Source organism: Nonomuraea montanisoli (assembly GCF_013363975.1).
GTDB lineage: Bacteria > Actinomycetota > Actinomycetes > Streptosporangiales > Streptosporangiaceae > Nonomuraea > Nonomuraea montanisoli.
In genome coordinates, this window is sequence record NZ_JABWGN010000004.1 from 1 (window position 1) to 55,382 (window position 55,382).

The 55,382-nt window shown below is 72.8% G+C and carries 53 protein-coding genes and 1 pseudogene; 31 read left to right on the top strand and 23 right to left on the bottom strand.

Features of this window, described 5'->3' with window-relative positions; genetic code table 11:
- The coding region (locus HTZ77_RS09755) for a TCP-1/cpn60 chaperonin family protein (RefSeq protein WP_328808506.1) at window positions 1-192 on the bottom strand (192 nt) is incomplete at its 3' end.
- Between the two features lie 203 nt (window positions 193-395).
- On the opposite strand from HTZ77_RS09755, the gene HTZ77_RS09760 reads away from it, so the two are divergent.
- The gene (locus HTZ77_RS09760; RefSeq protein ID WP_175589194.1) at window positions 396-995 is read left to right on the top strand and encodes a TetR/AcrR family transcriptional regulator; all 600 of its coding nucleotides are present in this window, start codon (window positions 396-398) and stop codon (window positions 993-995) included.
- A gap of 73 nt (window positions 996-1,068) precedes the next feature.
- Here HTZ77_RS09760 and HTZ77_RS09765 read toward each other — a convergent pair whose 3' ends face one another.
- The 5 genes from HTZ77_RS09765 to HTZ77_RS09785 all read right to left on the bottom strand — a co-directional run bounded on the left by HTZ77_RS09765 (window position 1,069) and on the right by HTZ77_RS09785 (window position 3,920).
- The gene (locus HTZ77_RS09765; protein ID WP_175589195.1) at window positions 1,069-1,566 is read right to left on the bottom strand and encodes a GNAT family N-acetyltransferase; all 498 of its coding nucleotides are present in this window, start codon (window positions 1,564-1,566) and stop codon (window positions 1,069-1,071) included.
- 325 nt (window positions 1,567-1,891) lie between these two features.
- Window positions 1,892-2,362, bottom strand: a complete 471-nt coding sequence (locus HTZ77_RS09770; protein WP_175589196.1) for an SAM-dependent methyltransferase — start codon at window positions 2,360-2,362, stop codon at window positions 1,892-1,894.
- Window positions 2,359-2,565: a DoxX family protein gene (locus tag HTZ77_RS09775; protein WP_175589197.1), complete on the bottom strand. Its 207-nt coding sequence runs from the start codon at window positions 2,563-2,565 to the stop codon at window positions 2,359-2,361. Before HTZ77_RS09775 ends, HTZ77_RS09770 begins: the two co-directional genes overlap by 4 nt.
- A gap of 33 nt (window positions 2,566-2,598) precedes the next feature.
- Window positions 2,599-3,396 carry an ABC transporter permease gene (locus tag HTZ77_RS09780; RefSeq protein ID WP_175589198.1) on the bottom strand — a complete coding sequence of 266 codons (798 nt, stop codon included), beginning with the start codon at window positions 3,394-3,396 and terminating at the stop codon, window positions 2,599-2,601.
- On the bottom strand, window positions 3,393-3,920 hold the full coding sequence (locus HTZ77_RS09785; protein ID WP_235994530.1) for an ABC transporter permease: 528 nt from the start codon (window positions 3,918-3,920) through the stop codon (window positions 3,393-3,395). Before HTZ77_RS09785 ends, HTZ77_RS09780 begins: the two co-directional genes overlap by 4 nt.
- Here HTZ77_RS09785 and HTZ77_RS09790 point away from each other — a divergent pair.
- From HTZ77_RS09790 to HTZ77_RS09800, 3 genes are read left to right on the top strand one after another with little or no spacing between them, the layout of a single operon-like run.
- Window positions 3,904-4,473, top strand: coding sequence for a phosphotransferase (locus HTZ77_RS09790; RefSeq protein WP_175589199.1), 570 nt, complete (start codon window positions 3,904-3,906; stop codon window positions 4,471-4,473). The genes HTZ77_RS09785 and HTZ77_RS09790 overlap by 17 nt on opposite strands.
- A 19-nt stretch (window positions 4,474-4,492) precedes the next feature.
- A complete protein-coding gene (locus tag HTZ77_RS09795) occupies window positions 4,493-5,119 on the top strand; it encodes a TetR/AcrR family transcriptional regulator (protein ID WP_235994531.1) in 627 nt (208 codons plus the stop codon).
- Window positions 5,116-6,156, top strand: a complete 1,041-nt coding sequence (locus HTZ77_RS09800) for an SDR family oxidoreductase (RefSeq protein WP_205302465.1) — start codon at window positions 5,116-5,118, stop codon at window positions 6,154-6,156. Before HTZ77_RS09795 ends, HTZ77_RS09800 begins: the two co-directional genes overlap by 4 nt.
- On the opposite strand, the gene HTZ77_RS09805 is transcribed toward HTZ77_RS09800, so the two are convergent.
- Window positions 6,146-6,592 carry a MarR family transcriptional regulator gene (locus tag HTZ77_RS09805; protein WP_175589200.1) on the bottom strand — a complete coding sequence of 149 codons (447 nt, stop codon included), beginning with the start codon at window positions 6,590-6,592 and terminating at the stop codon, window positions 6,146-6,148. The genes HTZ77_RS09800 and HTZ77_RS09805 overlap by 11 nt on opposite strands.
- Window positions 6,593-6,606: 14 nt before the next feature.
- Complete coding sequence (locus tag HTZ77_RS09810; protein WP_175589201.1) at window positions 6,607-7,494, bottom strand: NmrA/HSCARG family protein; 888 nt, start codon at window positions 7,492-7,494, stop codon at window positions 6,607-6,609.
- 107 nt (window positions 7,495-7,601) lie between these two features.
- Here HTZ77_RS09810 and HTZ77_RS09815 point away from each other — a divergent pair, with 107 nt between their 5' ends.
- From HTZ77_RS09815 to HTZ77_RS09870, 12 genes are all read left to right on the top strand, one after another.
- Window positions 7,602-8,099 carry a MarR family winged helix-turn-helix transcriptional regulator gene (locus tag HTZ77_RS09815; RefSeq protein WP_175589202.1) on the top strand — a complete coding sequence of 166 codons (498 nt, stop codon included), beginning with the start codon at window positions 7,602-7,604 and terminating at the stop codon, window positions 8,097-8,099.
- A 65-nt stretch (window positions 8,100-8,164) separates the two neighbouring features.
- Complete coding sequence (locus HTZ77_RS09820; protein ID WP_175589203.1) at window positions 8,165-9,211, top strand: class I SAM-dependent methyltransferase; 1,047 nt, start codon at window positions 8,165-8,167, stop codon at window positions 9,209-9,211.
- Window positions 9,212-9,313: 102 nt separating this feature from the next.
- Entirely contained in the window at window positions 9,314-10,081 is a 768-nt protein-coding gene (locus HTZ77_RS09825) for a GntR family transcriptional regulator (protein WP_175589204.1), read from the top strand.
- Between the two features lie 69 nt (window positions 10,082-10,150).
- A complete protein-coding gene (locus HTZ77_RS09830; RefSeq protein ID WP_175589205.1) occupies window positions 10,151-11,440 on the top strand; it encodes an extracellular solute-binding protein in 1,290 nt (429 codons plus the stop codon).
- Window positions 11,437-12,354, top strand: a complete 918-nt coding sequence (locus HTZ77_RS45930; protein ID WP_175589206.1) for a carbohydrate ABC transporter permease — start codon at window positions 11,437-11,439, stop codon at window positions 12,352-12,354. Before HTZ77_RS09830 ends, HTZ77_RS45930 begins: the two co-directional genes overlap by 4 nt.
- A complete protein-coding gene (locus HTZ77_RS09840; RefSeq protein WP_175589207.1) occupies window positions 12,351-13,169 on the top strand; it encodes a carbohydrate ABC transporter permease in 819 nt (272 codons plus the stop codon). The genes HTZ77_RS45930 and HTZ77_RS09840 overlap by 4 nt, the downstream gene beginning before the upstream one ends.
- Window positions 13,166-15,187, top strand: coding sequence for a GH36-type glycosyl hydrolase domain-containing protein (locus HTZ77_RS09845; RefSeq protein WP_175589208.1), 2,022 nt, complete (start codon window positions 13,166-13,168; stop codon window positions 15,185-15,187). The genes HTZ77_RS09840 and HTZ77_RS09845 overlap by 4 nt, the downstream gene beginning before the upstream one ends.
- Entirely contained in the window at window positions 15,184-16,062 is an 879-nt protein-coding gene (locus HTZ77_RS09850) for an ROK family protein (protein WP_175589209.1), read from the top strand. Before HTZ77_RS09845 ends, HTZ77_RS09850 begins: the two co-directional genes overlap by 4 nt.
- Window positions 16,063-16,084: 22 nt before the next feature.
- Window positions 16,085-16,849 carry a sugar isomerase domain-containing protein gene (locus HTZ77_RS09855; protein WP_205302466.1) on the top strand — a complete coding sequence of 255 codons (765 nt, stop codon included), beginning with the start codon at window positions 16,085-16,087 and terminating at the stop codon, window positions 16,847-16,849.
- Window positions 16,846-17,538: an SDR family oxidoreductase gene (locus HTZ77_RS09860; RefSeq protein WP_175589211.1), complete on the top strand. Its 693-nt coding sequence runs from the start codon at window positions 16,846-16,848 to the stop codon at window positions 17,536-17,538. Before HTZ77_RS09855 ends, HTZ77_RS09860 begins: the two co-directional genes overlap by 4 nt.
- Entirely contained in the window at window positions 17,535-18,758 is a 1,224-nt protein-coding gene (locus tag HTZ77_RS09865) for an FAD-dependent oxidoreductase (RefSeq protein ID WP_175589212.1), read from the top strand. Before HTZ77_RS09860 ends, HTZ77_RS09865 begins: the two co-directional genes overlap by 4 nt.
- A 28-nt stretch (window positions 18,759-18,786) precedes the next feature.
- Window positions 18,787-19,797 (top strand): phosphotriesterase family protein, encoded by a 1,011-nt coding sequence (locus tag HTZ77_RS09870; protein ID WP_175589213.1) that lies wholly within the window; start codon window positions 18,787-18,789, stop codon window positions 19,795-19,797.
- Here the strand turns inward: HTZ77_RS09870 and HTZ77_RS09875 are convergent.
- Window positions 19,794-20,651, bottom strand: a complete 858-nt coding sequence (locus HTZ77_RS09875) for a poly(ethylene terephthalate) hydrolase family protein (RefSeq protein WP_175589214.1) — start codon at window positions 20,649-20,651, stop codon at window positions 19,794-19,796. The genes HTZ77_RS09870 and HTZ77_RS09875 overlap by 4 nt on opposite strands.
- A gap of 78 nt (window positions 20,652-20,729) precedes the next feature.
- Between HTZ77_RS09875 and HTZ77_RS09880 the strand changes: the two genes are divergently transcribed.
- From HTZ77_RS09880 to HTZ77_RS09890, 3 genes are all read left to right on the top strand, one after another.
- Entirely contained in the window at window positions 20,730-22,061 is a 1,332-nt protein-coding gene (locus tag HTZ77_RS09880; RefSeq protein ID WP_175589215.1) for a M28 family peptidase, read from the top strand.
- A gap of 147 nt (window positions 22,062-22,208) precedes the next feature.
- Window positions 22,209-22,676: a hypothetical protein gene (locus HTZ77_RS09885; RefSeq protein ID WP_175589216.1), complete on the top strand. Its 468-nt coding sequence runs from the start codon at window positions 22,209-22,211 to the stop codon at window positions 22,674-22,676.
- A gap of 154 nt (window positions 22,677-22,830) precedes the next feature.
- On the top strand, window positions 22,831-28,290 hold the full coding sequence (locus HTZ77_RS09890) for an ATP-binding protein (protein ID WP_175589217.1): 5,460 nt from the start codon (window positions 22,831-22,833) through the stop codon (window positions 28,288-28,290).
- A gap of 83 nt (window positions 28,291-28,373) precedes the next feature.
- Here the strand turns inward: HTZ77_RS09890 and HTZ77_RS09895 are convergent, their stop codons facing one another.
- The 3 genes from HTZ77_RS09895 to HTZ77_RS09905 all read right to left on the bottom strand — a co-directional run bounded on the left by HTZ77_RS09895 (window position 28,374) and on the right by HTZ77_RS09905 (window position 32,253).
- Window positions 28,374-29,093, bottom strand: coding sequence for a carbonic anhydrase (locus HTZ77_RS09895; protein ID WP_205302468.1), 720 nt, complete (start codon window positions 29,091-29,093; stop codon window positions 28,374-28,376).
- A 133-nt stretch (window positions 29,094-29,226) separates the two neighbouring features.
- On the bottom strand, window positions 29,227-30,777 hold the full coding sequence (locus HTZ77_RS09900; protein WP_175589218.1) for a non-reducing end alpha-L-arabinofuranosidase family hydrolase: 1,551 nt from the start codon (window positions 30,775-30,777) through the stop codon (window positions 29,227-29,229).
- A 48-nt stretch (window positions 30,778-30,825) separates the two neighbouring features.
- A complete protein-coding gene (locus tag HTZ77_RS09905; RefSeq protein ID WP_175589219.1) occupies window positions 30,826-32,253 on the bottom strand; it encodes an endo-1,4-beta-xylanase in 1,428 nt (475 codons plus the stop codon).
- 547 nt (window positions 32,254-32,800) lie between these two features.
- Here HTZ77_RS09905 and HTZ77_RS09910 point away from each other — a divergent pair.
- Window positions 32,801-34,126, top strand: coding sequence for an extracellular catalytic domain type 1 short-chain-length polyhydroxyalkanoate depolymerase (locus HTZ77_RS09910; RefSeq protein WP_175589220.1), 1,326 nt, complete (start codon window positions 32,801-32,803; stop codon window positions 34,124-34,126).
- 442 nt (window positions 34,127-34,568) lie between these two features.
- Here HTZ77_RS09910 and HTZ77_RS09915 read toward each other — a convergent pair whose 3' ends face one another.
- Complete coding sequence (locus HTZ77_RS09915) at window positions 34,569-35,264, bottom strand: TetR/AcrR family transcriptional regulator (RefSeq protein ID WP_175589221.1); 696 nt, start codon at window positions 35,262-35,264, stop codon at window positions 34,569-34,571.
- A gap of 496 nt (window positions 35,265-35,760) precedes the next feature.
- On the bottom strand, window positions 35,761-36,366 hold the full coding sequence (locus tag HTZ77_RS09920) for a TetR/AcrR family transcriptional regulator (protein ID WP_175589222.1): 606 nt from the start codon (window positions 36,364-36,366) through the stop codon (window positions 35,761-35,763).
- Window positions 36,367-36,436: 70 nt separating this feature from the next.
- Between HTZ77_RS09920 and HTZ77_RS09925 the strand changes: the two genes are divergently transcribed.
- Window positions 36,437-37,330 carry an NADP-dependent oxidoreductase gene (locus tag HTZ77_RS09925; RefSeq protein ID WP_175589223.1) on the top strand — a complete coding sequence of 298 codons (894 nt, stop codon included), beginning with the start codon at window positions 36,437-36,439 and terminating at the stop codon, window positions 37,328-37,330.
- Here the strand turns inward: HTZ77_RS09925 and HTZ77_RS09930 are convergent.
- On the bottom strand, window positions 37,317-38,009 hold the full coding sequence (locus HTZ77_RS09930; RefSeq protein WP_175589192.1) for a hypothetical protein: 693 nt from the start codon (window positions 38,007-38,009) through the stop codon (window positions 37,317-37,319). The two genes, HTZ77_RS09925 and HTZ77_RS09930, sit on opposite strands and share 14 nt — an antisense overlap.
- Window positions 38,010-38,077: 68 nt before the next feature.
- Window positions 38,078-38,374, bottom strand: a pseudogene (locus HTZ77_RS48120) (DegT/DnrJ/EryC1/StrS family aminotransferase); the annotation flags it as partial.
- Here HTZ77_RS48120 and HTZ77_RS09940 point away from each other — a divergent pair.
- Complete coding sequence (locus HTZ77_RS09940) at window positions 38,361-39,566, top strand: response regulator (protein WP_175589224.1); 1,206 nt, start codon at window positions 38,361-38,363, stop codon at window positions 39,564-39,566. The pseudogene HTZ77_RS48120 and the gene HTZ77_RS09940 overlap by 14 nt on opposite strands.
- 48 nt (window positions 39,567-39,614) lie before the next feature.
- Here the strand turns inward: HTZ77_RS09940 and HTZ77_RS09945 are convergent, their stop codons facing one another.
- Both HTZ77_RS09945 and HTZ77_RS09950 read right to left on the bottom strand, forming a co-directional pair.
- Window positions 39,615-39,758: a hypothetical protein gene (locus HTZ77_RS09945; protein ID WP_175589225.1), complete on the bottom strand. Its 144-nt coding sequence runs from the start codon at window positions 39,756-39,758 to the stop codon at window positions 39,615-39,617.
- A 14-nt stretch (window positions 39,759-39,772) separates the two neighbouring features.
- Complete coding sequence (locus HTZ77_RS09950) at window positions 39,773-40,267, bottom strand: DUF1269 domain-containing protein (protein ID WP_175589226.1); 495 nt, start codon at window positions 40,265-40,267, stop codon at window positions 39,773-39,775.
- A gap of 311 nt (window positions 40,268-40,578) precedes the next feature.
- Between HTZ77_RS09950 and HTZ77_RS09955 the strand changes: the two genes are divergently transcribed.
- Together HTZ77_RS09955 and HTZ77_RS09960 are read left to right on the top strand one after the other, a co-directional pair.
- The gene (locus HTZ77_RS09955) at window positions 40,579-40,851 is read left to right on the top strand and encodes a hypothetical protein (protein WP_205302469.1); all 273 of its coding nucleotides are present in this window, start codon (window positions 40,579-40,581) and stop codon (window positions 40,849-40,851) included.
- A gap of 24 nt (window positions 40,852-40,875) precedes the next feature.
- The gene (locus HTZ77_RS09960; protein ID WP_205302470.1) at window positions 40,876-41,718 is read left to right on the top strand and encodes a class II glutamine amidotransferase; all 843 of its coding nucleotides are present in this window, start codon (window positions 40,876-40,878) and stop codon (window positions 41,716-41,718) included.
- Here HTZ77_RS09960 and HTZ77_RS09965 read toward each other — a convergent pair.
- Window positions 41,706-43,574: a glycoside hydrolase family 15 protein gene (locus HTZ77_RS09965; protein ID WP_175589229.1), complete on the bottom strand. Its 1,869-nt coding sequence runs from the start codon at window positions 43,572-43,574 to the stop codon at window positions 41,706-41,708. The two genes, HTZ77_RS09960 and HTZ77_RS09965, sit on opposite strands and share 13 nt — an antisense overlap.
- 222 nt (window positions 43,575-43,796) lie before the next feature.
- Between HTZ77_RS09965 and HTZ77_RS48125 the strand changes: the two genes are divergently transcribed.
- The 3 genes from HTZ77_RS48125 to HTZ77_RS45945 are packed head-to-tail and all read left to right on the top strand — an operon-like array spanning window position 43,797 to window position 48,471.
- The gene (locus HTZ77_RS48125) at window positions 43,797-46,559 is read left to right on the top strand and encodes a cation-translocating P-type ATPase (RefSeq protein WP_175589230.1); all 2,763 of its coding nucleotides are present in this window, start codon (window positions 43,797-43,799) and stop codon (window positions 46,557-46,559) included.
- Window positions 46,556-47,965: an MFS transporter gene (locus HTZ77_RS09975; RefSeq protein WP_175589231.1), complete on the top strand. Its 1,410-nt coding sequence runs from the start codon at window positions 46,556-46,558 to the stop codon at window positions 47,963-47,965. Before HTZ77_RS48125 ends, HTZ77_RS09975 begins: the two co-directional genes overlap by 4 nt.
- Window positions 47,962-48,471 carry a DUF1269 domain-containing protein gene (locus HTZ77_RS45945; protein ID WP_175589232.1) on the top strand — a complete coding sequence of 170 codons (510 nt, stop codon included), beginning with the start codon at window positions 47,962-47,964 and terminating at the stop codon, window positions 48,469-48,471. The genes HTZ77_RS09975 and HTZ77_RS45945 overlap by 4 nt, the downstream gene beginning before the upstream one ends.
- A 24-nt stretch (window positions 48,472-48,495) precedes the next feature.
- Here the strand turns inward: HTZ77_RS45945 and HTZ77_RS09985 are convergent, their stop codons facing one another.
- The gene (locus HTZ77_RS09985; RefSeq protein ID WP_175589233.1) at window positions 48,496-49,494 is read right to left on the bottom strand and encodes a zinc-dependent alcohol dehydrogenase family protein; all 999 of its coding nucleotides are present in this window, start codon (window positions 49,492-49,494) and stop codon (window positions 48,496-48,498) included.
- Between the two features lie 92 nt (window positions 49,495-49,586).
- Here HTZ77_RS09985 and HTZ77_RS09990 point away from each other — a divergent pair, with 92 nt between their 5' ends.
- Window positions 49,587-49,907 carry an ArsR/SmtB family transcription factor gene (locus HTZ77_RS09990; RefSeq protein WP_175589234.1) on the top strand — a complete coding sequence of 107 codons (321 nt, stop codon included), beginning with the start codon at window positions 49,587-49,589 and terminating at the stop codon, window positions 49,905-49,907.
- A 34-nt stretch (window positions 49,908-49,941) separates the two neighbouring features.
- Here HTZ77_RS09990 and HTZ77_RS09995 read toward each other — a convergent pair whose 3' ends face one another.
- Window positions 49,942-50,658 (bottom strand): response regulator, encoded by a 717-nt coding sequence (locus HTZ77_RS09995; protein ID WP_175589235.1) that lies wholly within the window; start codon window positions 50,656-50,658, stop codon window positions 49,942-49,944.
- Window positions 50,655-52,109 (bottom strand): sensor histidine kinase, encoded by a 1,455-nt coding sequence (locus HTZ77_RS48130; RefSeq protein WP_328808507.1) that lies wholly within the window; start codon window positions 52,107-52,109, stop codon window positions 50,655-50,657. Before HTZ77_RS48130 ends, HTZ77_RS09995 begins: the two co-directional genes overlap by 4 nt.
- A gap of 240 nt (window positions 52,110-52,349) precedes the next feature.
- On the opposite strand from HTZ77_RS48130, the gene HTZ77_RS10005 reads away from it, so the two are divergent.
- Genes HTZ77_RS10005 through HTZ77_RS10015 form a run of 3 tightly spaced genes read left to right on the top strand, consistent with a single transcriptional unit; the run spans window position 52,350 to window position 54,652 of the window.
- Window positions 52,350-53,546 carry an alpha/beta hydrolase family protein gene (locus HTZ77_RS10005; protein ID WP_175589236.1) on the top strand — a complete coding sequence of 399 codons (1,197 nt, stop codon included), beginning with the start codon at window positions 52,350-52,352 and terminating at the stop codon, window positions 53,544-53,546.
- Window positions 53,547-53,580: 34 nt separating this feature from the next.
- Complete coding sequence (locus tag HTZ77_RS10010; protein WP_175589237.1) at window positions 53,581-54,222, top strand: TetR/AcrR family transcriptional regulator; 642 nt, start codon at window positions 53,581-53,583, stop codon at window positions 54,220-54,222.
- 1 nt (window position 54,223) lies between these two features.
- Entirely contained in the window at window positions 54,224-54,652 is a 429-nt protein-coding gene (locus tag HTZ77_RS10015) for a tautomerase family protein (protein ID WP_175589238.1), read from the top strand.
- Here the strand turns inward: HTZ77_RS10015 and HTZ77_RS10020 are convergent.
- Window positions 54,624-55,259 (bottom strand): TetR/AcrR family transcriptional regulator, encoded by a 636-nt coding sequence (locus tag HTZ77_RS10020; RefSeq protein WP_328808508.1) that lies wholly within the window; start codon window positions 55,257-55,259, stop codon window positions 54,624-54,626. The genes HTZ77_RS10015 and HTZ77_RS10020 overlap by 29 nt on opposite strands.
- Between the last annotated feature and the right edge of the window lie 123 nt (window positions 55,260-55,382).

The window sequence follows — 55,382 nt, forward strand, 5'->3', positions numbered from 1 at the left end:
GTCCTCGAGCTCGATCTCCTTGGCGATGGAGACACCGTCGTTGGTGATCGTGGGGGCGCCCCACTTCTTCTCCAGCACGACGTTGCGGCCCTTGGGGCCGAGGGTCACCTTGACGGCGTCGGCGAGCCGGTTCATACCGCGCTCCAGGCCGCGCCGGGCCTCCTCGTCGAACGCGATCATCTTCGGGGTCATCGCTGCTCCTGCTCATGATGGGGGCATGCCGGGACGGCGCCCGCGACGGACGGCCCGCCGGGCATGGCGGTCCTCGCCCTCCCGGCACACGCGTGCGGTTGGCACTCTCGACGTGCGAGTGCCAGGCGTCCCCCGCACTCTATCCACAAACTTGCGTGCCACGCATCAAGTGCGCGCCACGCAACATCGGATAGAGTGTGCTCATGAACGACGACGCCATGGATCTGCGGACGCGCAACAAGCGGGCCACCCGGGACGCCATCAGCAACGCCGCGCTGCGCCTGGCCATCGAGCAGGGCCCCAGCGGGCTGGCCCTGGTCCGCGTCCACGACATCGCCTCGGCCGCGGGCGTCTCCCCCCGCACGTACAACAACTACTTCTCCAGCAGGGAGGAGGCGATCTGCGCCTTGCAGGCCGACCAGGCGGGGCGGGCGGGGCGGGCGCTGCGCGCGCGGCCGGCCGGCGAGCCGCTCGAACAGGCCGTCGTCGCCGCGATGGTCGAGCTCTACACCGACCCCGAGCCCGACCGGGCCGGCCTGCGCATGATCATGTCGACGCCCGAGCTGGAGGGCGAGGCGCTGAAGGCGTTCACCATGGCGGAAGGCCCGCTGGCGGAGGCGATCGCGGCGCGCACCGGCGCCGATCCCGAACGCGACCTGTTCCCGGCCGTCACGGCCGCCTCGGTCGCCGGCGCGATCCGCGTGGCCGGACGCCACTGGCTCGCCCCCGGCAACACCGACTCCTTCGCCGCCGTCCTGACCCGCGCCCTGTCCTGCGTCTTCCCCGCCACGCATCCCTCCTGACCCGCGCGCCGGCCCGGGCCTCCGGGCCTCGCCGCCGTCCCCGCCGGACGGTCCGCGACCGGCGCGGACGGGTTCAGCCGTCCTGGTGCGGGGTGAAGCCGAGGGATTCGTAGAGTCGGCGGGCCCGGACGTTGTCCTCCGTCACCGCGAGCGACAGCAGGGAGTGGCCCTGCTCGCCGAGGGCGCGCATGCTCGCCTCGACCAGCCGCCGCCCCAGCCCGCGGCCGACATGTGAGGGCGCGGTGAAGACGTACGCCAGCAGCGGCACCTCCTGCCACACCGTCACCAGGGCGGCGGCCACGGCGCGGCCCTCGTCCTCGGCGACGAAGGAGGCCGCGGGCTGGAAGGGGCCGTGTTCACCGGTGAAGGCGAGGCGTATCTCCTCCGTCGCCGCGGCGACGCTGTCCCCGGCGTCGGGCTCGTCGGGCGTTCCGCGGTACGCGTCCCACATCAGCCGGCCCAGGGCGGGCAGGTCGGCCGGCACCGGGTGCCGGAAGGCGTGAGCCGGAAGCTCCCGCGGCAGCGTCACGTCGAGACGGAACCGCTTCGGCTCCTCGGGGGGATGCGTCATGTCGTCGGCCACACTCCTTGTTCTCGAGGCACGTCTTGTTCTCAGGGCACGTCAGCGGTGGGGCCCGAGTGATCAACCGTACAGCCCGGCGAGAGGGCGGGGTGGCGCGGGAAGGCGATGATCGGCCACCATCGTCGGCATGACGAGCGGAAAGGGCGGTCCCCGCCCAGGCCGTTGAGACTCATGGTCGGCGAGGCATCCACGGGGTTGTAGATCAAGCCCGCCCGCTGAGGGAGCAAGTTCACCCTGCAGTGCCGCCAGGCGAATGCTGACAGGGATTCTCTCGGAATCGACCGTTATTGAGAGCGATGCCCATCCTTCCTCCTCAGTAGTAGCGGGCCATGAGTTCGGTCGCCCAGGCCGGTTGGGTGACCGGTTGACGGGGGGCGAACTCGATCAGGTATGGCTTGATGTCCAGGACCGGCGTGCCGGAAAGTGCGTCCAGGTCGGCGACATGCACGTCCAAGCCGTCCACGGTGAGTAGGCGGCAGCGGGAGACGCCCAGGCGGTTGGGGCGGTATGGCCCACGGTGGGCGAAGACTCCGACGGGTGCCGCCATCGGGTTTCCTCGTGGGGAGCGAGGCCGGCTGTTCACCGTCGCCGGATCGATGCGGTCGAAGAGGAAGACGATCTCCAGGTGGGAGAAGTGCTCAAGGCCGAGCACCGTCGAGGTGGTGAAGGATGCGCCGTCAAGCCGGATCACGGCTCGCGCGTCGTGCCAGTTGTCTTCGTACATCTCGCTGCGACCGCCTACGACGTGGCCGATGGGGCGCAGGGTCACGGTCTTCGCTGTCATGGTGATCTCCTGGTTCTGGGCTGCCCCCGGCGGCCATCCAGCGTCGATGCACCTCCGATCAGCCGGAGCTGGGTGAGGGTGAATTCCTCCCCCCAGGACGCCATGGGGCGCAGTTTCTCCTTGCGCTGGGCGGCATGCGTGATCCCGGCCAGGCCGAAGACAGCGGCCAGGACGGCCTGCAGCCCCCACAGGGACACGTTCACGTCAGTTGCTCTCCTTCCTTCAGCGTTCTTGGCCTAGTAACGGCCGAGGGTGCCGCGGTGCCGGGCGAGGTGTTCGAGCCGGTTGAACAGGACCACCCCGACCGCCGTGATGAGGAGCGGCTGGGCCAGCAGCCAGCCGAGACCCCAGCCGGTCGGGAGGGCGGCCAGGGAGTGCCCGCCGAGCAGGATGTCGCGCATCGCCTCGACGCCGGGCGCGATGGGGACGGCCAGGCGGCTGAGGAAGGCGATCGAGTCGGGCATGGCGGCCAGGGGGACCAGGGTGCCGCCAGCGATGGCGTAGACGGCCACGGACAACTGGGTGATGATCTCGATGCGTTTGAACACCAAGGTCAGGCCGCACAAGATGAGCGCGAGCCCGCAGGTGCCCAGCACGATGGCGGCCAGCGGCACGATCACCTGCGCGTCGACGGGCAGCCGCCCACCCTGGAAGCTGATGGCAACGGCGCCGGTGACCAGGACGGCCAGCGCTGTGGGGACGGCCGCGATCACGGCGGCGACCTGGCGGCCGAGGATGCTCGCGGCCGAGGGCAGCGGGGTCAGACAGGTCTGTTCCAGTACGCCCGACTGGATGTCGTCCAGGTAGCTCCAGAACACGCGGTTGACCTGCTCGTGGATGAAGGTCAACGCCACCATGCCGAGCAGCACCGGCGGCAGCAGATCCGCACGCAGCTGCCCACGTCCCATGAACAGCACGATGAGCAGGTAGAACAGCGGAAACGTGATCATCTCCATGAGGACTTCGCGCCATCCGGTGAGCAGCCCGAGCAGGCCCTTGCGGACTTCGGCGGCCAATCCCCGGATGAAGGTCATGACGACTCCAGGGCTCGTCGATGGTTGCGGACGAACAGCAGACCGGCGACGGCAGTGAGGACGAGGGTGTGGGCCAGCAGCCAGGGCAGCGTGCCGCCGGCCCAGACCTCGGCCAGGGTCCATCCTCCGAACAGCGTCTGGGTCAGCGCCTCGATGCCCAGCGTCGTGGGGAGGAGTCTGGCCGCCGCGGCCAGCCAGTCCGGATACAGGTGCAGCGGCAGGAACGAGCCGTTGAGCAGCAGCACCAGCGACGTGAACAGTGACTGGAGGGCGCCGATCATCGGCGAGACCAGGGCGAGGGACGCCAGCAGGAAGGTGAAGGCGAGCGCGTCGACCACCAGGAGCGCGGCGGGCAGGAGCGCCGCCCAGCGCACGGGGACGGCGATCTGGGCCACGAGCATCGGGACGAGCGCGGCGACGGCGGCCACGGCCAGCCCGAACGCCGAAGCGGTGATCAGCCGGCCGAGCATCAGCAGCGACGGGGGCGCCGGGCTGGCCGCCGATGGAATGCCGTTCGCCACCATCACCGCGATCTCACCCGGTGACCGCTGGTGGCTCGCCGAGGACTTCGGCGGAGTGGATGGCCGGGCGGTCCCCGCAGAGCGGCGTCGCGCCTGCCTGACCCAGCTCGTCAGGGTGCAGAAGGAGACCCTGGCCCGCGACGACATCTGGCGGGCGCCCAGACTTCCGAAGAACCTGGACCGGGCACTGGGCGGCGAGGAAGCCGACCGGCTGCAGGCACTGACCCCCTACCTGGTCGAGTGCGCCGAACGCCTGGACGAGGCGGGCATCCCGGCGACGATCGTCCACCGCGATCTCCGTCCGGGCAACGTGGTCGTGCGCGAGGAGGGGATCCTTTGCACGACTGGAGCTTCGCCCGACCAGGCCATCAACGGTTGGCGAAAGCAGGGCTCATCGGTCGCGCTCAGGATCCGCTCGACGCCCAGGACCGACCCGCAGCCAAGGCCAGGACCTGACTTCGCCCCAGCTCCCCGAGGGCGCCGCACCGCGCCAGCCCTTGAGTTCGACATCGGACGCGCGAACCCGGCTACGACCGCGCTCGCGCAAAATATATAGACTGGTCTATTATCCAACCATGACCGAAACGAAGGGCGCCAGGACCAGCGCGCGGCTGGTGGAGGCGATGCTGGAGCTGATCCAGGCCAGGGGGTACAGCGGCACGGGTCTCAACACCGTGGTGGAGCAGGCGGGCGCCCCCAAGGGCTCGCTGTACTTCCACTTCCCCGAGGGCAAGGAGGCCCTCGGGGAGAGGGCCGTGGAGCTGGCGGCCGGACGGTTCCGCGACCTCCTGGCCGAGTCGGCGGCGGCCCCGGAAGGCCCGGCGAGCGGGGCGGAGGGAGCCGGCGCCGTGGTCTGCCGGGTGATCGACGTGCTCGCCCGTATGGTCGAGGACAGCGACTACCAGCTCGGATGCCCGGTCTCGGTGGTCACGCTGGAGATGGGCGCGCAGAGCGAGCGGCTGCGCGACGCCTGCGCGAACGCCTTCGACTCCTGGATCACGCCCGTGGCCGACCATCTCGCCGCCCACGGCCGCCCCCTCCCGGAGGCCCGCACCCTGGCGACGGCCGTGGTCAGCACGGTGGAGGGCGCGATGATCGTCTCGCGCGCCCAGCGGTCGACGGAGCCGTTGCGCTGCGCCGCCCACGCCGTCACCGTGCTGCTGGACGGGCATGACGCCGCGACCGCGAAGGCGGCGTCGTGAGGCCGGCGGAGCGGCGCGCCCTGGTGTTCGGGGCGACCGGCTTCGTCGGCCGTCACCTGGTCCTCGCCCTCGGCCGGGCCGGGGTGCGGGTCGGCACGGCCACCCGGAGCGGCGAGTCGTACCGGCGGCTCGCCGCCTGGCTGGCCGGGCACGGTCACCACCCGGCCCCGGCCGATCTGCGCGTCGACTTCGGCGCACCGGCGCTCACCCGCGACGATGTCACGGCGTGGGACGACGTCACCGAGGTCTACAACTGCGCCGGCGCCTACCGGTTCGGGATGACGGCGGAGGAGGCCCGCCGGGCCAACGTCGAGAGCGTCCGCGCGGTCGTCGCCCTCGCGGCGCGGCTGCCGCGGCTGCGCCGCCTGGTCCACGTCTCCGGCTACCGGGTGGGCGGGCAGGATCCGGCGCTGATCCCCTGGAGCGACGAGCGGCGGCGACGCGTCTACCGGGCCCTCGGCGCGTACGAGGCGTCGAAGGTGGAGGCGGACGCCATGCTGCGGGCCGTCGCGGACCAGGCGGGCGTCCCGTGGTCGGTCGTGAACCCGTCCAGCGTGATCGGCGACAGCGTCACCGGCGAGTCCGACCAGCTTCTCGGGCTCGCGTCGAGCGTGGAGGAGATCTGGCGGGGCGCCATGCCGGCGCTGCCGGGCGGGGCGCGCACGTTCGTGCCGGTCGTCACGGTGGACCACCTCGCCCGGTTCATGATGCTGCTGCCGGTGGACGCGGCCGCCGAGCGCGGCTCGTACTGGGTGCTCGACGACGACACCCCGGCCCTGCCCGACCTGCTCACGCTCATCGCGCGGCACTACGGGGTCAAGGTTCCGCGGGCGCGCGTGCCCGTGCCGCTCCTCAGGCGCCTGCCGCGCCGGATCACGCGGACCGATCCGGAGACGCTGACGTTCCTGTCGAGCGACCGCTACCCGACCGGGCCCGCGAACGCCCTGGCCGCCCGGCACGGCCTGACCATGCCCGACGTCACCACCTCGCTCCTGCGCTGGGCCGACCACCTGGCTGCGCACCATTTCACGGCGTGACGTCGTCGGTGTCGCGGGCCGGTTCGAGGTTGGCCGTCATGCGTTCGAGGACGCTGACGGCCGTCCGGTACTCGTCGAGCGAGATGCCGCTCATGGACAGCTCGCGGAACGCGCCGACCCGCTCGGCGACCCGGGCCAAGCGCCCGGCGCCCTCGGCGGTGAGGGCGAGCCGGCCCGGCGCGGGGCGGGCCGCCCAGCCGCCGGCCAGCACGGCGTCGATGGCGGCGGCCAGCGCGGGGGCGTCGCCGTTGGCGGCGAGCACCGACACGACCTCGGCGTCGGTGACGTCCCGGGCCTCCGGCACGTGCGAGCCGTCCTGGACGACGTTCAGCACCTGCCAGGCGAGCCGGGTGAGGCCGAACTCCGCCAGCATGCCGTTCATGTGGAGGGTGAGGGCCTGGTCGGCGCGGTTGAGCCAGTAGCCGATCGGCTTCATGGAGGGTGCTCCGTTCAGTGGCGGGAGGCCGCGGGCGAGGACGACAGGAGGGCGGGCCAGTCCTGGGCGGCGGCCCAGTCGGCGAAGCCGTGCCAGCCCACCTCCGGGTGGTCGCGGCGCAGCCCGGCGACGTCCACGTCGAGGCCCACCTCGGTGAAGTAGGCGAACATGGCCGCCAGGTCGTCCGAGCGCTGCCTGACGTACGCGAGAGGCACCTCCCGGTGCGCGATCGGGGCGCCGATGGCGGAGGCGAGGATCTCGGCCATCTGGGCGGGAGTGCGCTCGTCGGAGGCGATGTCGATGCGGCGGCCGATGAACTCGGCGCGGCGCCGGAAGGCCAGCGCGGCGAACGCGCCGATGTCGGCGGCGGGGATGAGCGCGAGCGGTTGATCGGCGGGCATCGGCCAGGCGAACGTGCCCTCGCGCAGCCCGTCGAGCGTCCACCCGCTCGCGTAGTTGTCCATGAACGCGGCCGGCGCGATCACCGTCCACGGCACGCCGGAGGCGGCCAGGTGCTGCTCGACGAGCCGCTTGCTCGCATAGTGCGGGACGCCGGTGTCGCGGTCGGCGTGGGCGGCGGAGGTGAACACGACGTGCCCGAGACGGGCGGCCGCCGCGGCGTCGACGAGGGACTTGCCCTGGCGGACCTCGGTGGCGATGTCGGTGCCGAACGGCGTGGTGACCGCGAACAGCGCGTCGGCCCCCGCGAGCGCGGCGTCGAGGGAGGCGCGGTCGTCGAAGCCGGCGCGGCGGACGTCGGCGCCGAGGGCCTTGAGCGCCTCGGCGGCGGCTGAGCCGGGGTCGCGGGTGAGCGCGCGCACCTGATGGCCGGCGTCGAGGAGCGCGCGGGCGGTGGCCCCGCCCTGGGCGCCGGTGGCGCCGGTGACGGCGACGGTGAGCATGGAGGTCTCCAGGTTGCTAGAATTGCTGTGTGGCGCATTAAGTGCGCCGCGCAGCAGATTAGCACGAGAATTGCTGCGTCGCACAGCTATTTGGGACGGTGATCGCGATGACGGACCCGCGCCGGGAGCGGCTGTACGAGGACCTGGCCATGGCCTCACGCCGCTACATGGCGGCGTACGTGCTGTTCAACCAGGCCGTCGCCGACCACCTCGGGCTGCACCCGACCGACGTGCAGTGCCTGAGCCTGCTGACGGCGGCGCCCGAGCCGCTCACCGTGAGGCAGATCGCCGAGCTGACCGGCCTGACCACCGGCTCGGCGACCCGCCTGGTCGACCGGCTCGAACGCGGCGGCTACGTGGCCCGCACCCCCGACCGGCAGGACCGGCGCCGGGTCCTGGTCACGCCGGTCCCCGAGCATCTCTCCCACGTCAGCGCCCTCTGGGACGACCTCGGCGCCTCCTGGCAGACGCTCTACGACGAGCACACCGAGGAGGAGCTGGAGGTGATCACCCGGCACATGCGCCGGGCGCACGACCTCAGCCACGTCCAGATGGACCGCCTGCGTGCCCGGCCGAAGCCCGGTCGGACCTCGCGACACGGGTAGCAACCGTGTGACCAGGGCAAACTCCCCCGTGTCAGCACCCTCTGGCGGGGAGGAGGCCACCCGAGATGGACGACGACAAGGTGACGGAGTTCCTGGGCAGGTTCGTGAGCGACCTGGGGGCGACCGAAGCGGCGGGCTCCGTCGTGATCGGCCACCGGCTCGGCCTGTACCGCGCGCTCGCCGAGGGGCCCGCGACGCCCGAGGAGTTCGCCGGGCGCACCGGGTGCCACCCGCGCTACCTCACCGAGTGGCTGCGCGGCCAGGCCGCCGGCGGCTACGTCTCCTACGACCCCGGCACGGGGCGGTTCTCGCTGTCGGAGGAGCAGGCGTTCTGCCTGGCCGACCCGGCGGGGCCGAACGTGCCGGCGGCGTTCCTCATCGCGCTGGGCATGCTGCTCGCCGAGCCGCGCATCACCGAGGCGTTCCGCACGGGCGCCGGGTTCGGCTGGCACGAGCACGCGAAGGACGTCTTCGTCGGGTGCGACGCGTTCTACCGGCCCGCGTACATGGCCGCGCTGGTGTCGAGCTGGATCCCGGCGCTGGACGGGACCGAGGAGAAGCTGCGGGCGGGAGCCCTGGTCGCGGACGTCGGCTGCGGCCTCGGGTCGTCCTCGATCCTCCTCGCGCAGTCGTACCCGCGCACCAGCGTCGCCGGCTCCGACTACCACGCCGAGTCCATCGAGCTGGCCCGCGAGCGCGCCGCGGAGGCCGGGGTGGACGACCGGGTCGACTTCGAGGTGGCCACCGCGCACACCTTCACCGGCGCCGACTACGACCTCGTGACGATGTTCGACTGCCTGCACGACATGGGCGACCCTCTGGGAGCGGCCCGGCGGGTGCGGGAGGCGCTGGCCCCCGACGGCACGTGGCTGCTGGTCGAGCCGTACGCCGCCGACGCGGTGGAGGACAACTTCACCCCTGTCGGCCGGATCTACTACAGCGGATCCACGTTCCTCTGCGTGCCCAACGCGCTGTCCCAGCCGGGCGGGTACGCGCTGGGCGCGCAGGCGGGTGAGGCCAGGATCCGCGAGCTGACCCGCGAGGCGGGCTTCACCCGGCTCCGGCGGGCCGCGGAGACGCCCTTCAACCTCGTCTACGAGATCCGGCCGTAGCTCGCCGGGACGGTCTGCGGCGGAAACGGCCGCGCGGAGCTGTTGACACGACCCGCCCCGACGGAAAAGATACGGTCGTCCGTACAAATGAGGATGGACGACATGACCGACTGGGAACGCCGGCTGGCCCTCGACCCGTCAGCCGCTGTGCCGCTCTACTACCAGCTGCGCGAGCGGCTGCGGGCCGTCATCCGCGACTGCGAGCCCGACACCCTGATCCCGGCCGAGAAGGACCTCATGGTCTACGCGGGCGTGAGCAGGGCCACGGCCCGCCGGGCGATCGGTGACCTCGTCCAGGAGGGGCTGCTCGTGGCCCGGCAGGGCAGCGGCACCTACACGGCGCCGATGGCCGTGGCCCCCGAACTGGGCGCGCGCCCGGCCGGTTTCACCGAGACGATGGCGCGGCTCGGGCGCAGGCCCACGACGCGCGTGCTCAGGGCGCACCGCCAGCCGGCGGGCACCGACGTCGGCGTCGCGCTCGGCCTGAGCGAGTCGCAGGAGGTCGTCTTCATCGAGCGGCTGCGGCTGCTCGACGGCGCCCCCTGCATGGTGGAGAGCGCCCATCTGCCCGCCGACCTGGTGCCGGACATCCTCGACGAGGACCTGACCGGCTCGCTGTACGACCTGCTGCGCATGAAGTACGGCCTGACCCCGGCGAGCGGCCGGGAGACGATCGGCGCGGTCAACGCCGACTACCGGCTCGCCGAGCTGCTGCGCGTGCCGATCGCCGCGGCCCTGCTGGTCACCTCGCGCAGCACCAGCACCGAGAGCGCGGTCGCGCTCGAGTACACCATCCGCCACGCCCGCGGCGACGTCGCCGTGTTCTCCGTGGAGCTCAACGACGCCAACAACGCCCTGATGGGCCAGTAACCCCCTCGCCGGATCCCCGGTGCGGCGCCGCCGCACCGGTGGCGAAGCACTGCCTTCCGGAGGTTGAGCATGACCCTGTTGACCCGGCGCCGCCTGCTCGCCGCGGCCGCGCTGACCACGGCCTCCGGCCTCCTCGCCGCGTGCGGCGGCTCCGAACCCGAGGCGGCGGTGCCGGCCGACGGCGTCCCGCGGGGCAAGCTCTCCGTCTGGCTGCACCAGACCAAGGCGTACGACGCGGTGTTCACGAACCTGCTGCACAGCTACATCCAGGAGTTCGGCGGCGTCGACGTCACCCCGCTCTACGTGCCGGTCGACAAGTTCGACGCCAAGCTGCTGACCGCCTTCGCGGGCGACGCTCCCCCGGACCTGTTCAAGATCGGCGGCTGGACCGTCCCCGGTCACGCCCGCAAGGGCCGCCTCGCGCCGATCATCCCCAAGGCCATGGGCGTGGCCGACGACAAGGCGCTGATCGCCCAGTACGACCAGAGCGCCATCTCCTCGCTCTCCTACCAGGGCCGGCTCTACGGCGTCCCCATCGACTACACGATCTGCTTCCTCTACTACCGCAGGGACAGGTTCGCCGAGGCCGGGCTCGACCCGGACAAGCCGCCCACCACCTGGGAGGAGGTCGCCGAGTACAGCAAGCGGCTGACCTCGGCCGACGGCAAGAAGGTCGGCCTGCAGTGGATCCTGGGCAACCCGCAGTGGACGCTGATGCAGCTCCTCGCGCTGGTGAAGGGCAAGGGCGGCGGCATCCTCAGCGCCGACGCGGGCAAGGCCACGCTGGCCACGGACGCCGGCGTGGAGGCGCTGCGTTACTACGGGAGCGTGGGCGACGCGAAGCTGTCGAACCCGCTGTCGGGCTTCGGGCTGTTCGCCACCGGCCAGGCGGCGATGGTCGTCTCCGGGCTGTTCGCGATGGACCTGTTCCCGGCGCTGAACAAGCAGCTCGCCTTCGGCAAGTCCTTCGACATCGCGCCACTGCCGCACTGGGACGGCGCGCAGCCCGTCGCCCCGGCCTACACCTGGGCGTGGGCGGTGGCGGAGCAGTCGAAGCTGCCGTACACCGCCTGGCACTTCATCGACTACCTCCAGCGGGAGGACGTCGCGGCGCGCCAGCTCAAGGACGCGAGCCTGCTCACCCCCGTCAAGGGCTGGGAGAAGCTGCCCAACGCGGACCCGAAGGCGATGGAGATCATGGCGGCCGCCGCCCCGCACGCCGACTTCGGCCCGCAGACGCCGGTGTGGCAGGAGATGGCCAAGGCGCTGACCGACGCCGGCGACGCGGTGGCCTTCGGCAAGAAGACGCCCGAGCGGGCCGCCGCGGACTTCGACCAGGCGATGCGGATCGCGCTGTGACCCTCACCGTCCGGCTGCCCGGACCCGCCACGACGGTCTCGGGCCGGGGGCAGCGGTGGGCCGAGGCGCGCGCCGGGAGCCTGCTGGCGCTGCCCGCGGCGGTGTACTTCCTGGTCTTCTGGGTCGTGCCGTTCGCCGGCGCCGTATGGCTCAGCTTCACCGACTACGAGCTGGCCGGCGTGCCCGCGTGGACCGGCCTGGACAACTACCACAGGCTGCTCGGCGACCCCGGCTTCTGGAACTCGGCCCGGGTGACCGCGCTGTACACGGTCGCCTCCGTGGTCCCGTCGATCGTGCTCGCGCTGGCGATCGCGGTCCCGTTGAGCCGGCCGGGCCGGCTCAACGGCGTGCTGCGCGCGCTGGTCATGATCCCGGCGGCGATGCCGCTCGTGGCCACCTCGATGGTGTGGTCGGCGATCTTCGCGGACGAGGGCCTGGCCAACACGCTGATCGGCCTGGTGGGGATCGGGCCGCAGCCGTGGCTGACCGACGAGCGGCTCGCCCTCTGGGCTCTGGTGATCATGACGACCTGGAAGCATCTCGGGCTGTTCGTGATCATCCTGACCGCCGGGTTGCAGGGGCTGCCGTCCGGCGTGTTCGAGGCGGCCGCGATCGACGGTGCCGGACCGTTGCGGATCTTCGCCCGCATCACGCTCCCGCTGTTGCGCCGCACGCTGCTGTTCGTGCTGGTCATCGCGGTGATCGGGGCGATGCAGTCGTTCGTGCCGGCCTTCCTGCTGACCAAGGGCGGGCCGGCGGGCGCCACCGAGGTGCTGCCGCTCTACCTGTGGGCGACCGGCTTCGGCTTCGAGCGCATGGGGTACGCCTCGGCGATCGCCATGGTGCTGCTCGTGGCCATGCTCGCGCTGTCGCTCGTCCAGTTCGGCGTGCTCAGGGGAGGCGATGACGGATGAGGCCGTCACGCTGGGGAAACGCTCTGCGGGGCACCCTGCTGTCGCTGGTCGTGGCGGTCATGCTGCTGCCGGTGTACGCGATGGTCGCCGTCGCGTCCGCCTCCGACGCGACCGACCTCGGCGGGCTCGGCTTCGACGCCGCCCAGTTCGGCGAGCACCTGTCGCTGCTGTTCGGCCAGGGCGGCTTCCCGCTCTACCTGCGCAACAGCGTGATCCTCTCGCTCGGGGTCGCCGTCCTGGAGGTGGTCCTGTCCGGGGCGGCCGGGTACGCGCTGGCGCAGCTCGCCTTCCCCGGCCGGCGGGTGCTGTTCGCGGTCGTCGTGGGCACCCTGTCGCTGTCGCCGATCGTGGTGCTGGTGCCGATGTACCTGGTCGTCAGGCAGCTCGGCTGGATCGACTCGTTCCAGGGGATGATCGTGCCGTTCGCGATGAGCGCGTTCGGCGTGTTCCTCGTCCGCCAGTTCGCGCTCTCCCTGCCGCGCGAGCTGCTGCTGTCGGCGCGCGTGGACGGCGCGGGCGAGCTGCGCATCTTCCTGCGCGTCGCGGTGCCGCTGCTGCGGCCGGCGCTGCTGACGCTCTTCCTGCTGCAGTTCCTCGCGCAGTGGGACAACCTGCTCTGGCCGCTCGTCGTGGCCAACAAGCCCGGCCTGTGGCCGCTGCCCGTGGGCCTGTCGCAGCTCCAGACGGAGTACGACTTCAGCGCCGGCCTCGTCGGCACCGCCGCGCTGGTGACGGCCGTGCCGCCGCTGGTGCTCATGTTCGTCCTGCAGCGTTACTACGTCGCCGGGCTGACCCTGGGAGGAGTCAAGAAATGAGCGCGTTCGGCGCGTGGACCACCGCGTACGGGCTGCCCGCCTTCTCGTACACGACGGACCAGGAACGGGACCCCCGCGCGGAGTGGGACCCGGTCCTGGACCCGCCCACCCGGCGGCACATGGTCCACCTGGGCAACCGGCGGATCACGCTGGTGGCCGACAACCGGGGCCTGAGCGACCTGTTCGACGAGCACACGGGGCTGCTGTGGCTCACCCGCGGCGCGGGCGTGGCCCGGGTGGACGGCCTGGCGACGGACGTCTCGACGTCGGAGCGGACGTTCGGGCCGACCTTCGCGACCGTCCGGGTGGCCGGCGAGCGGGTGACGCTGGAGCGCACCGTGCTCTGCCCCGAGGGCGAGGCTCCGTGGGTGCTCGTCCGGCTGCGCGTGCGCAACCTGCTCGCCGAGCCCGTACGGCTGACGCTGACCGAGGAGTGGGCGGCCCGGCCCGCCCGCGTCGCGCTCATCACCGGCGCCGAGCCCGCCGAGGATCCCGGGCTGGAGCTGGAACTGCTCACCGGCGGCGCGGACGGGCCGCGCCGGGCCGCCTCCGGGCGGATGGACGTCCCCCTCGACCTGGAGGCCGGCGGCGAGCGGCTGGTCGAGTTCCGGTACGGCCTGCTCCCCTCGGACGCGGGGGCCGGGGCCGCGTCGTTCGAGGAGGGCCCGACTTTTGAGGAGAGCCTGGCCGCCCTGCGGGACCGCCTGCCGCGCGCGTCCGCGCCGCAGGCGCCCGAGGCCGAGCACGAGATCCCGTGGCACGCCGCCCTGCTGACCGGCGGGGCCTGCGCCGACGGCGTGCTCGGCGGCCACACCCTCGACCAGGGCTCGTGCTACTCCTTCCGGCACGGCTTCAACGGGGCCGCGCGCGACCCGCTCCAGCACGCGCTGCCGCTGGTCCACCTCGAGCCCGACCTGGCCCTGTCGGTGCTGCGCAACACGTGCGCCTGGGGCGGCCCCGACGGCGACCTGCCCTACGCCCTCGGGCCGGACAAGCAGCCGTGGACCGACCTGTTCCGGCCGTCGGACCAGAACCTGTGGGCCCTGTGGCTGGCGGCCGAGTACCTGTCCGCCACGGCCGACGCGGCGGCCTTCGCCGAGCCGGTGCCCTACCACCCGGTGCACGGGGCGGCGCCGGTGCCGCTCGGCGAGCACCTGCGCCGCCAGTTCCGCTTCTTCGCCGACGTGGTCGGGCGCGGCGAGCACGGCCACGTGCGCATCCTCAACGCCGACTGGAACGACCTGGCCATCACCGAGAGCGGCGTCGAGCGCGACCTGATGATCGAGCGCGGCGAGTCCGTGCTGAACTCCGCGATGGCCGCCTGGGTGCTGCCGCGTTACGCGGTGCTGGCCGAGCGGCTCGGCGACCACGCGACCGGCGCGGAGGCCCGCAAGCTCGGCGAGGAGCTGCGCAGGCTGGTGGCCGGCGAGTGGAACGGCCAGTGGTTCCGGCGCGCCTACGGCCCCGGGGCGGTCGTCGGCGACTCCGACCTGTGGCTGGAGGTGCAGCCGTGGGCCATCCTCTGCGGCGCCGCCTCACCCGACCGGGCGGAGGAGCTGCTGCGCACGATCGAGGCCACCGCCGCCGCCGACTCGCCGCTGGGCGCCCGGCTGCGCTGGCCCGTCCGCGACAAGTACGGCCCCGGCGGCATCGGCACGATCTGGTACGCGATCAACATGACCCTGATCTGGGCCGCCGCCCGGCACGTGCCCGAGCTGGGCTGGCGATGGTGGCGCCGGATGACGCTGGCCGCGCACACGGCCGCCTACCCGGACGTCTGGGAGGGCACCCTGTCCGGCCCGGACGCCTACCTGGCGCCCGAGACCGACCGCCCCGGCCGCACCTGGGAGCTGGCCGACTTCGGCGTCGCCATGCAGGCGTACCCGGTCGCCAACCTGCACAGCCACTCCCAGCCGCTGCTGGCCTACCTGCGGCTGCTCGGCGTGGAGCCGTTCGGCCCGGTCCCGGGCGGCGACGGCGCCGCCTTCTCCTCGCGCGTCCTGACGGTGGGCGCGTGACGCACGCCGCGCCGCGGGCAGGGCGGCGGCTCGGCGTCGACGTCGGCGGGACCGACACCAAGTGGGTCGTGCTCGACGGCGACACGGTGACCGGCGCGGGCACCGTGGCCACGCCGCCCGGCCCCGGCGAGACGATGACGCTCGTGGCGTCGCTGGCCGACCCGTCGGTCGAGGGCATCGGGATCGCGCTGCCCGGCCACGTGGACCGGGAGACCGGGACGGCGCTGTTCGTGCCGAACCCGCCGGGAGACTGGGACGGCTACCCGGCCGGCCCGCGGCTGAGCGCCCTGACCGGCAGGCCGGTGGCCGTGGTCAACGACGCGCGGGCGTTCGCCCAGGCGGAGCTGCTGCTGGGCGCGGCCAGGGGGCTGCCGGACGTGCTGTTCGCCGTGCTCGGCACGGGGGTGGGCGGCGCGGTGGCGCTGCGCGGCGCGGTCCTCGTCGGGCCGCGCGACAACCTCGGCGAGGTCGGGCACGTCACGGTCGACCCGTCGGGGCCGCCGTGCTGCTGCGGCAACCGGGGCTGCGCGGAGACGTTCGCCGGCGGGCCGGGGATCGTGCGGGCCTTCGGCTCGGGGCCGGCCGCCGCGGTCGCCGCCGCCGCGCGGGCCGGCGACGAGCGGGCCGCCGGCGTGCTGGCCAGGGCGGGCTGGGCGCTCGGCGTCGCGCTGGGCGACGCCGCCGCGCTGTTCGGCGTGGGCGCGGCGGTGGTGGGCGGCGGCGTCTCCGGCGCGCTCGACCTCATGCGTCCCGCCCTGGAACGCGAGCTGGGGCGACGGCGCCCGCTCATCGGTGACGTCGCGGTGCTGCCCGCCGTCCTCGGCCCGCGGGCCGGGGCGATCGGCGCCGCGCTGTGTGGAGGGATGTCCGGATGAACGCGTACGGAGGGAGTTGCCGATGAGGTGGATACGGCGCGCCATGGAGTTGCTCGGCGAGATCGAGGAGACACAGGAGGAGTCCCTGGCGGCGGCGGCGCGCATCGCGGCGTCGGCCATCGGCGGGGGCGGGGTGGTGCACACCTTCGGCACCGGCCACTCGCGGATGGGCGTGGAGGAGATGTTCCCCCGCTACGGCTCCTACCCGGGCTTCCATCCCATCGTGGACCTGTCGACGACGTTCTACACGCAGGTCGCGGGGGCGAACGGGATGCGGCAGGCGATGTTCATCGAGCGGGTCGAGGGGCTGGCCGAGGCGATCCTGGCCAACTTCGAGCTGCGGCCGAGCGACGCCGCGATCATCTTCAGCGTCAGCGGGCTGAACGCCGTGCCGATCGAGATGGCGATGGGGCTGCGCAAGGCGGGGCTGTGCGTGGTGGCCGTGACCTCGATGCGGGAGACCATGGCCGTCGCGCCCGGCCATCCGAGCGGGACGCGGCTCGCCGACCACGCCGACGTGGTGATCGACCTGCGCACCCCGGTGGGCGACGCGCTGTGCTCGGTGGACGGGCTGGCCGAGCCGGTCGGCCCGGGGAGCACGCTGGCCGCGGTCTCCGTGGTCAACGAGATCAAGGTGCGGACGGCGGAGCTGCTGGTCGCGGGCGGATGGACGCCGCCGGTGATCTCCAGCGCCAAGCTCGTCGGCGGCCCCCGCTCGGAGGAGCTGTTCGAGGCCGCCTACCTGGAGCATGCCCGCCGCGCCGCCGACGTGCTCAGGAAGCCATGAGCGCGATCCTGGTGGCCGGCTCGGAGGGCGGCATCGGCCGCGCCTGCGTCGAGGCGGTGGAGGCGTCCGGGACGCCGGCGTTCGGGGTGGACCTGGCCGACGGGATCGACATCACCAGGCCGGGCGGGGCGGAGAAGGCGCTGGCCCGCGCGGCCGAGGCGCACGGTTCGGTCTCCGGCGTCGTCCACGCGATCGGCATGTCCGGCAGGTCCCTCGGCGACGGCGGCGTGGCCGACTGCACCGACGCGGCGTGGAACGAGGTGCACCGGGTCAACCACGAGTCGGTCTTCCGGCTGCTGCGCGCCTCGATCCCGGCCATGCCGGAGGGCGGGTCGATCGTGGTGATCGGTTCGGCGCTGGGCACCTCGATCGACGACGACTTCCGCACCGTGGCCTACGCCTCGGCCAAGGGCGGCCTGATCCCGTTGATCCGGGTCGCGGCGCGGGAGGCGGCGTCGCGCGGGGTGCGGATCAACCTGGTCTCGGCCGGGCTGGTGGCCACGCCGATGAGCCGGCGGGCGCGCGAGTCGGAGGCCATCCGGGCCCGGATGCCCGCGCTCATGCCGCTCGGCGCCCGGCCGTGCCGGCCGGAGGAGGTGGCGCAGGCTGTGCTCTGGCTGCTGTCGCCGGCCTCCGGGCGGACCACGGGCGCGGTGATCCCCGTCGACGGAGGGTGGCATCTGCGATGAACGTGCTGTGGGAAGGCGACGTGGTGGTGGCGGGCGGCGGCAGCGCGGGGTGCGCGGCCGCCGTGGCCGCCGTGCGGTCCGGGGCGTCGTGCCTGCTCGTGGAGTCGGCCGGGTTCCTCGGCGGCACGGGCGCCGCGGTGCTCGACACCTTCTACGGCTTCTACTCCCCCGGCCCGGAGGCGCCGCGGGTCGTCGGCGGCGTCGGCTGGGAGGTGTGCGAGCGGCTGTTCGCGGCCGGGGCCGCCTTCGAGCGGCCCAACACCTACGGCGCGGGGACCGGGGTGACGTACGAGCCGGAGGAGCTGAAGGTCGTCTGGGACGAGCTGACCGCGGACGCCGAGGTGCTGCTGCACGCCCGGGTCTGCGACGTCGTGCCGGGCGAGGGCGTCGTCGTGGAGACGGTGGCGGGACGGTTCCTGGTCAGGGCGCGGGTGGTGGTGGACGCCACCGGGGACGCCGAGGTGGCCTGGCGGGCCGGGGCGGCCCTGGACCGGCCGGGCATGCGGCGCCAGCCGATGACGACGACGTTCCGGCTCGGCGGGGTGGACCCGTCGCTCACGAGCACGGCGGAGCTGCACGCGCTGATGGCCGGCGCGGACCTGCCGCGGCGCGAGGGGTCGATCCACCGGACCGTGCACGAGGGCATCGTGCACACCAACCTCACCCGGGTGAGCGGGCTCGACCCGACCGACCCGTTCGAGCTGTCGCGGGCGGAGCGGGAGGGGCGGCGCCAGGTCGGCGCGTACGTCCGGTTCCTGCGCGAGGAGGTCCCGGGGTACGGCTCGGCCGTGCTGCTGGGCACGTCCGCGCGGATCGGGGTGCGCGAGTCGCGGCGGCTGGCCGGCCGCTACGTCCTGACCCGCGACGACGTGCTGGCCGGGCGGGACTTCCCCGACGCGATCGCCCGCTGCGGCGCGCCCATCGAGGACCACGACTCGGGGTCCGGCACCCGGTGGGAGTACGTCCGCGACTTCCGCACCTACGGCATCCCGTACCGGTGCCTGCTGCCCGTGGACGTGGGCGGGCTGATCGTGGCGGGGCGGTGCCTGTCGGCCACGCACGACGCCCACGCCTCCGCCCGTTCCATGGGCCAGTGCATGGCGATGGGCCAGGCGGCGGGGACGGCCGCGGCGCTGGCGGTGAAGGCGGGCGTGGAGCCCGCGGAGGTGGACGCGGGCCTGCTGCGCGAGCGGCTGCGCGAGGAAGGAGCCCTGCTGTGACGGTCGTCGTCGTGCGGAGGGTGCCGCTGTGACGGTCCGCACCGTGCTGGGTGACGTCGAGGAGCTCGGCGTCACCTACGCCCACGAGCATCTGTTCATGACCGGCGGCTGGCCGGTGCGCGAGGAGCCGGACTACCGGCTCGACTCCCTCGACGCGGCCGTGGCGGAGGTGTCGGCGGCGCGCCGGCTCGGCCTGTCGGCCGTGGTGGAGATGACGCCGCTGGGCTTCGGCCGCAGCCCGTCGCTGATGAGGGAGCTGGCCGAGCGGACTGGCCTGCACGTCGTCGCGGTGACGGGCTTCCACAAGAGCCGCTACTACGCCGACGACCACTGGCTGCACCGCTACGCGGCCGACGAGATCACCGAGCTGCTGGTGTCGGAGATCGAGCTCGGCATGGACGAGTACGGCCTGGTCGGTCCCCTGGTACGGCGTTCGCCCGCCCGGGCGGGCGCCATCAAGATCGCCACCGGTTACCACGCGCTCGGCCGCGGGGTGGGACGCCTGGTCGGGGCGGTGGCCGCCGCCGCGCTGGCCACCGGCGTGCCGGTCGTGAGCCACTGCGACAAGGGCACGATGGGCCACGAGCTGCTCGACGCGCTGGCGGCCGAGGGGGTCGCGGCGGACCGGGTGGTGCTCGGGCACATCGACCACAACCCCGACGCCGGATATCTCGTCTCCTTGGCGGAAAGAGGGGCCTATCTGGCTTTCGACCGGCCGGGCCGGATCAAGTACGGCACGGATCAGGAGATCGTCGCGCTCGTCGCGGAGCTGGCCGGGCACGGCCTGGGCGACCGGCTGCTGTTCGGCATGGACCTGGCGCGCCGGTCGTACTGGCCGAGCCTGGGTGGCGGGCCGGGGCTGACGTACCTGCTGGAGAGGTTCGTGCCGCGGCTGGAGGCCGCGGGTCTCGGCGAGGTGGCGGCGGCGGCGCTGACCGGCAACCCGGGCGCCGCCTTCGCGCTCCGCGGCGCCGGAGGGAGGCTCCGCGAGAGCCCGGCCGGGCCCCCGAGGGTCCGGCCGGGCTCCTCGACGGGCTAGGGCAGGTTCTTCTCGACCTGGTTCTGCCAGCTCGCGTTGGTGTTGATCTCGGGGGTGGCGCCGGCGAACGCGCCGCGCGCGTACGCGTCGTCCTGCAGCCGGTACATCAGCCAGGCCGTCAGGTAGCCGAGGAAGCCGCCGCCCGTGCCCTGGATCGTGTTGTGGTCGGCGCCCTTGAGCAGCGCCTTGGCCGCGGCGCCGGGCACCTGGTCGTAGTACGCCTGGACCGCCGAGTTGGGCGAGATGAAGACGTCGTTCGCGCCGCTGAGGAACAGCACCGGGCAGGTCAGCCTGCTCACGGAGAACGCGTCTCCCGAGCTCACCCAGACCGGCGCGGGCAGGGCGATGGGGACGACCGTGTCGATGAGGCCGGCGGACTTGGTGGCGGTGTTGACCGAGCCGCCGGCGCCCTGGGAGTGGCCGACCGCGCCGACCCTGGTCACGTCGAGCTTGCCGTAGAAGACGCTGGAGGAGTCACTGTTGCGGTCGACGAGGTACTGCGCCGCGGCGATCATCTCGGAGCCGGTGCCGGTCGTGGTGTCGGTCGAGGCGACCACGGCGAAGCCCCAGGAGGCGAGCTGGTTGAGCACGCCGTTGTACTGCGTGGGCACGGCGTTCGTGCCGTTGCCCCAGGTGATGATCGGATGCTTGAAGCCCCCGGCGCCGAGGTTCGCCGGATAGTAGAGCCGGACGCCCGGGGCGTCGGCCGTGGTGACCGCCCAGGGGCCGGCCACCTTGTAGTGCGCCTCGACGGTGTCGGCGGCGATGGCGCGGGACGTCGCGCCGCCGGCGGCCTGGGCCGGGCTCGCGACGACTCCCAGCACGAGTAAGACGGCTGCCGCAAGGAGCCTCATACACCCTCCCGAAGATTTGTACGGATGACCGGAACTCTCGCTTCACAGGGGGCGGTTGTCAATGGTTGGATCAGGGCCATGGAACACGTGCCCTCCGCCGCCGAGATGCTCGGCTGGATCGAGACCGTCGTGTCGCAGGGGATCCGCCGTCCCGGCTATCCGGCCGACGCGTGGACGGAGCGCTGGCTGGCCGACCGGCTGGCCGCGTTCGGGCTGGAGGTGGAGCTGGAGCCGGTGGAGGTGCCGCGCTGGCAGCCGGGCGCCGGGGTGCTGCGGCTCGACGACGGCACGGAGCTGCCGGGGCTGCCCCTGCCGTTCACCGCGCCGGCCGCCGGCCTGCGCGCGCGGCTGGCCACGCTCGCGGACGCGCGCCCCGGCGACATCGTGGTGGACGAGCTGGCCTTCAGCGAGGTGCCGCAGTCGTTCGTCCGCACGCTGGCCACCTCGGCCTACGACCCGGAAGGCGTCTTCGACACGCTCGTGCAGACGATCCCGTTCGGTCCCCGGATGATGGAGGTGGTGGAGCCGGCCCTGGAGGCGGGCGCCGCGGGCTTCGTCGGCGCGCTGACGGGCGTCCCGTGGGAGACGCACGACTACTACGTGCCCTACGACGCCGTCGAGCGGCCCATCCCCGGGCTGTGGCTGTCGGCGGGCGACGCCCGGCGGCTCCTCCCCCGGCTCCCCTGCCACGGCGAGCTGGTCGCCGAGTCGACCCGCGACACCGTGACGACGCACAACGTGGTGGCGACGCTGCCGGGCGCCTCTCCGCACTGGGTCGTCGTCGCCTCCCACCACGACGGCCCGTGGGCGTCGGCCGTCGAGGACGCCTCGGGCCTCGCGCTCGTGCTGGCCGCCGCCCGCCACTGGGCCCGGGTGCCGGCCGCGGAGCGGCCGCACAACCTCATGTTCCTGCTCACCTCCGGGCACATGGCCCACGCCGCGGGCACCAGGGCGTTCATCGAGCGGCACCGCGCCCTGCTCGACGACGTCGTGCTCCCGGTGCACCTGGAGCACGCCGCGCTGCGCTGCGAGAGCGTGGACGGCGCGCTGCGGCCGACCGCGGACCCCGAGGTGCGGTGGTGGTTCACGACGCGCGAGCCGCTGCTGGAGAAGCTGGTCGCCACGACCCTGGAGGCCGAGCGGCTGCGCCGCTCGTTCGTGCTGCCGCCCGACGTGTTCTCGCCGATGCCGCCCACCGACGGCGCGTTCTTCCATCCCGAGGGGGTGCCGCTGGTGCACTTCCTGTCGGCGCCCATGTACCTGTTCGACTCGGCCGACACGCTGGACAAGGTCGACGTCGAAGGGCTGGAGCCGCTGGCCCGCGCGGCCGTGCGCATCGTGGCGGGCACCGCGGGCTGGTCGCCGGCCACGCTGCGGGGCGGGGGTGACGGCCGGTCCGCCGAGGGGTGATGATCCCGCCGTTACACTGCCGTTGTGACCGCCACCGAGGATCCCTCAGCAGCCGGTCACCGGCGCGTCGCCGTCATCACCGGTCCGGCCCACATGCTGTCCGGCCGCGCGGCAGCACCGCTCCCCCGAGACCGCGAGGGTGACCGCATGAGACCTCTGTCCGCCGGAGCGGCGTTCCTCACCCAGCTCGTCGTCGCGTCCGTCGCGCTGGCCGGCGCGGGGGCCGCGATCGCCGTCCTCAGCGTCCTGTCGTACGGCTGCGGGGCGAAGGAGGAGCGGATGACCGAGGCCCTGGTGGGGCAGGACGTCCTGGAGCGGCGCCCCGCCGGGGTCCAGGAGGTGGGGCCGCGCGGGACGAGCTGCGACGACGACGACCTGTGGGTGAACGTCGAGCAGGTCTACCGCCTGCCCCCGGCCCGGGTCGACGTGCTCGGCTTCTACCGTGAGACCGCCGGCCGGGACGGGTGGCGGTCCGGCGAGGAGGCGGGGCCCGTCTGCTACACCAAGGTGATCGACGGCGACGTCGTCGACATGGAGCTGTCGCTGGAGGACCGGGCGGACACGTACACCGTTACCCTGTCCTCGTCCTCCGAGTTCACCGGCAGCGGATGCTAGGGCCCGCTCTTGGTCGCTTTCCCACAATTCGAGGCGCCCAGTGTGCGATGTCTGCGACATGGCGCCGCGGGCAGGTAAGCGGAAGGGTGAACACTGCCGAGGGCCGTCGTGTCACCGGCGCGCACATCGTTGTCTACAGGAGGGCTTGGGTCGCGTGTTCAGTCGTGTCGCCATCGTCAACCGTGGTGAGGCCGCCATGCGGCTCATCCACGCAGTACGGGACATCGCCGCGGAGACCGGCACGCGGATCGAGACCGTCGCCCTGCACACCGACGTGGACAGCACCGCCAAGTTCGTCCGAGAGGCCGACATCGCCTACGATCTCGGCCCCGCCTCCGCGCGCCCGTACCTCGACCTGAAGGTGCTGGAGCGCGCCCTGGTGGAGACGGGGGCCGACGCGGCGTGGGTCGGCTGGGGCTTCGTCGCGGAGGATCCGGCGTTCGCGCAGCTGTGCGAGAAGGCCGGGGTCACCTTCATCGGGCCGAGCCCGGAGGCCATGCGCAAGCTCGGCGACAAGATCGGCGCGAAGCTGATCGCCGAAGAGGTCGGCGTGCCGGTCGCCCCGTGGAGCCGGGGAGCGGTCGAGTCCCTGGACGCCGCCCTGGCGGCGGCGACCGAGATCGGCTACCCGCTGATGCTGAAGGCCACCGCCGGCGGCGGTGGGCGCGGCATCCGCGTGATCACGAACGAGGCCGAGCTCGCCGACGCCTACGAGCGCACCAGCCAGGAGGCCGCCCGCGCGTTCGGCAGCGGCGTCGTGTTCCTGGAGCGCCTGGTCACCGGCGCCCGGCACGTCGAGGTCCAGGTCATCGCCGACGGCCAGGGAACCGCATGGGCGCTCGGCGTCCGCGACTGCTCGGTGCAGCGGCGCAACCAGAAGGTCATCGAGGAGTCGGCGTCGCCGGTGCTCAGCCCCGCGCAGACCGCCGAGCTCAAGGCATCGGCCGAACGGCTGGCCGTCGCCGTCGGCTACCGCGGCGCGGCGACCGTCGAGTTCCTCTACCACCCCGGCGACGAGCTGTTCGCCTTCCTGGAGGTCAACACCCGCCTCCAGGTCGAGCACCCGATCACCGAGGCCACCACCGGGTTCGACCTGGTCAAGGCACAACTGCACGTGGCGTCCGGCGGCCGGCTCGAAGGCTCGCCGCCGGCGGAGCGCGGGCACGCCGTCGAGGCCCGCCTGAACGCCGAGGACCCCGACCGCGACTTCGCCCCCTCCCCCGGCCGCATCGCGCGGCTGGACCTCCCCGCCGGGCCGGGCATCCGCGTCGACACCGGCGTCAGCGAGGGAGACACCATCCCCGCCGACTTCGACTCGATGATCGCCAAGATCATCGCCTACGGCCGGGACCGCGACGAGGCGCTCGGCAGGCTGCGCCGCGCGATGGCGCAGACCACCGTGATCATCGAGGGTGGCGCGACGAACAAGAGTTTCGTGCTCGACCTGCTCGACCAGCCGGAGGTGATCGACGCCAGCGCGGACACCGGCTGGATCGACCGCGTCCGCGGCCAGGGCGGGCTCATCTCCCACCGCCACTCCGCCGTCGCGCTGGCGGCCGCCGCCATCGACGCCTACGAGGAGGAGGAACGCGCCGAGCGGCAACGGCTGCTGTCCACGGCGTTCGGCGGACGCCCGCAGGTGCAGCACAAGAGCGGCCGGCCGCTCGACCTCCGGCTGCGCGGCGTCGGCTACCGGGCACGCGTCGCGCGGGTCGGCGCCCGCCGCTTCCGCGTCGGCGTCGAGGCAGGTGACGACGCCCGCACCTTCGACGTCGAGCTCGACCGCTTCGACCGGCACGCCGGGCACATCATCGTCAACGGCGTCCGATACCGCCTGCTCACCGGCACGCACGGGCCGATCCACCTCGTCGAGGTCGACGGCGTGACGCACCGGATCAGCCGCGACGAGGGCGGCGTCGTCCGCTCCCCCGCGCCCGCGCTGGTCGTCGCCACTCCGCTCAAGGCCGGCGCCGAGGTCGAAGCGGGCGCGCCGGTGCTGGTGCTGGAGAGCATGAAGATGGAGACGGTGCTGCGGGCGCCCTTCAAGGCGCGGCTGAAGGAATGCGTCGTGTCCGTGGGCAGCCAGGTGGAGACCGGCGCGCCGCTGCTCCGGCTGGAACCGCTCGCCGACGCCGAAGCCGAGGACACCTCGGCCGCGACGGCCGCCCACCTCGACCTGCCGGCGCCGCCCGGGCAGATCACGGCCCGGCAGCGCGCCGAGCGCGGCCACGAGGACCTGCGCAGCCTGCTGCTCGGCTTCGACGTCGATCCCCACGACGAGCAACGCGTGCTCGACGACTACCTCGCCGCGCGCCGGGCGGTCACCGAGGACGGCCACCGGCCGCTGGCCGAGGAGCTCGACCTCATCGAGGTGTTCACCGACCTCGCCGAGCTGAGCCGCAACCGGCCGGCAGGCGAGGACGGCGGCGGCGACGACCACGTGCGCAGCCCGCGCGAGTACTTCCACACCTACCTGCAGAGCCTCGACGTCGAGCGGGCCGGGCTGCCGCAGACCTTCCAGGCCAAGCTCGCCAAGGTGCTGCGGCACTACGGCGTCACCGAGCTGAAGCGCACCAAAGAGCTCGAGGCCGCGGTGTTCCGCATCTTCCTGGCCCAGCGCCGCGCGTCCGCCGACGCCGCGGTCGTCGCCACCCTGCTGCGCGCCTGGCTGCGCGAGACGCCACCGGACGAGGCGCTGCGCGAGCCCGCCGGTCTCGCGCTGGAGCGGCTGCTGGCCGCGACACAGGTCCGCTTCCCCGTCGTCTCCGACCTGGCGCGCGGCGTGGTCTACGCCTGGTTCGGCCAGCCGCTGCTGCGCCGCAACCGCGCCCGCGTCTACGCCAACGTCCGCAAGCACCTGCGCCACCTCGACACCCACCCCGACGCGCCGGACCGCGCCGAGCGCATCGCCGAGATGGTCCGCAGCACCGAACCGCTGGTGCGCCTGCTCGGCCAGCGCCTCGTCCGCGACGACGTGGACAACGCGGTCATGCTGGAGGTGCTGACCCGGCGCTACTACGGCAACAAGGAGCTGACCGGCGTCCGTACCAGCGAGACCGCGGGCTGCACGTTCGTGATCGCCGGACGCGTGGACTCCTGCGTGGTCTCCTGCGCGGTGAGCTTCGAGGCGCTGAGCGGCGCGCTGCGCGGGCTGGCGGAGCTGGCCGACGGTGAGAACGCCGTCGACGCGGACATCTATCTCGTCTGGGAGGGCCAGCCGGAGGATTCCGACGCGATGGCGGCCGCGCTGCACGAGGTCATCGCCGCGCACCCGCTGCCGAGCCAGGTCCGCAGGATCACCATCACCCTCGCCGGCCGTGGTGGAGCGGTGATGCACCACCACTTCACCTTCGGCCCGTCGGCCACCGGCATGGCCGAGCAGCGGCTGATCCGCGGCCTGCACCCCTACATCGCGCAGCGCATGCAACTGGAGCGGCTGAGCAGGTTCGACCTCACCCGGCTCCCGTCCACGGACGAGGAGGTCTACCTCTTCCAGTGCGTGGCGCGGGGGAACCCGTCCGACGACCGCCTCATCGCGTTCGCCCAGGTACGCGACCTGACCGAGCTGCGTGACCACGACGGCCGGCTCGTCGCGCTGCCGACGGCCGAGAACGCCGTCGCCGCCTGCGTCGACGCCATCCGCCGCGCGCAGGTGGGGCGGTCGGCCAGGAAGCACCCCGACACCAACCGGATCGTGATCTACGTCTGGCCCCCCAGCAACATCACCCGGGCGGAGATCGAGACCATCGCCCGGCGCGTGCTGCCCACCACCACGGGCGCCGGCCTGGAGGAGACCCTGTTCATCGCGCGGCAACGCGACCCGCAGACCGGGCAGCTCACCAAGATCGCCGTGCGCGTCTCCCTCGACGCCACCGGGCGTCCCGAGCTGACCATCGGCGAGCCGTCGAACGAGCCCATCGAGCCGCTGGACGACTACCGGCAGAAGGTGCTGCGCGCGAGCAGCCGCAACACCGTCTACCCGTACGAGCTGACCGGCCTGCTCGGCGACTTCGCCGAGCACGACCTCGACGACGACCACACGCTGGTGCCGGTCCAGCGGCCGAAGGGACGCAACACGGCGGCGATCGTCGCCGGTGTGGTCACCACGCCGACACCGCGCCACCCCGAAGGCATCACCAGAGTCGTGCTGCTCGGCGACCCGACGAAGTCGCTCGGCGCGCTGTCGGAGCCGGAGTGCCGCCGGGTGATCGCGGCGCTGGACCTCGCCGAGCGGATGGGCGTACCGCTGGAGTGGTACGCGCTGTCGGCCGGAGCCCGGATCTCGATGGAATCGGGCACGGAGAACATGGACTGGGTGGCCGCGGCGCTCAAGCGGATCGTGGAGTTCACTCAGGACGGCGGCGAGATCAACATCGTCGTCGCGGGCATCAACGTCGGCGCGCAACCGTACTGGAACGCCGAGGCGACGATGCTCATGCACACCAAGGGCATCCTCGTGATGACCCCCGACTCGGCCATGGTGCTCACCGGCAAGCAGTCCCTCGACTTCTCCGGCGGCGTGTCGGCCGAGGACAACTTCGGCATCGGCGGCTACGACCGCGTGATGGGCCCCAACGGGCAGGCGCAGTACTGGGCGCCGGACCTGGCCGCCGCGCGCGACGTGCTGATGTCGCACTACGACCACACCTACGTGGCGCCGGGCGAGCGGACACCGCGACGGACGACGACCACCGACCCCGTCGACCGCGACATCTCGACCTTCCCGCACTCCGTGGAGGGCAGCGACTTCACCACCGTCGGCGAGATCTTCTCCGCCGAGATCAACCCGGACCGCAAGAAGCCGTTCGACATCCGCACCGTCATGCGGGCGCTGTCCGACCAGGACCACCCGACGCTGGAACGCTGGGCGGGCATGTCCGGCGCGGAGACCGCGGCGGTGCAGGACGCGCATCTCGGCGGCAGGCCGGTGTGCCTGCTCGGCATCGAGTCACGGCCGATCCCCCGGCACGGCTTCCCGCCCACCGACGGCCCGGACACCTACACCGCTGGCACGCTGTTCCCGCGCTCGTCCAAGAAGGCCGCGCGGGCGATCAACGCGGCCAGCGGCAACCGGCCTCTGGTGGTGCTGGCCAACCTGTCGGGCTTCGACGGCTCGCCGGAGTCCATGCGCAAGCTGCAACTGGAGTACGGCGCCGAGATCGGCCGCGCGATCGTCAACTTCCGCGGCCCCATCGTGTTCTGCGTGATCTCGCGCTACCACGGCGGCGCGTTCGTGGTGTTCTCCAAGGCGCTGAACCCGGACATGACCGTGCTCGCCCTGGAAGGGTCGTTCGCCTCGGTGCTCGGCGGCGCCCCCGCCGCCGCGGTGGTGTTCTCCGGCGACGTCAACGCCCGCACCGCGGCGGACCCGCGCGTGCGGGACCTGGAGGCCCGTGTCGCGGCCGCCACCGGCACCGACCGCGCCGCGTTGGCCGCGGAGCTCGACGAGCTCCGTTCGGCGGTCCGCGCGGAGAAGCTCAGCGAGGTGGCAGCCGAGTTCGACCGCGTGCACAACATCCGGCGCGCGGTCGAGGTGGGCTCCGTCGACGCCGTCATCCGCGCCGAGGAGCTTCGCCCACGGATCATCGAGGCCATCGAGTCGCGCCTGCGCTGACCCCCGCCCCGCTTGCTCGGCCTCTGCCGGCCCCGGTCGCCACGGCGACCGGGGCCTCCCGGGCTCCCTCCTGGGGACGCGGGTCAGACGAGGCGGGTGACCTCGCCGGTGTCGATCGAGTAGTAGGCGCCGACGACCTTGAGCTTGCCCTTGGCGATGCGCGGGGCGAAGAGCTTGTCCTTCTTGAGCCGGCTCACGACGTCGACGGTGTTGACGCGGATCATCTTGTCGACGTCGCCGCCCGAACGCGTGTAGGCCGACCGCAGCGACGAAGCGATGGTGCTCAGCTCGCCGGGCAGCTTCTTGTGCTGGTGCAGGGATTCCGCGGCGGCGGTGACTGCCCCGCAGCGCTGGTGACCGAGCACGACGACAAGCGGGGTGCCGAGCTCCGCCGGCCCGTACTCGGCGGCGCCCGTCACCAGCGGGTCAATGGTCTGCCCGGCCGTCCGCACCACGAACAGGTCGCCCAGTCCGGTGTCGAAGACCAACTCGGGAGCGACCCGCGAGTCGATGCACGAGAACACGACCGCGAACGGGTCCTGCTTCTGCGCCACCTCCTTGCGCCTGGCGGCGTCCTGGTGGGGATGGGTGGTGGTGCCGTCCACCCAGCGGCGGTTCCCCTCGCGCAGGGCCGCCCACGCCTCGTCCGGAGTGGACGGCCGCCGGTCCGGCGGGGTGTCGTCCGACGGCTCGGCAACATGGGCGAAAGCGGCGGTTCCCAGGGATGTCACGCCGGCCAGGAGGCCGCCGGCCACGACGCCGGCGCGCAGCAGCGCCCGGCGGTTGATCATGTTATTGGGCATGAGACAGGAGTATCCGCCGACTCGTGGCGGCGCGCCAGGATATGTAACAGTGATCACATCCGGTCCTGCCGGCCCGCCCGGCGCGCGGATTTACGCGCGCCGGAGGGGGCGTGACGGCCGCCAGGGCGGCGGGTCAGCAGGTGGAGTTGGACTGGGTGAGCAGGCCGAGCCGCCAGGGCAGCGAGTTGTAGTCGCCTCCCGCGCCCGGGTCCAGCCCCTGGTAGAGGTAGCGCAGGTTGCAGGGGCTGATGGTGAGCGTCTGGTCGTTGCCGTCGCGGATCATCTCGCCGTGGCTGATGTCGCGGGTCCAGGCGGCGCCGTCGAAGGTGACGTTGTTCGCGCGGGCGAACGGGTTGCTCTCGGTGGCCGCCAGCGGCGTCCACGTCCCGGCGATGCCGCTCGACGTCCACGAGCGGAACCAGCGCCTGCCGTCGCTGCCGATGGCCTCCACGAGCAGCAGGTACTGGTTCGCGCCCTTGACCTTGTAGACGTTGCTCGCCTCGAACAGGGCGTTCCGGTTGGCGTCCCGCATCGCGATGACCGGCTGGGAGAAGCCGTTCGGGAAGTTCGCGACGCTCGTCTGCGAGCGGTACAGGTGGCCGTTGTCGTCGGAGGAGAACAGGTGGCAGTTCACCGAGTCGCAGATGACCCACATGTCGACCCAGTAGCCGTTGCCGATGTTCTGTCGGATGATGTCGGGCATGCCGGAGTAGAAGTGCTTCGGCGCGCTCCAGGAGCGCGGGTTGCCGATGTCGGTGGTCGTCGAGTACGAGGCGTTGCCGGTCTGGTAGACGAGGTACCACAGGTTCTGCGGGGCGAAGTAGAACACCTGCGGGGCCGCCCGGTAGCCGGTGCCGATCCCGCTCTGGTCGAGGTAGTACTGCGGCGCCGAGGCGGCCTGCGACCAGTCGGTGAAGCTCGTGTAGACGAGGTTGTAGCCGGAGGCGCTGGCCGTGCTGGCGAAGACGTGCCACTTGCCGTTGTGGTAGACGACCGACGGGTCCTTGATGCCGGCGATGGTGTGCGTGGCGTCCGACCTGGGCGCGAGGAGCGCGCCGCTGGAACGCCACCGGAAGCTGGCGGGGAGCGTCCCGGTGCCGCCGGTCGGCGTGGGGGTGGGCGTGGGCGTGGGTGTCGGGGTCGGGGTCGGGGTGCCGGGGGTGCCCGTGCAGGCCACGCCGTTGAGGGTGAACGCGGCGGGCGCGGGGTTGGAGCCGCTCCAGGAGGCGTTGAAGCCGAAGCTGACGCTGCCGCCGGAGGCGATGACGGCGTTGTAGCCGGCGTTGGTCACCGTCACCGACGCGCCGGACTGGGCCACGGTGCCGTTCCAGAGCTGGGTGATCTGCTGTCCCCCGGTGAAGGACCAGGCCAGCCGCCAGCCGTTCACCGCGTCTCCGAGATTGTTGATCGTGACGTTGCCGGTGAAGCCGCCCTGCCACTGCGAGCCGACGGCGTAGTCCACCTTGCACGCCACCGCGGCCTGCGCGCTCGGCATGTTGGCGACGCCGACCCAGGCCAGGAGCAGGACCGGGACCGCGCCGATCGCGAGCCGGCGCCGGACGCCCAGCCGGGCGGACGCCGCGGGTGCGGCCGAGGTGGGCTCGGGAGCCCCCTCGGCCGGAGCCGGCCGAGGGGCTGTGGCGTCGGGGTGGCGCGGCGTGCGGGGGCGCCAGGGTAAGCGCATCTGTCGTCTCCTCGTCGTCCGGGGTCCGGCCGGTCGGGCTCGCGGGGGTCAGGGAGTGGTGCAGGTGGCGGCCGGAGCCGCGGCGGCGCCGTTGGCGGTGAAGCCGAAGGTGGTGGAGGATCCGGCCGGGACGGAGCCGTTGTACGCGGCGTTGCGGACGATCACGCCGGACCCGGAGCCGCTCTGCACGCCGTTCCAGAGGCTGCTGATGCTCTGCCCGCCCGGCCAGGTCCAGCGCACCGTCCAGCCGTTGACCGGCGCGTCGCCCGCCCGGACGGTCACCGTCGCCTGGAACCCGCCCGGCCAGGTGTTGGTCGTCTCGACCGTCGCCGAGCACGCCCCCGGCACCGGGGTCGGAGTCGGAGTCGGAGTCGGGGTGGGGGTGGGAGTCGGGGTCGGGGTCGGCGTGGGGTTCGGGTTCGGGTTCGCGGCGTTGAGGGCGTTCAGGACCGCGTCGTAGGCGGGCTTCTTGGCGTAGTTGCCGTCGAACAGCAGCGGGGTGTCGCCGCTGCGCCAGGAGTACTTGTCGGTGACGCCCCACACGGTGATGCCGGTGCAGCGGGAGACCGCCGCGCACGCCTGCGTGACGCGGCGGTACGCGTCGGCCTGGGCCGACCCGGAGCCGCCGACGTCCAGCTCGGTGATCTGGACGTCCACCCCGAGGGCGGCGAACTGGGCGATGTTCTGCTGGTAGTTGCCCGGCACCTGCCCGAAGTGCGACTGCAGGCCGACGCAGTCGATGGGCACGCCGCGCGCCTTGAAGTCCTTGACCATGTTGTAGACGCCGCGGGTCTTGGCCGCGTTGGCGTCGTCGATGTTGTAGTCGTTGTAGCAGAGCTTCGCGCCCGGGTCGGCCGCCCGGGCGGCGCGGAACGCCTCCTCGATGAAGCCGTTGCCGATCCGCTGCTGGAAGACCGAGCTGCGCAGCGTGCCGACCGCGCCGCCGTCGGCGAACGCCTCGTTGACCACGTCCCAGGCGTAGATCTTGCCCTTGTAGTGGCCCATCACCCCGTTGATGTGGTTGACCATCGCGGTGCGCACGTCGTTCGCGGACGACAGCCCCTGCACCCAGCCGGGAAGCTGGTTGTGCCACACCAGGGTGTGGCCGCGGACGCGCATGCCCTTGCCCTGGGCGTGGCCGGCGATCTGGTCGGCCGCCCCGAAGGTGAACGAGCCGCGGGAGGGCTCGGTGGCGTCCCATTTCATCTCGTTCTCCGGGGTGACCGCGTTGAACTCCCGGTCCCAGGTCGCCACGTACGTCGAGTCGTTGAGATGTCCGGCCGCGATCGCGGCGCCGTAGTAGCGGCCGCTCTGCGCCGCCGCGGCGCCCAGGGTCGACGCGGCGGCGCTCGCCGGAGCGGCCACCGCCAGCGCCGTGGCCGCGCCGAGGACGGCGAGGGCGCCGGCGAGGAGGGCGCGGCGCCGGCCGCTCACCGGCCGGGTGGCTGCGCGCGGATGTAAGGGGTTCTCGCCCATGTCTGAGCCTCCATGCTGGATGACGTGGGAAAGCGCGGGAGGCGGCGTCCGCGGCGCCGACGCGCGGCCCGTCTCCGGCTCGTGTCACAGAGGGCGGCCCCCGCCGCTCACCACCGACTCCGGCGAGGAAGCCGCCTCGGAGCCTCAGTGTGGGAAAGGGCCCCGAAACATGTCAAGGGTATGAACAGAAAGTTTCGGCGACCCGGCCCACACAGACGCTTGCGAACTGGGCTGATCAGCCTCTCGCGCTCCGAAACTTTCGTTGATGGTTCGCTCGCAGCCGTTCCGTCGGGGGCCGCGCATGAAACTTTCATCACCGTGCGCCCGGGACGACGTGACGACGCGCAGCCAGGACGGCGGAGGGTGCGCCCGACGGGCGCGGCGGGCGCGGCGGGGCGCTTGACGGGTCCGGCGGGGCCGTTGTTTGCTCCCGGGCACACCACCACCCCGCAACGCACACCCACGGAAGGAGTGATCGCCAGCATGGTTGTCAACGCTCACAGCGCCCCTCGCGGCGGTCCCCGCTGACGCCTGGGAGGGCTTGAGCATGCGTACCCGCACGAGCCGGTTGGCGGCCGTCCTGGTGTCCCTGACGTCGATGATCGTCGCGGGCCTGTTCCTGGTGGGCCGGCCCGCCGGCGCCGCGTCGCTGACCCGGGTGACCAACTTCGGCACCAACCCGACGAACCTCAACATGTACCTCTACGTCCCCGACACCGTCGCGGCGCGCCCGGCCCTGCTCCTCATGGTCCACTACTGCACCGGCTCGGCCGCGGGGGTCTTCAACGGCGTCGGCCACGACTACGTCACCGCCGCCGACCGGTACGGGTACGTCATCGTGGTCCCCGAGGCGACCCGCGACGGGCACTGCTTCGACGTGTCCACGCCCGCCGCGCTCCGGCGCGACGGCGGCGGCGACTCGACCGGCATCATGGCGATGGTCGCCTACGCCCGGCAGCGCTACAACGTGGACCCCGCCCGGATCGTGGTCAGCGGCTTCTCCTCCGGCGCGATGATGACCAACGTCCTGGCCGCCGAGTACCCGGACGTGTTCGCCGCCGGCGCGGCGTTCTCCGGCGTACCGGCCGGATGCTTCGCCACCACCGACGGATCCCTGTGGAACAGCCAGTGCTCGGGCGGCAATCTCATCAGGACCCCGCAGCAGTGGGGCGACCGGGCGCGGGCGATGCATCCCGGCTACGCGGGCCGCTACCCGCGGATGCAGCTCTGGCACGGCACCGTGGACACCACGCTGGCCTACCCGAACTTCGGCGAAGAGATCAAGCAGTGGACGAACCTGAACGGGGTGAGCCAGACGCCGGTCTCCACCGACCAGCCGCGCGCGGGCTGGACACGCACCCGGTACGGGACCGCCGGCACCCGGGCCACCGTCGAGGGCGTCAGCATCGCGGGCTACGGCCACTCCCTGCCGACGGACGGCATCCTGGCCTACGCCATCGCCTTCCTCGGCCTCGACGGCGGCGGCACGCCCCCGACACCGACACCGACGCCGACTCCCACCCCGACACCGACCCCGCCGCCCGGGGGCGGGCAGGGCGCCTGCCGGGTCGGCGCCGCCGTCAACGCCTGGGGCACCGGCCTGACGGAGAACCTCACCATCACCAACACCGGCTCCACCGCCGTGAACGGCTGGTCGCTCGCGTTCACGCTCGCCGCCGGGCAGACGATCACCTCCGGGTGGAACGCCACGTTCACGCCGACCGGCGGCCGGGTCACGGCGGCCAACCTCTCCTACAACGGCTCGCTACCGCCGGGCGGCTCGACCCAGATCGGCTTCCAGGCCACCCACACCGGCAACGCCGCCGCGGCCACCGCGTTCACCCTCAACGGCGCCCCCTGCACCTCTCCCTGACGGGCGGCGCCGTCCGCCGGCACCGCCTCCACCCTCGCCACTGCGTCCACGCTGACCTCAGCACCACGGAGCGCAGCACCGCGTCACCGCAGCACCGCCTCCACCTCGGCACCGCGTTCACGTTCGCCCTCCAGCACCGCAGAGCCGCAGCACCGTCGGCACGCGTCCAACGCCAGCACGGCCTTTGCCGCGCCAGCACTCGGTCACCGTCAACGCGCCGCCCGTCGTCACCTGACGCGGGCGGCGTCCGAGCGGGAGTCGAGCGGGAGTCGAGCGCGCATCGGGCAGCGAACACAGGCGGCGTTCGAGCGCGCATCGGGCGGCGTCCGAGCATGGGCGGCCCTGGGTGCGTCGGGCCGTCGGCCTCACTACCTCGCCGCCTCACTGCCTCACTCAGCGTGCCCCACCGACCGCGGCGAGCTGCCCCGTCCCCGCCCCCGCGTCATTGCGCGGCGACGCCGGAGTCGGCGAGGTCCGCGTCGATCACCTTCGTGAGCAGCGCCGCGGTCGCGTCGGCGACCTCCCGCACCACGGAGTCGTCCGGGACCGCGTCGTTCTCGAAGGCCCGCCGCACGGTACGCGCGAGCAGGTCGGCCCGCCGCTCCCACTCGTCCTCGGAGGCGCGCTCGTCGTCGGAGGCGCGCAGGAAGCCCTCGAACGTGGCCTGGTAGGCGAAGCCGACCTCCTCCGCCCCCATGTCGTCGCGGAGCAGGCCGTGGCCGACCAGCAGGTCGAAGTAGCCGTGGGCCATCGCGGCGTGCCGCTCGTCGAGGGTGGCGGTCAGCTTGCCGATCAGGTCGGGGTCGGCCAGCAGGAAGCCGCGCAGCAGCGGCCGCCGCGCGATGGCCAGGAAGTAGACGCGCGCGAAGCGGTGGAGCAGGCAGGTGCGCGGGTCGTCCAGGAGGGCCTGCCGCAGTTCGTCCATCGCGAGGCAGACCTCGCGGGTGAAGACCGCGCCGAAGAGCTGCTCGCGGGTCTTCCAGTGCAGGTAGACGGTGCCCTTGCCGATCTCGGCCCCGGCCGCCACGTCGTCGATGGTCACGCGCCGGTAGCCGTGGCGCAGCAGCAGGCCGGCGGCCACGTCGAGGATGCGGGTGGCGCGTTCGGCCCGGTCGCGGGGGTCACGGAGTCGTTCCACGCGGCTCACCGTATGACCGGATGCCACATACGGTCAATCTCCAGAAAGACGATCGACGGAATTTCATATTTGGTCATCACTCGTTGGTGTCGGAGACGGTCGAGTGGGGGGCGGGGGCTGATCGCGGCTTGGACGCTGCCGGCCGGGTGCCCTTTGGGCGGCGGCGCCGTGCCAGTGACCGGCCAACGGAACCACCAGGTACGTCGGGGCGACTTCCGTCCCAGCGACGTCACCCTGCTGCTCCTGGCGAACAGCGGCGTCGTGCGGCAGTCCCCGGAGGCGTTCCTGGCCGCCTCTCACCGCCTGCTCGCCTACTTCCTCCAGTCCTGGCGGCCCACGGACGGCGCGCCGCCCCTCCCCCGGCCCGCACCGCTCCGCCTCGACGACCTTTACAGGCCTAACCGGCTGACCGGCGACCTCCGCCCGGGGCGCGCTCCCTACGCGAGACGCCTGCCCGTCTCCGTTCTCGGCCGGCACGGTCTCCATCCCCCGCCCCTCACACCGCGACGCTCTCCCGCGGAGGTGGAGTGGCGCCGGCGACCGCCCAGGCCGCCTCGATCATGCGGAAGACCTCGTCCACCGCGGCCTGCGGGTCGTCCGTTTCGCGGGCGACCGAGAAGGCGTCGACCACGAAGCGCGCGACCGCGCCGCAGGTCGGCGTGATCTGCGGCAAGCCCAGGTCGGCAGCGATGGCCGTTGCCAGCGACCGGGCGTGGCGCTGCCTCATCGCCTCCTCGTACTGCCGCAGCGCCGGCGATTCCTCGATCATGCGCCACAGCGGGGCGGCGCCGTCCGCCGTGCAGTGCCGCACCATGGCGTGGATCTCGCGACGCAGGGCGGGGATGAGCGCCTCGTCCGGCCGGCGGTCGGTGACCGCGCGCACGAGACGCTGCTCGAAGTCCTCGTCCTGCTCGAAGACCAGGGCTTCCTTCGAGCTGAAGTGGGAGAAGAGCGTGGTCACGGCCACGTCGGCCTCGGCGGCCACCTCGCGGATGCCGACCGCGTCGTAGCCGTGCTCGGCGAACAGGCGCAGGGCGGTGTCGGCGATCTTCTGGCGGGTGGCGGCCTTCTTGCGCTCGCGGCGTCCGGGCTGCTCGGTCATGCGGTAACACTACCAGGCACGAAAACACAACCGTTTCAAAACACTAACCGTTAGTGCTATGGTCTGCCGCATGAGGAAAGTGCACTTCACCGAGTTCGGTGGTCCGGACGTCCTGCAGCTCATCGACGCCGAGGAACCCCACGCGGGCCCCGGCCAGGTACGCATAGCGGTGCGGGCAGCGGGCGTGAACCCCGTCGACTGGAGAGTCCGTGAAGGCCAGATCCTGAAGGCCCATCCGATCCGCCTGCCCGCCGGAGTCGGACTGGACGCCTCAGGAGTGGTCGACGAGATCGGGGAAGGCGTCGAAGGGATCGACATCGGCGACCGCGTGTTCGGCGAAGGCGCTGACACCTACGCCGAGTTCGCCGTGCTCTCGGCCTGGGCTCGGATGCCCGACGGCCTGTCCTTCGAAGAGGCGGCCGGGTATCCGTCCGTGGTCGAGACCGCGCTGCGCATCATCGGCCAGGTCGGCGTCCAGCCCGGGCAGACGCTCCTGGTCAGTGGCGCCTCCGGCGGAGTCGGGTCCGCGGTGCTGCAGATCGCCCGCGATCGCGGCATCGCGGTGATCGGCACGGGCGGAGCGGCGAACCAGGACTACCTGCGCAGCCTCGGCGCCCTCGCCACGACATACGGCCCCGGCTGGGTCGACAGAGTGCGCCGGCTCGGTCCCGTCGACGCGGCCCTCGATCTCGCCGGCTCCGGCGTGATCCCCGAACTCGTGGAGCTGACCGGCGACCCGCAGAAGGTCGTCTCCATCGCCGATCTCAGCGCGCCGCAGTTCGGCGTCCGTTTCTCCGGCGAGGCCGGAAGCGTGCCGGAGGCACTCGCCGAGGCCGTCGCGCTCATCACGCGGGGAAAGCTCCACATCCCGGTCGACAAGACCTACACGTTGGCCGAAGCGGCGAAGGCGCACATCGACAGCCGCGCCGGCCACACCCGCGGCCGCCGCGTCATCCTCGTCTAGCGCCGCTCCAGGCGACGTTGACCCTGGTGACGAGCGGATCATTCTGCCCTGCGCCCCTTCTGGCCGGCATGGTCGAAGGACATCGGTCGAGAGATCTGCCGTACCTTCTGATCGTCAGGCCGCGAGGACCTTGGCGAGGGCCTCGGCGACGTCCGCGGCCCGGGCGGGCTCGTCCATGAGCATCGACTGCCGCACCCGCACCACGCTCCGCGCGGCCGGGCATGGCTCGGCGGCGCGCCCCCGTCCGGGTCAGCGCGTCCATCGTGCCCAGCGGCGGGTACCCGGCGTCGAGCGGCACCCCTTCGGCGGCCATCGCCGCGAGCAGGAAGTCGCGGTCCACGGGGGCGTTCATGCGCAGCATGAGCAGGTGGCGGGAGTCGCGGGTGGTGCCGGGCGCCCGCGGGACCACGGTCACCGGCCGATGCCCCGCCCCCAGCAGGTCGACGAACTGCGACGCGCCCGAGCGCAGGTACAGCCACCACAGGCCGCCGCTGCCCGCGAAGCCGAGCAGCGTGTCGGCGTCGAGCTGGTGGATGCGCCGGCTCTCGTCGCCGGGCGCGGGCGCGTCGGCGACCTTGGTGAACGCCGTGTCGCCGGTCCGGTAGCGGTAGGCGGTAGGCGGTAGGCGGTAGACCGTGCCGTCGGGGCGGGAGGTGAGGTAGACGGTGCCGTCCTCCATCGCGGCCGGGGCGTCGATGGAGCCCCGACGGCGCCGGGATCGAGATTGCCGTCGCCGGGGTCCACGTCCGCGAAGACAGGGACGGCGTTCTGCGCCAAGATGGGGGCCACAGTCCCGAAGTCCGTGATCGGCGTCGTGATGATCTCGCCCTCGGGGTTCGGCGCGGCCGCCACGACCGGCAGGTGGAGGGCCGCGGTGCCCGAGCTGCAGGAGATCGCATGAGGGAGGCCGTACATCCGCGCGACCTCCGCTTCGAGCAGCCGGGCCTCGGCGCCCCACGGGAACTTCACCGGGACAGCCCGCAGAGTACGATTGCGGTCTTGACCGAAATGGGCGGAGAGGGAGACGCGGGTGGGAATCGTCATCGGGGTCGTCGGCCCGCATGATCTGGTCGACGACGTCGCGGCCACGTGCGAGGACCAGCCCGGCCTCACCGCGTTGCGCCTGGACTACGACCACGAGTCCCAGGCGCCCGCGATCGTCGAGGCGCACACCCCGTCCGTGGAGGGATGGCTGTTCACCGGCATCGTCCCGTACATGCTGGCCCGCGACGCCGGCGTGCTGACGCGCCCGGCGGCGTTCGTCGACTACTCGGGCGCGACGCTGCTGAGCGCCCTCGTACGGCTCCAGCACGAGGGCGTGGACGTGACCCGGCTGTCCATCGACACGCTCTCGGCCGCCGACGTGACGACGACGTTCGCCGAGGCCGGCCTGCCGAGCGACGCCCTGCGCACGCTCCCCTACCGGCCGGAGATGACCTCCAGGAACGCCATCGCCTTCCACCGCCGCCACCTCGGCCATCCGGTGATCACCTGCCTGAGCAGCGTCCACGAGGCGCTGCGCGGCGAGATGCAGGTGCTGCGGCTGGTGCCGTCGGTCCACTCGGTCCGCGTCGCGCTGCGCCAGCTCCTGCTGACGGCCGAGGGCCAGGCCCAGGAGGACGCGCAGATCGCGCTCGGGCTGATCGAGGTGGCCAACGAGGAGGGCCTGCTGCGCGAGGCCGCCGCGCTGGGCGGCACGATCGCGGCCTTCCGCGGCGGCACGCACCTGCTGGTGACCACGCGCGGCCCGCTGCACGAGGCCACCGGCGGCTTCACCTGCCTGCCCATGCTGGCGCGGCTGGCCGGTCAGAACGCCGCGGTCCGCATCGGCTTCGGCCTGGGGCGCAGCGCGGCCGAGGCGGAGAGCCTGGCCCGCCGGGCGCTGGCCCGGGCGCGCCGCATCGGTGAGGTGGCGGCCGTGCTGTCGCTGCGGGCCGACACCGACATCGTGCTGGAGTCGGTGCCGGCGGCCCCGGCGGCCGAGCACAACCTGCCGGTCATCGCGCGCCGGGTGGGCCTGTCGGTCCCCACGCTGGAGAAGCTGCTGGAGGCGCGGGCCGCCGCCGGGGACGAGCCGCTCACCACCCGCGAGATCGCCGACCGCCTGGCCGTGCAGCAGCGCACCGCGCGGCGCATGCTGCACCGGCTGGAGCTGGCCGGGCTGGCCGAGCGCACCGGCAACCTGACCAGCGGCTCCAGCGGCCGCCCGCTCACGCTGTACCGCCTGACCCTCTGACGCGCGCCCGCGGGTTGAGCACGGTCAGCATCACCCCGTCGGGCCCGGTCAGCACCACCCGTCGGGCCCGGTCAGCATCACCCCGTCGGGCACGGTCGCCAGCGCCTCGGCCAGGCTCGAGACGACCACCGCCGAGGGGTGCTCGGCGGTGAGGCGCCCCAGCCGCAGCCGCCCCGCCGCCGCCCCGCTCACGGATCACCCCACGGCTAGCGGGCGGCCGCGCCCTGGACCATCTCCCGTAGCTGCGCCTCCTGGTCCTGGCTGAGCGAGGTCTGGAGGATGTGCCCGCCGTACGGCTGGATCTCGGGGATGACCTTGTCCGGGGTGCTCCGCACGACGAGCACGAACAGCGCGGCCGTGCCGGGCTCCATCTTGGCGGCGATCTGCCGCATGAACTCGTCGTTGACCCCGACGTCGGTCATCGCGCCGCCGGCGGCCCCGGCCGCGGCGCCGAGCGCCATCCCGAACAGGGGCATGAAGAACAGCAGGCCGATCAGGCCGCCCCACAGCGCGCCGCTCGCGGCCCCCATGCCGGTCATGTTGGCGCTCTGGTGCAGCTTGATCTTGCCGTCGGTGCGCCGCTCGACGACGGCCACGTCCTCCATGGTGATGAGGTTCTGCCGCTGCAGGTCGAGGAGACGGTCACGGACCGAGGTGGCGGTGGCGACGTCGGGGTAGGCGATGACGATGAGATTGCTCATGGCTCTCTTCCTTCTGGGTTACCGAGCCATGGGGACATTTCCGGATCTCGGCCGACGTATAGCCACAATGAGGTAAAACGCCTTACAGAACCGCCCGTGCCGCATCAATGGATTCATCGGGATCCTGTGCGCATCCTCCCGCGTTCCCCATGGTGAGCCCAATTCCTGACGGAGAGACGACAGTCGGTTTTTACGATGCCGGACGGGGGGCATTGACCATGGTCCGACAGCTTTTTCCGCGGGTGGTGCGGGATTCGACGGAGGCACCCATGGGTTGCTTGTTCGCCATATTCGCCGGGATTTTTCCGCGAATGGCCGTCTTCATCCTCTGGATCGCGCGGCCGGCGCTGGTGGGCGCGGTCTTCCACACGTGGATCTGGCCCCTGCTCGGGCTGATCTTCCTGCCGTTCGCGACCCTCATGTACATCATCCTGTCCATCTCCGGCGCCCACCTCAGCGGCGGGGACTGGGTCTGGATCGCGCTGGCGGTGGTGCTGGACCTGCTGCACTGGGCGAGCATGGCGGCGCGCAACCGCATGATGCCGGGCTACTCCCAGCCGCCGCCCGGCTATCCCCGGACCTGACCGGCGAGGCGACGGGAGGCACCCATGTGCAGGTGGATGGCGTACAGCGGAGACCCGATCCTGGCCGACGAGCTGCTGTACCAGCCCGTGCACTCGGTCATCGACCAGAGCATGCACGCCAGGCTCGGCCCCAACACCACGAACGGCGACGGTTTCGGCATCGGATGGTACGGCGAGGGCGTCGCACCCGCCGTGTTCAAGAGCATCCTGCCGGCGTGGAACGACCGCAACCTGCGCGAGCTGGCCGGCGAGATCCGCACGTCCCTGATGTTCGCGCACGTCCGCGCCTCGACCGGCACGGCGGTGGAGCGCAGCAACTGCCATCCGTTCCGGTACGGGCGCTGGCTGTGGATGCACAACGGGTTCATCAAGGAGTTCTTCCGGCTCAAGCGCGACCTGGTCATGGCGGTGGACCCGGTGCTGTACCCGGCCATCGAGGGATCGACCGACTCGGAGGTGCTGTTCTTCCTGGCGCTCACCTTCGGCCTGCCCGACGACCCGCCGGGCGCGGTGGCCCACGCCGTCGGCCTGGTCGAGGAGATCGCCCGGCGCCACGGAATCGACGACCCCGTCCAGATGACCGTGGCCACCGCCGACGGCGAGCGGCTCTGGATGTTCCGCTACGCCAGCGTGGGAACGCCCAGATCGCTGTTCTACTCCACCGGCGTCTCCCAGCTCCGCGCGCTCCACCCGGAGCTGGACGCCCTGCGGCAGCTCGGCCCGAAGTCACGCTTCGTGGTCTCCGAACCGCTGCGCGACCTCAAGGGCGCCTGGAACGAGCTCCCCGAGAGCACCTACGGCGTCGTCCACGACGGACGCTACGAACTGCACGCGTTCGTACCGGTCTCCCCCGTTCACGCCCCGTAGGGCGGGACGGGGCGGGCGGCGAGCCCGTCGGCCCGGTCACCGCGGTCGAGCTGCTCGTCGAGGGCCATGGCCGCGGCGACGAGCGCCAGGTGGGTGAACGCCTGCGGGAAGTTGCCGAGCTGCTCCCCCGACGGGCCGATCTCCTCGGCGAACAGGCCGACGTGGTTGGCGTAGGTGAGCATCTTGTCGAAGGCGTAGCGGGCCTGCCGCACCCGCCCGGCGCGGGCGAGGGCCTCGACGTAGAGGAAGCTGCACAGGTTGAACGTCCCCTCCGAGCCGCGCAGCCCGTCCGGCGAGGCGACGGGGTCGTAGCGGTAGACGAGGCTGTCGCTGACGAGCTCCTGGTCCATGGCGTCCAGGGTGCTCAGCCAGGCCGGGTCGCGCGGGGAGACGAAGCCGACGCGGGGCATGAGCAGCAGCGAGGCGTCCAGGACGTCGGTGGCGTAGTGCTGGACGAACGCCTGCCGCCGCGCGTTCCAGCCGCGCCGCACGATCTGGTTGAAGACGGTGTCACGCGTGTTCGTCCAGCGGACGACGTCGGCGGGACGGGAGTAGGTCGTCGCCATGCGGATGCCGCGGTCGAAGGCGACCCAGGTCATCAGGCGGCTGTAGGTGAAGTCCTGGCGCCCGCCGCGGGTCTCCCAGATGCCCTCGTCGGGCCGGTCCCAGGTGTCGGCCAGCCAGTCCAGGAGCCGGACGAAGGCCCGCCAGCCGTGGATGCCGCCGATGTCCTGGGCCTGGGCCAGCGCGTCGGCGGCCTCGCCGTAGATGTCGAGCTGGATCTGGTCGGCGGCGGCGTTGCCGGCCCGGACCGGCGCCGACTTCTGGTACCCCTCCAGGTGGTCGAGGGTCTCCTCGGTCAGGTGGGGGTCGCCGTCGATCCGGTACATGATCTGCAGCGGCTCGCCGGAGGCCGTGCCGCCGGCGTCGAGGCGGTCGCGCAGCCAGGTGCGGAAGGCGTGGGCCTCCTCGGTGAAGCCGAGGTCGATCAGGGCCCGGACCGAGAGGGAGGCGTCGCGGATCCACGTGTAGCGGTAGTCCCAGTTGCGCTCGCCGCCGATCTGCTCCGGCAGGCCCATGGTGGCGGCGGCGATCGGCGCGCCGGTGGGCGCGTACGTGAGCAGCTTGAGGGTGATCGCCGAGCGGTTGACCATCTCCTGCCAGCGCCCGCGGTAGCGGGAGCCGCGCAGCCAGCCGAGCCAGAAGTCGTGGCACGCCTCGATGCCGCCGCGCACCTCGGCGGCCGTCAGCGGGCTCGGGGAGTGGGCGCCGGCGCGGTCGGCGGTCAGGGTGATCGCGGCCGTCTCGCCCGCCTGGAGGGTGAACTCGGCGACGACGTCCTCGCCCTCGGGGCGCAGGGTGATGCGGTCGCTGGCCCTCAGGTGCAGGTCCGTGCCGGGACCGCGGAAGAGGGCGGAGCCGTCGTCGAGCATGGTCAGGGTGTGCGCCGCCCGCGCGTAGTCGAAGCGGGGGCGGCAGGCGAGGGTGAAGGGCAGGCTGCCGCGCACGACCCGGGCGACGCGCATGACGCGGTGCCGGTCGGAGGGGACGGCGGAGAGGTTCGGCTCCATGAAGTCGGCGACCTCGCCGACGCCGCTCGGCGCCATGTAGCGGGTCACCAGGATCGCGGTGTCCGGCAGGTAGAGCTGGCGGACGCTCTCCCCGGCGATGAGGTCGAGGTCGGCGGCGAAGCGGAAGTGGCCGCCGCGCTCGCTGTCGAGCAGGGAGGCGAAGACGCTCGGGGAGTCGAAGCGGGGGGTGCACCACCAGTCGATGGTCCCCGTGCCGGAGACGAGCGCGGCGGTCTGCAGGTCTCCGATCATGCCGTGGTCCGCGATCGGCGGATAGTCGTTCATGGATGCCCCCGTCCCTCGCCGGATCCGCTGCCGGGCTGCCTCCGCCGCGCGGATGGTCACCGGCGACAGCAGGATTACCTCAGCCCCTAAAGGGACATATACCTACATTCCAGACATTTTCTACGACGTATCGGCACTCTTTTCGGAGTCAGGTCGGAACCTCCCCCCTGGGCGCACGTCCGCCGGGACGACCGGCGGCTTTCCGCAACGGAGGACGCAGCCGTGGAAACGACGCATGACGGCCACCGCGCGTGGCACGCGCTCGACACGGCGACGGTGACCCGGGAGCTCGGCGTCCGGCCCGAGCGCGGTCTCACCTCCGAGGACGCGAGCGACCGGCTGCGGACCCACGGCCCGAACCGGCTGGCGAGCCGGAAGAAGGAGTCGGTCCTGCAGGCGTGGCTGCGCCAGTACCGCGACTTCATGCAGATCGTGCTGCTCGCCGCGGCGGTGATCAGCCTGCTCGTCACGCACGAGGCCGGGACCTCCGTCGTCCTCGCCGGGCTCACCGTCTTCAACGCGGTGGTCGGGCTGCGCCAGGAGGCGAAGGCCGAGGAGAGCGTGCAGGCGCTGGCCCAGATGATGAAGACGGTCGCCCGGGTCCGCCGGGACGGCCAGCCGGTCGAGGTCGACGCCGAGCAGCTCGTGCCGGGCGACGTGGTGCTGGTCGAGGCGGGCGACCGGGTGCCCGCGGACGGCCGGATCTGCCTCGCCGCGGCCCTGGAGATCGAGGAGTCCGCCCTCACCGGCGAGAGCCTGCCGGTGGCCAAGCGGACCGGCCCGGTGCCCGAGGGGGACGTGCCGCTCGGGGACCGCGTCTGCCTGGCGTACATGAACACCTCCGTCACCCGGGGACGCGGCGAGTTCGTCGTCACCGAGACCGGGATGGACACCGAGATCGGCCACATAGCGGGCCTGCTCGCCGGCACGGAGGCCGACAAGACGCCGCTGCAGAAGCAGCTCGACGGCCTGTCCAAGATCATCGCCACGATCGCCGGGATCGCCCTCGCCCTCGTGGTCGTGCTCGGCCTGATCCGGGGCAAGCCGTTCGACGTCCTGTTCATCACCGGCGTGGCGCTCGCGGTCGCCGCCATCCCGACGGGCCTGCCGGCGGTCGTGACGGCGCTGCTGTCGATCGGCACCCGCGAGATCGCCCGCCGCAACGCGATCATGAAGCGGCTCCCCGCGGTGGAGACCCTCGGCTCCACCTCGATGATCTGCTCGGACAAGACGGGCACGCTGACGCTCAACAAGATGACGGCCCGCGAGATGGTGATCCCCGGGCTGAACCGCTACGCCGTCTCCGGCGAGGGGTACGGCACCGCCGGGGAGATCAAGCACGTCGGCGGGGCGCACGTCGACCTCGACCCGTACCTGCTGCCGATGGTCCTGTGCGCGGACGCCGTCCTGGACGGCGAGAGCCTGATCGGCGACCCGACGGAGGGCGCGCTCATCGTGCTGGCCGCCAAGGGCGGCCTCGACCTCGACAGCACGCGCAGCAGCTACCCGCGCGTCGGGGAGGTCCCGTTCGACGCGGACTACAAGTTCATGGCGACCTTCCACGAGATGACCGGCCCGGACGGGAAGCCGGTCGTCCGCTGCTACGTCAAGGGCGCCCCCGACGTGCTCATCGCCCGCGCCGCCACCTACCGCTCCCCGGACGGGACCCTCGTCCCGGTGACGGACGCCAACCGCCCGCTCGCGCTGGAGGCCAACGACCGCATGGCCGGCGCCGGCGAGCGGGTCATGGTCGTGGCCCAGCGCGACCTCGACCCGGCGGCCTTCGACCCCGGCGGCGACCTGTTCGGCCTGGTGCGCGAGCTGACGCTGCTCGCGATGGTCGGGATCGTCGACCCCCCGCGGCCCGAGGCCAAGGCGGCGATCGCCACGTGCGCGCACGCCGGCATCCGGGTACGGATGATCACCGGCGACCACGTGACGACCGCGGGCGCCATCGCCCGCGAGCTCGGCATCCCCGGACGGGCGATCACCGGGGCCGAGTTCGCGGCCATGAGCGACGACGAGCTGCGCGCGCGCATCGACGAGATCGGGGTCGTCGCGCGGGTGGCCCCCGAGGACAAGCTGCGCCTGGTCCGGCTGCTCAAGCGCGCCGGCAACGTGGTCGCCATGACGGGCGACGGGGTGAACGACGCCCCCGCCCTGAAGGCCGCCGACATCGGCGTGGCGATGGGGATCACCGGCACCGAGGTGTCGAAGGAAGCCGCCGTCATGATCCTCACCGACGACAACTTCGCGACGATCGTCGGCGCCGTGGAGTACGGGCGCGCGCTCTACGACAACCTGCTCAAGTACCTGCGCTTCCAGATGTCCACCCTGGTCGCCTACATCGCGATCTTCATCGGGGCGGCCGCGTTCGGGATCGCCGGCGGCATCCCGCTCACCCCGCTGCAGATCCTGTGGGTCAACATGCTCATCGACATCCCGGTCGCGATCGCCCTCGGCTTCGACGAGCCGACGCGCGGCCTGATGAGCCGCGCGCCCCGGCCGGTCGGCGCGCCGGTGCTGTCGCGGGGGAACTGGGTGCGCCTGTGCGTCCAGGGGTTCGTCATGACCGTCGGGTCGCTGGCCGCGTACCAGATCGGGGCCCGGCAGGGCGGCGCCGTCGCGGGGGCCACCATGCTGCTGACGACGCTGTCGCTCTTCCACGTCGCGGCCGGGCTGCTGGCGCGCGACCAGGTGAACACGATCCTGTCGCGGGCGGCGCTGCCGGGACCGACGCAGCTGCGCCGGTACGCCCTCGCACTGATCCTCATCGTCGCGGTCACCGAGATCGGCCTGCTGCAGCGCATCTTCGGCACCACCGAGCTGGTCGTCGCCCAGTGGGCGACGTGCCTGGGGATCGCGGCGAGCCTCGTCGTGGTCGAAGAGCTGATCAAGGTCGTCCTGCGGCACCGCGTGCCCGCGGGCCGGGCCGCCGCGCCCGCCCCGAGAATCGTGCGGCTCACGCCGGAGAGCCGGCCATGACCAGCACGCCCGCCGCCTCCGGCTCGGCCGCCTCCGCGCGGAGCCTGCTGGCGCCGCTCGCGCTCGCGCAGTTCATCTGCAGCTTCGCCGGCTCGAACATGAACGTGATGATCAAGGACATCAGCGAGGACCTGGGCACGACCGTGAAGGGCGTGCAGATCACGATCACGCTGTTCCTGCTGATCATGGCGATCTTCATGATCCCCGGCAGCAAGCTGACCGACCGCTGGGGCCGCAAGCGGTGCTTCATGCTGGGACTCCTGCTCTACGGCGCCGGCGCCGTGCTCAGCATGGTCGCGCCCGGCCTCGGGATCCTGATCCTCGGCAACTCGGTACTGGAGGGCGTGGGCACGGCGCTGCTGATCCCGCCCGTCTACATCTTCGCGACGCTGGCCTACAGCGACACCGTCTCCCGGGCCCGGGCGTTCGGCGTGATCAGCGGGATGGGCGGCATCGGCGCGGCGGCCGGGCCGCTGATCGGCGGGTTCATCACCACGGCCGTCAGCTGGCGGGCCGCGTTCTTCTTCCAGACCGTCGTCATCGTGGCGATCATCCTGCTCAGCCGCCGGATCGTCGATCCCATCGCGCCGGACCCGGACCGCCCCTTCGACATCACGGGAGCAATCCTGTCGGCGGCCGGCATGTTCTTCGTCGTGTTCGGGATCCTCCAGGCCGACGAGAACGCCGGGCTCATGACGGTCTCGCTCGTCCTCGGCGTGGTGTTCCTGCTCTGGTTCTTCGCGCACGTGCGCTCCTGGGAGAGCGCGGGGAAGGAGCCGCTGCTGTCGACCGCGCTGTTCCGGGACCGCACCTCGAACCTCGGCCTGGTGACGCAGAACATCCAGTGGGTGCTGCTCATGGGCGTCTCGTTCGTCGTGGCCGTCTTCCTCCAGACCGTGCGCGGCTACAACGCGATCGAGACGGGCGTGATCTTCACCCCGGCGACCGTCGGCGTGCTCCTGTCCTCGCTGGCGGCGGAGCGCTTCGCCGCCCGGCGCTCCCAGAAGATGCTGATCGTGACGGGCTTCGCGGTGGCGGTGGCCGGGATCGCGGTCCTGCTCGCCCTGGTGCGGGTCTCGTCGAGCGTGATCGCCTTCGGCCCGGGGCTGCTGCTCATCGGGCTCGGCCTGGGGGTGTCGCTGACGCCGTCGGTCAACATCGTCCAGTCCAGCGTGCCCGAGAGCATGCAGGGCGAGATCTCGGGGCTGTCGCGCAGCGTCTCCAACCTCGGCTCGTCGTTCGGCACGGCGATCGCCGGCACGATCCTCGTCTCCGACCTGGCCTCCGGGAACCGCTCGTACGCGCTCGCGATGGCCACGCTGGCGGTCTTCGCCCTGGTCGGCCTGGCCGCCGCCGCACGCCTTCCCTCCCCCACGCGACCCGACCCGAAGGGGGTGCGCACGTGAGGGATCTCATCGCCATCGCCTATCCCGACAGGGCGGCCGCCGAGCTGGCCGAACGGCATGCCCGCGAGGCGGACGCGGAGGGCGCGCTCCAGGTCGAGGACCTGGTGCTCATGATCAGGGACGAGGACGGCACCGTCCAGGTGCGCCAGGGCGGGCCGGGCGTCGGCGTGGCGGTCACCGGCGGCGCCGTCTGGGGCGGCGTGATCGGGCTGCTGCTGCTCGCGCCGCTGTTCGGCATGGCGGTCGGCGCGGTCGCCGGCGGCGTCATCTGGAAGAGCGCGTTCGGCGACACGGGCGTGACGCGGGACTTCGTCGACGAGCTCCGCCAGGGCCTCCCGCCGGGTGGAGCCGCGCTGATCCTGCTCGTGCACGACCTGGCGCCCGAGGAGGTCCTGCCGCGTCTGCGGCAGCACGGCCAGGTGATCCGGACGTCGCTCAGCCCGGAGGCCGAGGCGCAGCTCGCGGCGGCTCTGGCGGCCGCCAGGCCGGAGCGGCCGCGGGCCTGACCGCTCGCGCCGGACGGGCGCGCGTCAGTGGTCGACGGTGAGCACGATCTTGCCGATCCGGGTGTCCGACTCCATGTGGCGGTGCGCCCGCACGACCTCCTCCAGCGGGAACGTGCGGTCCACCACGGGCCGGAACGCGCCCGAGCGCAGCCCCGAGGTCACGAACGCCACCGCCCGCTCCAGCCGGCGGGGGTCCCTGATGGTCTCCAGCACCGTGTACGTGCGCATGTTCAGGGCGGGCATGCCCAGGTCGAAGCCCGGGTACGGGGTCGGCTGCCCGCTCAGCGCCCCGTACAGGAACAGCGTTCCGCCCGGCGCCACGGCCCGCGCGAGGTCGGTGACGCCCGGCCCGGCCACGGCGTCGAAGACGTACTCGGCGCCCCTGCCGCCGGTCAGCTCCAGCACGCGGGCGGCCACGTCCTCCTCGTCGGAGACGATCACGTGGGCGGCGCCCTCCTTGAGCAGCCGCTCCTTCTTGCCGCCGGTGCGGGTGACGGCGATCGGCGTGGCGCCGACGCGGTTGGCCGTGTGGATGGCGGCCAGCCCGACACCGCTGGAGGCGGCGGTCAGCACCACCGCGTCACCAGGCCGCATGCCGCCCACCTCCACCAGCGCGCCGTACGCGGTGAGGTAGGGCATCCACACGGCGGCGCCGGAGACCGCGTCCAGCCCGTCGGGGCGGCGCACGAGCGCCGACGCGGGGACGACGGCCCGCTCGGCGTAGACGGCGTAGTCGTTCTGCGAGAACGCCGGCACGCTGCTGACCTCCTGGCCCGGCTCCAGCCCGGTCACCCCGGGGCCGACGGCCTCGACCACCCCGGCGGCCTCGGCCCCGAGCCTGCCCGGGAACCGCCTGACCGGCTCGATGTAGTGACCGCCGCGGAACAGCGCCTCGGCCCGGTTCACGCCGATCGCGTCCACCCGGATCAGCACCTCGCCCGGCCCCGGCTCTCCCGGCTCGACGTCCTCCAGCCGCATCACCTCGGGGCCGCCGATCTCGTGGAACAGCACCGTTCTCGCCATGTCCTCGTCCTTCGCTCTCCTGGGAACGGGGCAACTGAAGCACAGAAGTACGATCGTCGTCAAACTTCGATGAGTGTCGTACCATGGGGCTCATGGGACGTACGCCGCCGCACCCCGACGTGTCGCAGTTCGATCTCCAGCAGGTGCTGGAGGCCCTGGTCGACCCGGTACGCCGGAGCATCGTCACGCAGCTCGACGCCTCCGGTGAGGACCTCGCGTGCGGGACGTTCGACATCGCGGTCAGCAAGTCCACCGCGACCCACCACTTCAAGGTGCTGCGCGAGGCGGGCCTGATCCGGCAGTACTACGTCGGGACCTCGCGCATGAACGCGCTGCGCCGGGCCGAGATGGACGAGGCGTTCCCCGGCCTGCTCGACGCCCTGACCAGGCCCCGGGTCTCACTGCCGGCCTGACGTGCCGGCCTGATCGGGGGCCCGGGTCGGCGGGTCAGCCGGCGGCCCGGCCGGGAGAGACCAGGCCGGTCTCGTAGGCCAGGACGACGGCCTGGACCCGGTCGCGCAGTCCCAGCTTGGACAGGATCCGGGCGACGTGGGTCTTGACCGTCGTCGGGCTGAGCGTCAGCCGGTCGGCCAGCTCGGCGTTGCTCAGGCCGGTGGCCAGCAGCCGCAGCACCTCCAGCTCCCGCGGCGTCAGCTCCGACAGGTCGCCGTGGACGGCCGGCGCGGCCTCGGCGGGGCGGGCGAAGCGCTCCACCAGGCGGCGGGTGATCGCCGGGGCGAGCAGCGCGTCGCCGGAGCGCACCAGCCGTACCGAGGCCACCAGGTGCTCGGGGGTGACGTCCTTGAGCAGGAATCCGCTGGCGCCCGCGGTGAGGGCGGCGTAGACGTACTGGTCGAGGTCGTAGGTGGTCAGGATGAGCACGCGCGTGTCGTCGGCTCCCCCGGCCACGATCCGGCGGGTGGCCTCTATGCCGTCCATGTGCGGCATGCGGACGTCCATGAGCACGACGTCGGGCCGGGCCCGCCGTACGACGGCGACCGCCTCGGCCCCGTCGGCCGCCTCGCCCACCACCTCGATGCCGTCGGCCATGAGGATCATCCGGAAGCCGGTGCGGACCAGCGCCTGGTCGTCGGCGATCACGGCGCGCAGCGGACGGCTCTCCCCGCTCCCGCCGTCTTCTCCTGTCCCGCCGTGCGGGTTCACGTCGCCCTCCACGGGATCTCGGCCCTGAGGCGGAAGCCGCCGCCGGGCACGGGCGCCGCCTCCAGGGTCCCTCCGTAGAGGGCGACCCGCTCGCGCAGCCCGATCAGCCCGCGGCCGTTGCCGGTGCGCGACTGCGCGCCGGGCGTGCCGCCGGTGTCGGTGACCTCGATCTCCAGGCGGTCGCCGCGATGGCCGAGCGTGACGGCGGCCGCCGCGCCGGCCGCGTGCTTCATCGTGTTGGTCAGCGCCTCCTGCACCACCCGGTACGCGGCCAGCTCGACCCCGGCGGGCAGCGGCCCCTCCGGCAGGCAGAGCGTGAAGTCCACGGGCATGCCGGCGGCGCGGACCCGCTCGACGAGGCCGTCGAGCCGGTCGAGCCCCGGCTGCGGCTCCAGCCCGTCGTCCGCCCCGGCCGCGGCGGCGCTGTCCGGACCGGCCAGCAGGCCCATGACGTTGCGCAGCTCGGCCATGGCGGCGCGGCCACTGGCCTCGATCGCGACGAGCGCCTCCCGGGACTGCTCCGGGTGCGCGTCCATCACCTTGCGGGCGGCGCCGGCCTGGATCACCATCACGCTGACATTGTGGGTCACCACGTCGTGCAGCTCGCCGGCGATCCGCGAGCGTTCGGCCTGGACCGCCTCGCGCATGGCCTCCTCCTGGGCGCGCCGCATCTCGGCGATCCGGCGCCTGCTGTGCCGCCAGAACCGGATGAAACCGGCCAGCGCGCCGGCGCTGACCAGCACCACGTACGGTCCCAGCGCGCTCGGCAGGCTCGGCGTGATGCCCTGGGAGGCCGCACCGGCGAGCACGGCCGCGAGCAGCAGGGACGCCACCGCGGGCACCCGGTTGCCGCTGTGGGCCACGGCGCTGTACGCGGCGACGGCGACGGCCGCCACGGTGATCCACGTCTGCGCGCCGGTCATGGCCAGCGCCGCGGCCATGACCGCCCAGAACGTGCTCAGCGGATAGCGGCGCCGCACCGCCAGGGGCAACGTGGTGAGCGCCGCCAGCAGCAGGGGCGGCTCGTCCTCACCCTGCCAGAGGTCCACGACCGGAAGGGCCGGGGTGATCCGGATCTCCCCCGGCTGCGGCGGCTCGGGCGGCTCAGGGGGCTCGGGCGGCTCCGGCGGCTCCGGCGGGCGCACCCCCGTCCGCGCGGAGGTGAGCGGCGCGGGCGAGGTGAGCGGCGCGGTCCCGAGCCGCAGCAGTCCGGACACCGGCTCCGCCCGGTCCCCGGTCCCGTCGCCGGAGCCGTGGCCCGCCGCGAGCAGCGCCGCGACGGTCAGGACGGCCGCGAGCAGCGCGTCGGCGACCAGGGCCCCGCGGGACGGCCGGGCGGTCCGCGCCCGCGGCCGCACCATGTCGAGCAGCGACAGGCAGAGCAGCCGCAGGTCGAGCAGCGGCAGGTCGAGCAGCCGCCGCCACCGGGTCCGTCGTTCGTCAGCAGTCACCGGCACATTGTCGCGTCGGCATGATTCGTGGCGCATCGTCCTGAATGACCGGGGAGGCGTCCTTGAGGAGTACATCCCAGGGATGACCCGCTGCCCGGGTCGTCCGCGCGGGGTATCCAAGATCGGCGCGGCGGACGACGCCCGCGCGGGCCGCGGGCGCCTAGCTTCTTACCCGTCATAGAGCCGTCCACCGGGCCCTCCCGTCGAGGGCGGCCGTCTCATCGGAAGAACGGATGTTCCATGCGTCGCGTGACAGCGCTCCTCCTCGCGGGCGCCCTGGCCGCCGCGTCGGCCGCCTCCCCCGCCTGGGCCGGCCCCGCCGCCCCGGGGTCCGCCTCGAAGGCCCCGGCCGCCGCCCCGGACAAGCCGTACCTGCCGGAGCCGACCGGCCCGCACCCGGTCGGCGCCACGTCGCTCTACCTCAAGGACACCTCACGCCCCGACCCGTGGGTGCCCTCCGTGAAGGCGCGCGAGCTCATGGTCTCGCTGTGGTACCCGGCCCGTTCGCCCGGCCGGCAGCGGGCCCCGTACATGACGCCGAAGGAGTCGGAGCTCTTCCTCAAGGACGCGAAGCTGACCGGCCTCCCGCCCGCCCTGCTGAGCACGACGCGCACCAACGCCTTCACCGACGCGAAGCCGGCGGGGCACGCGCACGGCCTGCCCCTCGTCGTGCTCTCCCCCGGATCCAGCAAGCCCCGCAGCACGCTGACCGCCCTGGCCGAGGACCTGGCCAGCCGCGGGTACGTGGTGGCCTCGATCGACCACACCTACGAGACGGTCGCCACCACCTTCCCCGACGGCCGGGTCACCACCTGCGTCCCCTGCGAGGGCGACCACGACCCGTCGCTGTCCACGAAGCAGGTCAAGGTACGCGCGGCCGACGTCTCGTTCGTGCTCGACCGGCTGACCGGGCCGCGCCCGGCGTGGAAGGGCGGCCGGTTGATCGACAGGTCACGGATGGGCATGGCGGGCCACTCCATCGGGGGCGCGAGCACCGTGGCCGCGCTGGCCGCCGACTCGCGGCTGCGCGCCGGGATCGACATCGACGGCACCACGCCTCCCGACACCCTCACCCGCGAGCTGAAGCGGCCGTTCATGTTCTTCGGCAAGCCCGCCACGTACACCCCCGGGTCCGGCAACGAGTCGACCGCCACCTGGGAGCGCGACTGGAAGCTCATGACCGGCTGGAAGCGCTGGCTGCTGGTGACGGGCGCCGAGCACGCGTCGTTCAACGACGTCGGCGTCATCGCGGCCGAACTCGGCATCGACGTCGGCGCGGACCTGCCCGGGGAGCGAGGGCTGACGATCACCCGGACGTACGTCGCCGCCTTCTTCGACCGGCACCTGCTGAACAAGCCGCAGCCCTTGCTGGACGCGCCGTCGGCGCGCTACCCCGAGGTCAAGCACTGCGTCCCGGAACGGAAGACCTGCGCGTGACCGGCTGTACCTACCAGTATGTACACTCGGGGGCGTGGACACGAGGGAACGACTGATCGAGAGCACGCGTGAGCTGCTGTGGGAGCGGGGCTACGTGGGCACCAGCCCGAAGGCGATCCAGGAGCGGTCCAGAGCCGGTCAGGGCAGCATGTACCACCACTTCCACGGCAAGCCCGACCTGGCGCTCGCCGCGATCGCGCGCAGCGCCGAGGAGACGAGGAGCAGGGCCGAGGCCGAGCTCGACGGGCCCGGGAGCGCGGCCGGACGGATCGCCGCCTATCTGCGGCGGGAGCGGGAGGCCCTGCGGGGCTGCCCGGTCGGCCGCCTCACCCAGGACCCCGACGTGATGGCCGACCCCCGGTTGCGGGCGCCGGTCGAGGAGTACTTCACCTGGCTCACCGACCGGCTCGCGGGCCTGCTGGAGCAGGGGCGGGCGAGCGGCGAGCTCGGTCCCGGCCTCGACCCCGAGGCCACGGCCGCCGCGCTCGTCGCGGTGGTGCAGGGCGGCTACGTGCTGGCCCGCGCCGCCGGCTCGGCCGAGGCGTACGCGCGGGCCGTGGACGGCGCCCTCGCCCTGCTCACCGCCCACGCCCACCCGCCCGCGCGACCGGCCGAGCCGTCCGAGCGACCGCTTCAGGAGCCGTCCGCGCGGCCGCTTCGGAAGGAGGGCCGCTGACATGCCTCTCGTCCGCATCGACGCGCTCGGGGCCGACGCCGGCCGGCTCGACGCGCTCAGCCGGGCCGTGCACGAGGCCCTCGTCGAGACGATCGGCATCCCGGACGACGACCGGTTCCACATCCTCACCGGCCACGACGGCACCCGCAGCACGCTGCGCTACGACGACTACCTGGGCGTGCCCCGCGACGACGGCATCGTCTACGTCGTGATCACCATGCGCTCCGGCCGCACGCCCGCGCAGAAGCAGGCGATGTACCGGCGCATCGCCGAGCTCGCCCACGCCTACGCGGGCACCGAGCCGCGCAACGTGTTCGTCGCCGTGACCGAGAACGAGCCGATCGACTGGTCGCTCGGCCATGGCATCGCCCAGTACGTCACCCCTTCGGGGCAACCGCCGCTCAGCGCCCCTCACGCCCCCTCGGCGTAACCGCCTCGCGCTCCGCGCCGCCGGCCGGCTCGTGGCCGGTGGCGCTCCAGCCCTGTTCGAGCAGGCCGAAGACCACCGCCGCGGCCTCGCCCGGGTCGGCGTCCCGCTGGACGAGGTCGGCGGCCTCGAGCGCGAAGCGGGCCAGCGCGGCGCAGGCCAGGTCGCCGGCCGGCGCCTCGACCTCCTCGGCGACGGCGCGGGCGAGGGCGCTCTCGTGACGCATCCACATGCGCCGCGCGTACTCGCTCAGCGCCGGGGTGCCCTCGACCATGCGCGCGATGTGGGCGCCCCGCTCGTCCGCGGCGACCTTGACCGCCCATTCCAGGACGTGCGCGCGCAGGGCCGCGGGGATCGACCGGCCCGCGGGGCGCTCGCGCACCGCCGCGACGAGTGCGGCCTCGAGGTCGGCGTCGAGGTCGAAGACCAGGGCTTCCTTGCTGGGGAAGTGCTTGAACAGGGTGGTCACCGCCACGTCGGCGGCCTCGGCGACGTCCTTGACGCCGACGTTGTCGTAGCCGCGTTCGAGGAACAACCGCAGCGCGGCGTCGGCCAGTGCCTGGCGGGTCTGCGCCTTCTTGCGCTCGCGGCGCCCCAGGGGTTCGGTCACGCGCTCAGCGTATCGTCAACGCACATCCACTTCAAAAGACTAGTCACTACACTTTGTAAGTGGCTAGCGTTTCCTTCGCGACGCGCCGGGCTCCCGGCGCGTTCCCGACTCGAAGGGACCCTT

Bases quoted from the DNA above. Each gene is read 5' to 3' on its own strand.
- HTZ77_RS09760 (WP_175589194.1), top strand. From the start codon at position 396: ATGAACGACGACGCCATGGATCTGCGGACGCGCAACAAGCGGGCCACC.
- HTZ77_RS09765 (WP_175589195.1), bottom strand. From the start codon at position 1,566: ATGACGCATCCCCCCGAGGAGCCGAAGCGGTTCCGTCTCGACGTGACG.
- HTZ77_RS09770 (WP_175589196.1), bottom strand. From the start codon at position 2,362: ATGACAGCGAAGACCGTGACCCTGCGCCCCATCGGCCACGTCGTAGGC.
- HTZ77_RS09780 (WP_175589198.1), bottom strand. From the start codon at position 3,396: ATGACCTTCATCCGGGGATTGGCCGCCGAAGTCCGCAAGGGCCTGCTC.
- HTZ77_RS09790 (WP_175589199.1), top strand. From the start codon at position 3,904: ATGCCGTTCGCCACCATCACCGCGATCTCACCCGGTGACCGCTGGTGG.
- HTZ77_RS09785 (WP_235994530.1), bottom strand. From the start codon at position 3,920: ATGGTGGCGAACGGCATTCCATCGGCGGCCAGCCCGGCGCCCCCGTCG.
- HTZ77_RS09795 (WP_235994531.1), top strand. From the start codon at position 4,493: ATGACCGAAACGAAGGGCGCCAGGACCAGCGCGCGGCTGGTGGAGGCG.
- HTZ77_RS09805 (WP_175589200.1), bottom strand. From the start codon at position 6,592: ATGAAGCCGATCGGCTACTGGCTCAACCGCGCCGACCAGGCCCTCACC.
- HTZ77_RS09810 (WP_175589201.1), bottom strand. From the start codon at position 7,494: ATGCTCACCGTCGCCGTCACCGGCGCCACCGGCGCCCAGGGCGGGGCC.
- HTZ77_RS09815 (WP_175589202.1), top strand. From the start codon at position 7,602: ATGACGGACCCGCGCCGGGAGCGGCTGTACGAGGACCTGGCCATGGCC.
- HTZ77_RS09820 (WP_175589203.1), top strand. From the start codon at position 8,165: ATGGACGACGACAAGGTGACGGAGTTCCTGGGCAGGTTCGTGAGCGAC.
- HTZ77_RS09825 (WP_175589204.1), top strand. From the start codon at position 9,314: ATGACCGACTGGGAACGCCGGCTGGCCCTCGACCCGTCAGCCGCTGTG.
- HTZ77_RS09830 (WP_175589205.1), top strand. From the start codon at position 10,151: ATGACCCTGTTGACCCGGCGCCGCCTGCTCGCCGCGGCCGCGCTGACC.
- HTZ77_RS09840 (WP_175589207.1), top strand. From the start codon at position 12,351: ATGAGGCCGTCACGCTGGGGAAACGCTCTGCGGGGCACCCTGCTGTCG.
- HTZ77_RS09845 (WP_175589208.1), top strand. From the start codon at position 13,166: ATGAGCGCGTTCGGCGCGTGGACCACCGCGTACGGGCTGCCCGCCTTC.
- HTZ77_RS09855 (WP_205302466.1), top strand. From the start codon at position 16,085: ATGAGGTGGATACGGCGCGCCATGGAGTTGCTCGGCGAGATCGAGGAG.
- HTZ77_RS09860 (WP_175589211.1), top strand. From the start codon at position 16,846: ATGAGCGCGATCCTGGTGGCCGGCTCGGAGGGCGGCATCGGCCGCGCC.
- HTZ77_RS09865 (WP_175589212.1), top strand. From the start codon at position 17,535: ATGAACGTGCTGTGGGAAGGCGACGTGGTGGTGGCGGGCGGCGGCAGC.
- HTZ77_RS09875 (WP_175589214.1), bottom strand. From the start codon at position 20,651: ATGAGGCTCCTTGCGGCAGCCGTCTTACTCGTGCTGGGAGTCGTCGCG.
- HTZ77_RS09880 (WP_175589215.1), top strand. From the start codon at position 20,730: ATGGAACACGTGCCCTCCGCCGCCGAGATGCTCGGCTGGATCGAGACC.
- HTZ77_RS09885 (WP_175589216.1), top strand. From the start codon at position 22,209: ATGAGACCTCTGTCCGCCGGAGCGGCGTTCCTCACCCAGCTCGTCGTC.
- HTZ77_RS09895 (WP_205302468.1), bottom strand. From the start codon at position 29,093: ATGCCCAATAACATGATCAACCGCCGGGCGCTGCTGCGCGCCGGCGTC.
- HTZ77_RS09900 (WP_175589218.1), bottom strand. From the start codon at position 30,777: ATGCGCTTACCCTGGCGCCCCCGCACGCCGCGCCACCCCGACGCCACA.
- HTZ77_RS09905 (WP_175589219.1), bottom strand. From the start codon at position 32,253: ATGGGCGAGAACCCCTTACATCCGCGCGCAGCCACCCGGCCGGTGAGC.
- HTZ77_RS09910 (WP_175589220.1), top strand. From the start codon at position 32,801: ATGCGTACCCGCACGAGCCGGTTGGCGGCCGTCCTGGTGTCCCTGACG.
- HTZ77_RS09920 (WP_175589222.1), bottom strand. From the start codon at position 36,366: ATGACCGAGCAGCCCGGACGCCGCGAGCGCAAGAAGGCCGCCACCCGC.
- HTZ77_RS09925 (WP_175589223.1), top strand. From the start codon at position 36,437: ATGAGGAAAGTGCACTTCACCGAGTTCGGTGGTCCGGACGTCCTGCAG.
- HTZ77_RS09930 (WP_175589192.1), bottom strand. From the start codon at position 38,009: ATGGAGGACGGCACCGTCTACCTCACCTCCCGCCCCGACGGCACGGTC.
- HTZ77_RS09950 (WP_175589226.1), bottom strand. From the start codon at position 40,267: ATGAGCAATCTCATCGTCATCGCCTACCCCGACGTCGCCACCGCCACC.
- HTZ77_RS09955 (WP_205302469.1), top strand. From the start codon at position 40,579: ATGGCCGTCTTCATCCTCTGGATCGCGCGGCCGGCGCTGGTGGGCGCG.
- HTZ77_RS09960 (WP_205302470.1), top strand. From the start codon at position 40,876: ATGTGCAGGTGGATGGCGTACAGCGGAGACCCGATCCTGGCCGACGAG.
- HTZ77_RS09965 (WP_175589229.1), bottom strand. From the start codon at position 43,574: ATGAACGACTATCCGCCGATCGCGGACCACGGCATGATCGGAGACCTG.
- HTZ77_RS09975 (WP_175589231.1), top strand. From the start codon at position 46,556: ATGACCAGCACGCCCGCCGCCTCCGGCTCGGCCGCCTCCGCGCGGAGC.
- HTZ77_RS09985 (WP_175589233.1), bottom strand. From the start codon at position 49,494: ATGGCGAGAACGGTGCTGTTCCACGAGATCGGCGGCCCCGAGGTGATG.
- HTZ77_RS09990 (WP_175589234.1), top strand. From the start codon at position 49,587: ATGGGACGTACGCCGCCGCACCCCGACGTGTCGCAGTTCGATCTCCAG.
- HTZ77_RS10005 (WP_175589236.1), top strand. From the start codon at position 52,350: ATGCGTCGCGTGACAGCGCTCCTCCTCGCGGGCGCCCTGGCCGCCGCG.
- HTZ77_RS10015 (WP_175589238.1), top strand. From the start codon at position 54,224: ATGCCTCTCGTCCGCATCGACGCGCTCGGGGCCGACGCCGGCCGGCTC.